This window comes from Aquabacter albus (assembly GCF_040049275.1).
Lineage (GTDB): Bacteria > Pseudomonadota > Alphaproteobacteria > Rhizobiales > Xanthobacteraceae > Aquabacter.
The window spans coordinates 1-52,428 of record NZ_JBDZDT010000015.1; the positions used below are offsets into that span (position 1 = coordinate 1).

Below are 52,428 nucleotides of genomic sequence, written 5' to 3' on the forward strand. Positions count from 1 at the left end.
CGTTCCCCAACGTGGCGGTGACGGCGAACCAGGTCGCCACCGCGGGCGCGGTGGAGGCGCTCGGGCAGGGCAATGCGCTCTACAATGCCGTGGTGTCACAGACGAGCGTCGCGGGCGCCCAGCAGGCGTTCAACGCCCTGTCCGGCGAGGTCTATCCCTCGGCCCTGTCGATCTTCCAGAACGAGAGCCTGATCCTGCGCCGGGCGGTGCTGGACCGGGCGCGGGTGCCGGTGGCAACCCCGACCAGCGCGCCGCTCGCTTATGCCGCCAAGGCTGCTGCCGGCCCGTTCAGCGCCGGCAGCGACGTGGTGACGGTGCCCGGCACTCCCAACGCCTTCTGGGCCCAGGGCTTCGGCGCCTGGGGGCAGATCGACGGCAACGGCAATGCCGCCACCATCTCCGGCAACACGTCCGGCGTGTTCGTGGGCTATGACCGCACCTTCTCCCCCGGCCTGGGCGACTGGCGGCTGGGCTTTGCGGCGGGATACTCCGCCTCCAGCTATCAGGTGGATGCCCGCTCCTCCTCCTTCTCCAGCGACAATGCCCATGTGGCGCTCTATGGCGGCGGCACGGTCGGGGCATGGGGGCTGCGCTTCGGCGGGGCCTATAGCTGGGCCGACATGAGCGCCAGCCGCACCGTCGTCTTCCCCGGCCTCTTCAACCAGCTCACCGCCGACACCACCGCCCGCACGGGCCAGGTGTTCGGCGAGGTGGGCTATGCCCTCTCCTTCGCCTCCGTGGGACTGGAGCCGTTCGCGGGCCTGGCTTACGTGAACGTGGACCTGGACGACTTCTCGGAGACGGGCGGCCCGTCCGCGCTGACCTCCTCTGGGGCGAGCGAGGGCGTGACCTATTCCACCCTGGGCGCCCGCATCAGCGTCCCTCTGGCGCTCGGCACCATCGCCACGAGCTTCAAGGGCACGCTGGCGTGGCAGCACGCCTTCGGCGACACGGCGCCAGAAGCACTGTTCGCCTTCGGCCCCGGCGCCCAGCCCTTCGCCATCTCCGGCGCCCCCATCGCCGCCGACGCGGCCCTGGTGGAAGCCGGCCTCGACATGGCGTTCACCGCCACCACCACCCTGTCCGTCTTCTATGCCGGCCAACTCGCCGAGACCGACACCAACAACATGGTCAAGGGAAGTTTTGCGATCAGGTTCTGAGGCGGTTCGCACGCACGATCAGCCCCGCCGGCTCACCGCCGCGCGGGGCTTTTTTGTTTTCAGCGCCCCAGCCGCGGCACTATCCAGACCAGCCCGCCGCAGCACGCGAGCGTGAGCGCCGTGACAGCGACACAGCCAAACAGCTCAATCTCGGCCATGGTCCATTATAGCGTGGAACTCGCGGCTCGCGGCCGGGTTGTGCGGTCGGCGGGGCTTCCCCGCTTCCCAATCCCCTTTGCCCCACCGCTCTTTATGAGTGTGCGGCGCTTTTCAACCCTGCGATGTGGCGCACGCGCTGGATGTTCCGGCCACGTAGTTACGGAAGCGATGCTCAAGGAAGACATCCCGATGGCTACCTCCGAGCCGGTCTGGTCCGTTCACCCGAAGGCGATGCCTGTCATCCTTACGACAATGGATGAGGTAGAGATGTGGATGAGCGCCCCGTGGGCCGAGGCGCAAGCGCTCCAGCGCCCGTTGCCACCCGACATGCTTCAGGTCGTGGCCAGGGGAACGAAGCAGGATGGGCTCGAACCAGAGGTGCACGTTCCCTGATGCAATCGTCGAACGTTCAGCAGATCAGCTTCGTCGTCGTCGTCGTCGTCGTCACGGCAGCCTTCTTCTGGCTGCTTCTCCCATTCTTCGGTGCGGTCCTATGGGCCGTGATCCTGGCCATCCTGTTCAACCCGCTCCAGCGCTGGCTCCTGGGCATGTTCAACGGACGGCGAAATCTCGCCGCCGGGTTGAGCGTCCTGGCATGCATCTGCATCGTCGTCATACCGGGATCGATGATCCTCGCATCGCTCGCACAGGAAGCGACCGGGCTTTACCATCGAATTTCGACGCGGGAGTTCGATCCGGGAGACATCTTCAGCCGGATTCAGGAAGCTCTGCCCAGCTTCCTGCGAGATCTCCTTCCGACGTTCAACCTCGATAGCATGGGGGACATCGGCCAGCGCCTCGCATCGTTCCTCGGGCAAGCATCGCAAATCATTGCCTCCCGCGCGCTAAGCATCGGCCAGGGCACCGCGCAGTTCTTCATCAGCCTCGGCGTGATGCTCTACGTGCTCTTCTTTCTCTTCCGAGACGGCCGCTCGCTCGCCGCTCAAATCCGAAAGACGAGCCCGCTCAGCCCCCATCACACCGAAAGTATCCTTGGCAAATTCTCGGAAGTCTTGCAGGCGACGGTGAAGGGCAATGTCATCATCGCCATTATTCAAGGCGCGATCGGTGGTGTCGCTTTCTGGCTGCTCGGCATCAAGGGTGCCCTCCTTTGGGGTGTCTTGATGGCCATGCTGTCGCTCGTACCGGCAGTCGGCGCGTTCCTGGTGTGGGGCCCGGCCGCGGCCTATCTCCTTCTTTCCGGAGAGTACCTCAGGGGCGCGATCCTCCTTGGCGTGGGCATGTTCGTGATCGGCCTGATCGACAACATCCTGCGCCCCCCTCTGGTGGGAAAGGGAACTCGCTTGCCGGACTACGTGGTCCTCGTTTCGACGCTCGGCGGTCTGTCACTCTTCGGCGTCAACGGGTTTGTCATAGGGCCATTAATCGCCGCGTTGTTCGTCGCAGTGTGGTCCTTGTTGGCGGAAGACCGAAATCATCGCGGCGTGTGACGGGCACCGTCCCACAAGTACCGACACACAAAGCTTATCTCGACCAAGGCTTCCACCCCTTCCAAACCGCCAGCGATCGCCCTGCCATGCCCACCGTCTATCTTGCCGGTCCCGATCTCTTCCGTCCCGATGCAGCCGCCCAAGGCGAAAAGCTGAAGGCAATGCGCTGCCCACGGCCTCATCGGCATCTTCCCCCTGGACGGATCCCGGCCTTCCGACGGGCCGCTCACGATACGCGATCGATGCGTCGCCGGAATCGAGACGGCCGACGCCGTGATCGCGAACATCTCTCCTTTGAGAGGGCCGCATATGGATCCCGGGACTGCCTGGGAGCTCGGTTACGCCGAAGCTCGGGGCAAGCCGGTGTTCCTCTGGACGGTCGACCGAAGCGAACTCATCGACCGGATTCCGGGAGCCCCATCAGACAACGGATGGCGCGACGGAGACGGTCACGCTATCGAGGATTTCGGTGCGATCGAGAACCTGATGATCACAATGCCGGACACGTTCGTCTACGACGATCCGGAGAAGGCTATCCGCGCCGCCACCGAGGCCCTGTCGTATATCAAGGTGCGCCGGGGGATGCAGGTGGGCATAGCGCGGGCATTCGTGATGGCTGGCGCTGCTGCGCTCGTCGCAGGCTTGCTGGCGAACTTCTTTATTTGGAAGTGAAGCCCCGATCTGAGGAATGCGGCGAGTCCGAGTCTCGTCGGCCGGGAACGGAAGCCAGAGTTCCTTTTCCTGGCGGTCCTCGCCTTGGATCGTTATCCTTGCTCCGGACTTGAAATACGTCCGTACGTGATCATTAGTTATGCCCTACAGCCACGATGCTGCTGCGCCTAAAGCGGACGGGATGCCGAGACCTCCTCCCCACCAGTTTGAACTGTTTGATTCCGATTCTGTTTATCGGAACGCCACTTCTGCGACGCGGGTGGCACGGCGCGCGCGTACGGCGGCCACGGCTACCGAATCCGACAACGAAATAGTCGCGCGTAACTTGGAGAGCACGGGCCGCTTCCGAATTTTGCGAAAACTCGTGCCGAGGCCCATCATCTTGCGGAGCGAGAGTCCGTTTCCGCGTCTCGCGGTTCTGGTCGATACCGAGACGACCGGGCTCCAGCATCTCCACCACGAGGTAATCGAGATTGGTGCAGTCGCCTTCACCTACGATGACCAAGGCACCATCGGCGACGTCGTCGGCGTGTTCGGCGGCCTTCGGGAGCCAATCTCACCCATACCCGCCGAGATCACCCGGTTGACCGGCATCACCAATGAAATGGTTGCAGGGCAGACGATTGATCTCGCCTCCCTGGCAGAGGTGATCGAACCAGCGGACCTGATCATCGCCCACAATGCTGGCTTCGATCGTCCTTTCTGCGAAAAGCTCTGCCCTGCATTCATTCCAAAGGCATGGGCCTGTTCCGTCACCGAGATCCGGTGGGCGGACCACGGTTTCGAAGGGAGCAAGCTGGGCTACCTGGTCGGCCAAGCGGGGTTGTTTCATGACGGGCATCGCGCCACGGATGACTGCCATGCCTTGCTCGAGGTCCTCGCAAAGCCTCACGGTCCCGAAGCGATGACACCGTTCGCTGAGCTTCTCGCATCAAGCGGCCGTTCACGCGTTCGCATCTTTGCCGAGAACAGTCCTTTCGACATGAAAGAGCAATTGAAAGCCAGGGGCTATCGGTGGTCGGACGGTAGCGACGGCCGACCTCGGGCGTGGTGGGCGGAGATTGACGAAGCCGCCTATGAGGACGAACTCAGATATCTGCGGACCGACATCTATCGATGGGCGGATGCAGAACCCCTTGCCGTCAGATTGACTGCGGAGAGTCGGTTTCGGGCGACATGACTCTTCGAGATCGAAGACCGCATCATCGAGCCGATTAAGCACGGGGATTCGGGACGCCGCGCCGTCGACCGCATCGTTCCCGCCACCAGCGACTTTGTGGAGCGCCCCCATCGCGACCCCGCCCCCCCAGAACGCCTGCGCCTTCACTGCCTAAGTCCATCGGGGTCCCCAGAACGTAGGCTTGTTGCCGTCAGGCAGGACTGCTCCCATTCGAGCCACGCGGCTTCCCGCGCTTCGCCATGGATATACCAGGGGATGCGGTCAGCAATGACCCAGACCCAGCGCTCAAGACATTCCGCGCGCTCGGGAACAGCTCTCGGTCGCGCGTATGGTGTCGCTCGGCATGGCACTCTCCGTCGCTGAAACAGGCGATATGGATTCAATGGAAACAAAACGGGAACAAACGGAAATTGCGCCCGGCGCCGAGGGGCGGTGAAGATCGTTAATTCTCAAAGGTTCACTGCGGAGGCCATGCGCCCCGGCGCTGAGAACCATATGCCGCGGATCTCGAAATAGTGCATGACCACGGGATATGTCGACGCCCAGTCGCCGCCATCACACCTGCACAGCGCGCCGGGGCGAGCGGCCCACGACGCGCTTGAAGGCCGTGCTGAATGTGGCCTCCGAGCCGTAGCCCACAGTGCTCGCCACTTCCGCCACCGAACTGCCTCGTCGGCGCAAGGCGCGGTCGGCCTGGCGCATGCGTCACTCGGCGAGGTAGGTGAGCGGCGGCACGCCCGCCACCGCCTTGAAACGGGTGGCGAACGCCGTGCGGGACATAGCGGCCGCCCGCGCAGATCGGCGGGCTGCCAGCGCCGCGCAGGGTCGGCGTGAATAAGGTGGAGGGCGGGAACGAGCCTGGGATAGCAGGCCGCGCGCAGCCAGCCGGTCTCAACCTCGCTGCCCGCCGGACAGATGCCGCCGCAGGATTTGGATCATTAAGAGATGGGCGAGGCTGGAGCACGCCATCTGCGCGCCCGGTGCATTGTCGGCGGCTTCCGCGACCAGCTCGCGGATCAGCGCGCCCAGCCAGTCCGCGTCGCTCTCCGTACCCGAGAGATGAACGAAATCCGGCAGGCTTTCCACCATCAGGCGCCCGCCGACATGGTCAGTGTTAAGATGGCCGCCGAGGAATAGGAAGTCGTCGCCCTCCCCCACCGGGATGATCGAGGCGCCGGCTCCCTCTAACACCTCGGACGAGAGGCGGGCGGGCATCGAGGGGTCGGTCGCCACCGTGAAGCCGGCATCGCGCGTCAGCAGGAATGTCGCCGGCGACGTGGATCTTCGTGCGAAGTCCGGGAAGCCGCTCGCACGCTATTTCCCCGAAGTCGTCGCCCACCTGGAATCCCTTCCCATGCGCCGGTTCGTGCTGGACGGTGAACTCCTCATCGAGATCGACGGACATCTTGCCTTCGATGCCCTTCAGATGCGGCTTCATCCGGCCGAAAGTCGCGTCCGGAAGCTCACAGCGGCGACGCCCGCCAGGCTCATGCTGTTCGACATCCTGGCCGGCTCGGATGGGCGTTCTCTTCTGAAGCAACCGTTGGATCGTCGAAGGGAAAAACTGGAGACCTTCTTCGCCCATGTCCACGCACCGGAAGCCTTGGCTCTCTCACCCCTGACCTACGAGCACCAGGAGGCCGAGCGATGGCTTGATGAAGGGGTGCTCGGAACCGATGGGGTGATCGCCAAGCGGCGTGATGGTTTATATGAGACGGGCGAGCGTGCCATGGTGAAGGTCAAGCACCTACGCACGGCAGACTGCGTCGTCGGCGGATTTCGCTATGCCCAGGATCGACGAGGGGTCGGCTCTCTTCTCCTCGGCCTCTATGACGATGATGGCTTGCTTGACCATGTCGGGTTCACGTCCACCATTTCGAATGCGGAGCGGGCAGAACTGACCGATCGGCTTGAATCGATGGAGCACTCTCCGGGCTTTACGGGGAAGGCTCCTGGCGGTCCAAGTCGCTGGAGCACGGACCGGACAGGAGATTGGGTAGCGGTACGACCCGAACTGGTCGTGGAGGTGCGGTTCGACCATGTTACGGGCAATCGGTTTCGCCACGGCACGAAGCTGATCCGCTGGCGCCCGGACAAGGCGCCGCGGCAATGCACGCTCGATCAGATTGCCCCTCTGTCCGGGGCGCCACGTGAATAAACGCCAAACGATTGCCAGTGATATCCCGCTCGACCGCACGGATTGCTGACGGTCCTCACCAAGTGCCTGTCACGAACTTAGGTCGTTGGAATTCGAAGAATGAAGCGCGTTTCGGACGGCGAGGATGTGGCTGTCAACGTTCCGCCATGAGCCTTGGCGATCTCGGAGCAGATATAGAGTCCAAGGCCAAGGCCCTGCTTGCTCGCGCTTCGCCTCTCCCGAACGAAGGGCTTGAAGAGATCAGCCATGACTGCGGGCGAGATCTTTTCGCCAGCGTTCGTGACAGAGAGCTCGAACGTGCCTCCATTCGTGGCCGCCCATACGTCAATGGGTGACGCCGCAGAACCATGGACCAACGCGTTCGCGATCAGATTCGACAGGACCTGCTGCATGCGGGAGGGATCGCACCGGACGGTATCGTGGATCGCAAACTTACTGACGATGCGGCGGTCGGGGTGAGCTGCCCGAGACTCCTCGATGACTGGCTCCAGCAGCTCGCCGAGCTCGATATCCGGCTGCTCGAACACGGCGATGCCGCCTCCCAAGCGCCCGCGGGCGAAGTCCATGACGTCGGAGATGAGGAGAGCCATTCGCCTCACGCTCCCCTGGACGGCATTCGTGATGGACCTGCTTTCCTCGTCGACGAGCTTCCTCGATAGCAGGCGGACTCCCGCATCAATGGAGGCGAGGGGGTTGCGCAGGTCATGCCCCAACACGGCGATGAATTGCTCCCGCAACTCGGAGCTCGTGCGCTCGTCTACAAGTGCTGCCTCCGTCCGATGGAAGCGCTCCTCGGCGTTGAGGTGATATCCGATCAGCTCTGCGAAGAGCTTGAACATGTTGACGATGGTCGGGTTGTTGAGCTTGCGCGGATGGGGATCGATCGCGCAGAGCGTGCCCCAGAATGTCCCGTCCGCCAGAATGATCGGCATCGAGATGTAGCTTTGAAAGCCGTATCTCAGCGGAGTGTGGTGCTGGCAAAATTCCCGATGCTCGGCGACATGATCGATAACCACGGCCTCGCGGCTCGCGCGAATCTCGTGGCAGATCGTCGATCTGACCTCCAGCTCCCCTCCGGCCGTCAGCCCAAATGAGATCCGGTCCCTGACATTGCAGGCGATCCACCTCTGCTCGGTCACCCTCGCGACCGCCGAGAAACCCATGCCCGTGGTCTCGCAGACTACGTCGAGAATTTGTGCAACCGCCGGGATGCGCGATATTGCATCGATGTCGGCCTGATAATCGTGGGGCACGGCCGCCGCCCTTTCCATCGTTGATCTCAGATTGATATCCTCCTCGCAGCGAGGCAGCAATCTGCCAGCGGCCATTGCGAACAAAACGGGAATCTGAGAACCTCCCGCCACCAATGCTTGGACGGGGATTGAATCGTTGGCCGCGACCGCTGCGTACCTTGACGCTCTCAATCCGGAGCAGCGGCGTGCAACGGAGCATGGGGTCTCGGGCGATCGGGCCTCAGCGACGACCCCACTCCTTATCATTGCTGGCGCGGGCTCAGGGAAGACCAACACCCTGGCCCACCGCGTGGCCCATCTTATCGTCAACGGTGCCGACCCGCGCAGGATCCTTTTGATGACCTTTTCGCGGCGCGCGGCCTCCGAGATGGCCCGCCGCGTCGAACGCATTTGCAACCGCGTCTTGAACGACAAGGGGTGGGCTATCGGCCGACGCCCTCATGTGGGCTGGAACCTTCCATGGGATCGGCGCCCGCATCCTGCGGGACTATGCCGAGCAGATGGGACTCGACCCGGCTTTCACCATCCATGACCGCGAAGATTCTGCCGACCTGATGAACCTCGCCCGCCACGATCTCGGTTTCTCGAAGACCGAGAGCCGGTTTCCGGCGAAGGGCACGTGCCTGTCCATCTACTCCCGCGCCGTGAACGCTGAGATGCCGCTGGAGAATGTCCTCCGGCGCTCCTTCCCCTGGTGCGCGGGATGGCATGATGAGCTCCGCCAGCTCTTCGCGGGCTATGTGGAAGCCAAGCAGGCACAGAACGTCCTCGATTACGACGACCTGCTTCTCTACTGGTCCCAGCTCGTCACCGATCCCATTCTCGCCGAGGATATTGGCAGTCGGTTCGACCACGTCATGGTCGACGAATACCAGGACACGAACCGCCTTCAGTCGACGATTCTCCTTGCCCTGAAGCCCGACGGGAAGGGGCTGACCGTGGTCGGCGACGATGCCCAATCGATCTACGCGTTTCGCGCGGCCACGGTGCGCAACATCCTCGACTTTCCCGGCCAGTTCAGTCCTCCCGCCGAGGTCGTGACCCTGGAGCAGAACTATCGCTCGACACAGTCCATCCTCTCCGCAGCGAATGCAGTGATCGAGCTCGCCCCCGAGAGGTTCACGAAGAACCTCTGGACCGACCGCACGTCCGCCGAGCGGCCGCAACTCGTGACCGTCCGGGATGAGATGGATCAAGCGAGGTTCATCGCCGACCGGGTGCTCGAGAACCGGGAAGAAGGCGTCGCCCTGAAGCAGCAGGCAATTCTTTTCCGGACGTCCAGTCACAGTGGTCCCCTGGAGGTCGAGCTCACCCGCCGCAACATCCCTTTCGTGAAATTCGGCGGGCTCAAGTTCCTGGATGCGGCGCATGTGAAGGACCTGCTGGCGGCCCTGCGGTTCGTCCAGAATCCGCGGGACCGCGTTGCGGGCTTCCGGGTCATGCAGTTGATCCCCGGCGTCGGCCCTGCGTCCGCCCAGCGGGCGCTCGATGCCGCTGGCGCACACCCCAGCCCCATGGAAGCGCTGGCCGAAGCTCCACCGCCCGTGCGGGCGGGCGACCAGTGGACCGCCTTCATCGCCATGCTTCGCGAGGTGAGTGCCGACGACGTCGGATGGCCCGCCGAGATCGAAGCAGTGAGGCGGTGGTACGAGCCCCACCTCGAGCGAATTCGCGAGGATGCCAGCACCCGGCTCGCCGATCTGATCCAACTCGAGCAGATTGCGTCAGGTTACCCGTCGCGCGAACGCTTCCTCACCGAACTGACGCTCGATCCTCCAGACGCAACGAGCGACCAGGCGGGCGTTCCGACACTCGACGAGGACTACCTGATCCTGTCCACGCTCCATTCGGCCAAGGGGCAGGAGTGGAAGACGATCTTCATCCTGAATGTCGTCGACGGTTGCATCCCGAGCGATCTCGGCGTCGGGCATGTGGACGAGATCGAAGAAGAGCGGCGGCTGCTCTATGTGGGAATGACCCGGGCGAAGGACCGCCTTCACCTCATGGTCCCGCAACGCTTCTTCACTCATGGGCAGGCGGCGCAGGGGGACAGGCACGTCTATGCCTCCCGCACCCGATTCATTCCGAAGACCCTGCTCGGGCATTTCGAGCAGGTGACGTGGCCCCTCGCCAGCCGGGAAACACAGGCCCAGGCGGCCGCCCGGAACGTCCGGATCGATGTGGGTGCCCGCATGCGAAGCATGTGGCGGTGATCGGAATATTCAGCCCATCGCATTGGTCGATCTAATGGCGTTCCCTCACGCGTCTGGAGATTCAAGATCAAAGGAGCTCGTCCGAACGCCCGAGAAGCTTTTCAGGGACGTCGGGCCTCAGGAGGCGAAGGCGCGTTTCCGTAGGGACGTTCGGCTGCTTGGTTGTGCGGAGCATCAGGCAATGTCTGAAACGACAGCCTTCAGGTCCTCCAAGCTATAGGGCTTCATGAGAAGTCTGACCAATGGATCCGGCATGCTCCCGGCGATGTAATCCTTTCCGGTCGCGAAGATGACTCTCAATCCCGGCGTTCGAGACCGCAACGCGTCGGCAAGTTGTATGCCGGAGACGTCTGGCAGCCCAACATCGGTCAGCAAGACGTCGATGGTGTGCTGCTCGGCGATTGCGACAGCAGTCTTCCCGTCGCCAGCTTCGAAAACGACGTGGCCAAGTGTCTGAAGCATCTCCGCGGTGTTGCTTCGGATCAAGGGGTCGTCCTCGCACACCAGGATGGTCAACGTGAGCGCAGGAGATGCCGGCACACCGGGCTTTACGGATGGAGTTGGACTGAGGCCAACCCTTCGCTGCTGGGCGTTCGCCAGCACATGCCGGAGTTTCCTCGCCAGAGCCTCGCGTGTGTACGGCTTGCTGATCAGCTCGACATTCTCATCCAGACGGCCACCATGGACGATCGCATTCTCGGTATATCCGGATGTGAACAGAACTTGCAGATGGGGCAGCCGCTCCCGTGCCTTTCGCGCGAGCTCAGGACTCCTAAGTTTTCCGGGCATCACGACGTCAGTGAACAGAAGGTCGACCGGCACGCCGCTTTCCACGATCGCGAGCGCGCTGTCGGCGTCCTTTGCTCGCAAAACGCGATATCCAAGGTCGCTCAGCATCGCTGCGACCATCTCGCGGACTTCTTCGTCGTCCTCCGCCACGAGCACCGTCTCGCTGCCGCCAATGATTGAACGGTCTTCAACAATAATGGCGGCCTCTTCGTCACCGGTCGAGCGTGGGAGATAAAGTTTGATCGTCGTGCCGTCACCGGACTCGCTGTAGATCTTGATGTGCCCGCCGGATTGTTTGACGAACCCATAAACCATGGACAGACCGAGGCCCGTGCCTTTGCCCTCCGGCTTGGTGGTGAAAAACGGATCAAAAACTTTATCGATAATGTCGGAGGGAATTCCGCAGCCGGTGTCCGTCACCGCAAGCATCACGTACTGGCCGGGGGTAACCTCGGAGTGCGCGCGAGAATAATCGTCATCCAGAAACGCATTTCCCACTTCGATCGTCAGCTTGCCCCGTCCCTCCATCGCGTCACGAGCATTGATTGCGAGGTTCAGCAGGGCATTCTCGATGTTGCTCGGATCGATGAGGGTGTTCCAGAGACCTCCCGAGACCATGGTCTCGATCTGGATCGCCTCGCCCAGGCTGCGCCGCAGGATTTCGTCCATGTCGCGGATGAGACGGCCGATGTTCACGACTTTCGGCATGAGGGGCTGACGTCGTCCGAACGCGAGCAATTGCGACGCAAGCTTGGCCCCGCGAGCAACGCCGGACATCGCAGCTTGGACACGCTGCTCCGCGCGGTCGTTTCCGAAGATATCCCTCGACAGGAGTTGGAGATTGCCTCCGATAACGTGCAGCAGGTTGTTGAAGTCATGCGCGATGCCACCCGTGAGTTGGCCCATCGCTTCCATCTTCTGGGATTGGAAAAGGGCGTTGCGAGCCTGCTCCAACGCTTGCTGCGCCTCCCGCTGCTCAGTTACATCGCGAGTGATCTTGGCAAAGCCAACCAGGGTGCCATCATCCTCGCGAATTGCATCGATCACGACGTTGGCAAGGAAGCGGCTGCCATCCTTACGGACACGCCACCCTTCTTTCTCGAAACGTCCTAGAGTGGTCGCAATTTCAAGCGCTGTGGTGGGTAGACCCGCTTGCCGGTCCTCTTCGGTGTAAAAGCGCGAAAAGTGCTCGCCAATGATTTCGTGTGGCTGATAGCCCTTTATTCGTTGAGCGCCGATGTTCCAGCTTGAAACGCGACCAGTCGGATCGAGCATGAAGATTGCGTAGTCCGTGACGCTCTGGACGAGAAGCCGGAACTGTCGCTCGCTTTGCCGTAGGTTGTTCTCAGCTACATGTCGATCAGATATGTCCCGCGTGATCTTCGCGAAACCAATGATGTTACCCGCGGGACTACGAATGGCGTCGATAACAACATGTGCCCAAATGCGCGTTCCATCCTTGCGCACGCGCCAGCCCTCGTGCTCGAATTTTCCTTCGGCAGCGGCGGTGTTCAAGGCGGCCTCCGGCAAGCCTGCCGCTTTGTCCTCGTCGGTATAAAATCGAGAAAAATGTTGGCCGATAATTTCCGACGGTTCATAGCCCTTGAAGCGTTTGGCGCCGGCGTTCCAGCTCGTCACGATCCCAGTTGGGTCGAGCATGTAGATCGCATAATCGACGACCGCCTCGACCAGCAGGCGATATCGCCCTTCCTCGGTCAAGGGCTCCTCAAACCACCGTCCATTTTCCAATACCGGCTCCTTCATCTGCCGCCGGACCTTATGGGTGAATGAAAAGCCGGGATAGTCCCACGGGGTCACATCGCGCCCCCTACCGCGGCTAGATTGACCTTCCACCCTACACTCCGGAACGGTTCTTGGGTCATCGCTCCTCCAAGTTCTGAACCTCAGGAACCTTGCCTGTTGCCAGGCGTTTGGCACCTCGAACCGCCATCGAGGAAGCCAGCCTGACCGCGGATGTACGGGCGGGCGTGCGCCCCCCTCGGCCGGTTTCTTTTCAAGGAATTCAGCCCCACCGTATTAACGGGTCTCGATGGGTATCTCCGAAAACGACCTAGCGACTTTGAGTGTGGTCGGTGCTGCCACCATGGCCCTGTGCGCAGGCGTGCTTTGGCTAGCACTGAGAAATCGGCGTTGAAGTCAAATTTCAACCGGCTGTCATTTGCGCTGGATTGTGTTGGAGCTACAGTTCTCATTCCTCTCGCTGAGGAGGGTGAGATGGAACTCGCAGTCTTCAGCCTCACGGTAATCATAACGCTGGCGTGCTGCTGCGCATTGCTCCTCATCGCAAGACGTTTGCTGCGATGAACAACAATGGGTGGCGAGCCTTACTCTTTTGGCCCGATCACCGCGCCGCCAGCGGCGAGGCCAGTAAGAGTGACCCCTTGGTGGCCACTTCGACATTGGCAGGGGAACCGGCTTTCCGGCCGCGCGTTTTCCGCCTCGAACCGACTTGAGGTAACGAAAACCTGACTGCGGATGTACCGGCAGGGATGCTCTTCGGCCGGTTCGCGGAGGGCGCAAGGGAGAGCCCCATGACCAAACGCGAGCTTATCGATACCGGCAGCGACAAACGCTATGTCCGCCGCGACGAGAAGGGCCAATTCAAGGAATCCGACGACGTCGGCAAGTCGCTCGCGCAGGATGTGCGTAAATCGGCCAAGACGAAGGTGAAGGCGGGCGAGGGCGACAAGGGCGATCGGAAGCGTTAGCTCTGCCGTGATGAAGATCGCGACCTTCAACGTCAACGGCGTGAATGGCAGGCTGCCCGTGCTGCTGCGATGGCTGGCCGAGGCGGAGCCCGATGTCGTCTGTCTCCAGGAGCTGAAGTCGCCGGACGCGCGTTTCCCGCACCGAGAGATCGAGAAGGCGGGCTATGGCGCGATCTGGCACGGCCAGAAAAGCTGGAACGGTGTCGCGATCCTCGCGCGTGACGCCGAACCGGTAGAGACCCGGCGCGGGCTCCCGGGGGATCCGGATGACAGCCACAGCCGCTACATCGAGGCGGCCGTCGGCGGCCTGCTCATCGGGTGCCTGTACCTGCCGAATGGCAATCCCGCACCTGGGCCGAAATTCGACTACAAGCTCCGCTGGTTCGAACGCCTCACCAGCTATGCCTTGGAATTGCTTGACCTCGACATTCCGGTGGTGCTCGTCGGCGACTACAACGTCATGCCGACCGACCTCGATGTCTACAAGCCGGAGCGTTGGCGCGACGATGCGCTTTTCCGGCCCGAGGTCCGAAGTGCCTTCCACACGTTGGTCGAGCAGGGCTGGACCGACGCGCTGCGCACACTGCATCCGGACGAGCGCATCTACACTTTCTGGGACTACTTTCGGAATGCATGGGCCCGCAATGCGGGCTTGCGGCTCGACCACCTCCTCCTGAGCCCTGCCATCGCTGATCGTCTTGAGGCTGCCGATGTAGATCGAGCGGTGCGCGGGTGGGAGAAGGCGAGCGATCACGCGCCCGTCTGGATCGAGCTCACCGACGCGGATGCGGGATAGCCAACATGAACGTCTCCGATCCCTATGACTTGGCACGCTTCAGAACGGCGCAACGGTCCATCTTTGAGGCAGCCCTCGCCGAGCTGCGTGCCGGTCGCAAGCAGACACACTGGATGTGGTTCATCTTCCCCCAAATGCGAGGTCTCGGGCACTCGCCGACTGCGCAGTTCTACGGGATATCCTCCATCGACGAGGCCCACGCCTATCTTGAGGACCCGATCCTTGGGGAACGCTTGCGACTCGCCACCGCGGCAGCGCTCGTGGTCGAAGGCCGCTCGGCGCACGCAATCTTCGGCGCGCCCGACGATATGAAATTTCGATCCTCAATGACGCTGTTCAGCCTCGCCGCGGAAGGAACGGCCGCCTCTCCGTTCCAGGCGGCGTTGGATCGATTTTTCGAGGGCGAACCAGACCCTCAGACGCTCGACCTCCTCGAGAGACAAAAGCCCTGATGGCCGGATAGGGCCTGGTCGTGCTGAGCGGGGAGCTCTTGCCCAGTTCAATACGGAACCTGTTCTCACGCCTCGCATTCTTGGCTGAGGGGCGATGCGCTGAAGCCCGAGGTCACCCATGCCAAACGACAAGCTCACGACCTACAAAGCCAAGCGCGATTTTCGGCAGACGCAGGAGCCGAGCGGCCAGGACGCGGTTAAACTGTCGAACCGCCGTCGCTTCGTCATCCAGAAGCACGACGCGACCCGGCTCCATTACGATCTGCGGCTCGAGCTCGACGGTGTCTTCAAATCCTGGGCGGTTACCAAGGGTCCCTCGCTCGACCCCCACGACAAACGCCTCGCGGTGGAGGTCGAAGATCATCCCCTCGACTACGGCGACTTCGAGGGGACGATCCCGAAAGGACAATACGGGGGCGGCACGGTGATGCTGTGGGACCGCGGCTATTGGGAGCCGGAGGGAAACAAGAGCCCCGAGCTGGCCCTGGCGAAGGGCGATTTCAAGTTCACGCTCGACGGCGAACGGTTGCATGGCAGCTTCGTCCTGGTCCGGATGGCCAACGATCGGGAGCGCGGAAAGCGCACAAACTGGCTGCTCATCAAGCATCGCGACGCGTTCGCGGTGGAGGCCAACGGCGCTGCGATCCTCGACGAGAAGGCCACCTCGGTGGCATCCGGCCGAGCGATGAAGGCAATAGCGGATGGAAAGGGCCGCAAACCGAAGCCCTTCATGCTTCAGGGGGGAAAGGTCGAGGCGGATGCCGTGTGGGACAGCCGCACGGGGCTCGCTGCCGAAGAACGCAAGGCAGAGGCCGGCGGGAGGAAGCCTGTCGCGACCGCCGACCTCCCGGATTTCATCGCCCCGCAGCTTTGCGAAACCCTCGAACGCCCGCCATCCGTGAAAGGGTGGATCCACGAGATCAAGTTCGATGGCTACCGCATTCAGATGCGCGTCCAGGATGGCGAGGTGACCTTGAAGACCCGCAAGGGCCTCGATTGGACCGCCAAATATCCGGCGATCGCCCGCGCCGCCGGCAAGCTGCCGGACGCCATCATCGACGGTGAGATATGCGCGCTGGACGAGAACGGTGCACCGGACTTCGCCGCGCTCCAGGCGGCGCTTTCGGAAGGCAAGACCGATGCACTCGTCTATTTCGCCTTCGACCTGCTGTTCGAGGGCGGTGAGGACCTGCGGTCCCTTCCGCTGGCCGATCGCAAGGCACGGTTGAAGCAATTTCTCTCCGAGGCGGGGGAGGACGCCCGTCTTCGCTTCGTCGAGCATTTCGAGAATGGCGGGGAAGCCGTCCTGCGCTCTGCCTGCCGGCTGTCACTTGAAGGCATCGTGTCGAAGCGCGGCGATGCGCCTTATGTCTCCGGCCGCACCGACACCTGGGCGAAGTCGAAGTGCCGCGCGGGCCATGAGGTCGTGATCGGCGCCTACGCAACAACCCAAGGCAGATTCCGGTCGCTTCTCGTCGGCGTCAATCGCGGGGACAACTTCGTCTATGTCGGGCGGGTCGGGACCGGCTACGGGGCGGAGAAGGTCAAGGCGCTGCTGCCGAAGCTGCGCACGATCGAGACGGCGAAGTCCCCCTTCACCGGCATCGGCGCCCCGAAGAAGGAAGCCGGCGTCGAGTGGCTCAAGCCAGAACTCGTGGCCGAGATCGAGTTCGCTGGTTGGACGGCGGACGGTCTCGTCCGCCAGGCGGCGTTCAAAGGCTTGCGTGAAGACAAGCCGGCGGCCGAGGTGGAAGCCGATAAGCCAGCGTCCCCGACGAAGACGGACGTTCCCCAACCGGCCGTTCCGGCGTCATCGAAGCCCGCCCGCCGCGGTGGGAAAGTCGATGTCATGGGCGTGCGGATCTCCAACCCCGACAAGCCGCTCTGGCCCAACGCTAACGACGGCAAGCCGGTCACGAAGGAGGATCTGGCCCGCTATTATGAGGCGGTCGGGCCCTGGCTGATCGAACACATCCGAGGGCGGCCGTGTTCGATCATCCGGGCACCGGACGGGATCGGCGGCGAGGAGTTCTTCCAGCGACACGCCATGCGCGGCTCTTCCAACCTGTTGGAGTTGGTGACGGTCTTCGGTGACAAGAAGCCCTATCTCCAGATCGATCGGGTGCAGGGCCTTGCCGCCGTCGCCCAGGTCGCCGCCCTCGAATTGCATCCCTGGAATTGCGAGCCGAATCAGCCGGACGTCCCAGGACGGCTCGTCTTCGATCTCGATCCCGGCCCGGACGTCCCGTTCTCGGCCGTGATAGAGGCCGCACGGGAGATGCGCGACCGCCTCGACGAACTCGGTCTCGTCAGCTTCTGCAAGACGACGGGCGGGAAGGGCCTGCATGTGGTCACGCCGCTGGCGGTCGCCAAGCGGAACAAGCTCTCCTGGCCGGAGGCAAAGGGCTTCGCGCATGACGTCTGCATGAAGATGGCTCGAGACAACCCGGACCTCTATTTGATCAAGATGACGAAGAGCCTTCGGGGCGGCCGCATCTTCCTGGACTATCTGCGCAATGATCGCATGGCGACGGCGGTGGCCCCGCTCTCTCCCCGTGCCCGGCCCGGCGCCACCGTGTCGATGCCGTTGACCTGGTCACAGGTCAAATCCGGCCTCGACCCCAAGCGTTTCACGATCCGCACTGTGCCCAAATTGCTCGCGAAGACCACCGCCTGGCAGGACTATGGCGATGCTCATCGCCCGCTGGAGCAGGCGATCAAGCGGCTGTCGAAGTCGATGAAGCAGGCGGCCTGATTGGACACCCGGTCCCGGCGGCTCCGCGAAGCCGCCAGCTTGGTGACCGCCACCTAGCGCTTGCGGGGACGATCCTCCGCCTCAACGGACTTTCGCAGCGCATCCATGATGTTGATGACGTTGTTCGGTGTGGCTTTCGGCTCGGATGACTTCGCCTTCGTCGGCCGCTTGGTCTTCTTCCGTTTGGCCTCGATGATCTCCAGGAGCTTGTCCTGAACCGGGTCCGCCACCAGCTTGGGGTCCCAATGGCGGGTCTGTTTCTTGATCAACTGCTGGATGAGCGGCATTACCTGGGAATCGGATGGGGCATCGTCGATGCCGGAGAAATAGGCCTCCTCGTCCCGCACCTCATCGCCGTAGCGTAGCGTCCAGAGGACGATGCCCTTGCCGCGCGGCTCGAGCATGACCGCACGCTCGCGCCGTGAGATCACGAGGCTGGAAATTCCGACCATGTCCTCGGCGGCCATGGCGTCGCGGATGACCGAGAACGCTTCCTGGCCCACTGGATCGTCGGGAGACAGGTAATAGGGGGTGTCGAGCCAAATCCACTCGACGGAATCGCGCGGCGAGAAGACGTCGATGTCGATGGTCTTCGTGCTGTCGAGCGCGACGTTCTCCAGCTCTTCGTCCTCGAGAATGATGTAGTCATCCTCGCCGCGCTGATAGCCCTTGACCTCGTCTTCGTCCTTGACCTCCTTGCCCGTGACGGCGTCCACATAATGGCTTACGACGCGATTGTGCGTGGCGCGATTAAGCGTATGGAAGCGGACCTTTTCGTTCTCCGATGTTGCCGGCATCATCTGAACGGGACAGGTGACGAGCGAGAGCTTGAGATAGCCTTTCCAGTACGGACGCAAAGCCATGACGCCCTCCGATTAAGCTGCTCGTTTGGAGCGGGAGGGTCGCTTTGCCTTCGGTGGGCCATCGCCGGCATCGGCCTTTGCGGAGGCGCGCTTCGGCTTTGCCGGCGACTTCATTCCCGCGCTCTGCCGCAGCGCTTGGAGAAGGTCGCTCTGCTTCGATGGCGGCGGTGCCTTCCTCTTCGGTAAGCTGCGACCTTCGATCTTCGCCTTGACGAGCTCCGCGACGGCGGCGTCATACCGGTCGTCGAAGGCCTTGGCGTCGAACGAACCCTTCTTCGTGGTGATGATGTGCTTTGCTAGATCGAGCATCTCGCCTTCGATCTTCAAATCCGGCAGATCATCAAAGGCCTCCTGCGAAGAGCGCACCTCATAATCGAAGTTCAGCGTCGTCCCAATCAGGCCGTTCCCATGAGGGCGGATCAGGACCGTGCGCAGTCGCCGGAACAGGACGGTCTGCGCCAACGCGGCGACCTTCGCTTGGCGCATGCCATCACGAAGCAGCCTGAAGGCATCCGTACCCATTTTGTCGGGCGCGAGATAATAAGGTTTGTCCAAATAGACGTCGTCGATCTCGTTGCAGGGGATGAAGGCTTCGATCCTTAGGGTCTTGTCGCTGTCCGGGATCGCGGCCGCGATCTCCTCGGGCTCCAGGACGACGTAATCGCCGTTCTCGACCTCATACCCTTTGACCTGCTCGTCGCGCTCGACCCGGTCGCCGGTCTCGCTGTCGACGAACTCGCGGCGGACACGGTTTCCGGTGGCGCGGTTCAGAGTGTTGAATGCGATGCGTTCGGACGATGAGGCTGCCGTGTAAAGTCCCACCGCGAACGCGACTTCGCCGAACTTGATGAAGCCTTTCCAGTTTGCCCGCGCTGTCGCCATCTAGCAGACTCCGACACAACCACTGCGACTCGACAAACTGCTTCTGCAGCTCGTTGTTCCGGCGTCGAAACAAATCTGCATTCAAGGACAGAACCGGACACTCGTCTGGGGGACCACTGGGTGTTCGCGGCAGACGGCCAGGATCAAAAAGGCTTAATGCTTGCGGATTTTTCAGGAGCGTCGAGCGCGCGCCGCTAATGCCCCGCGAATTTATGTGCTGGGTGCCGCCACCTATCCAATATCGAAGATGTCGAGTGCAAAGGCTTCTTCAGCGCATCATTCTCTCGGTGAGAAAGTGTTCAAGCTGCGTCGTAGCCGCTTCGATATCGCGTTTATTACCGCTCTTCGCGGCCTCCAACGTTAAGTGAATCGTATGGGAAAGCGAATTGCTGGAGCTCACACCTTGGAAGTGTGTCAGAAGAAAGATTCCAGCTTCGCGCAAACACGAGATTTCCCCGCATATTGGGGATCTTACAGTTATCACGCGCGCAAGTGGCTTGTTCCAGTGATCGGATAGTGCCCGATGAGGATGCATGGCGGTTCTCATTTGTTGCCTAAACCAGAGGAGCGGCAACGTTACGTCACGCATGAAGTTTCTACGTCTTTTGAGGCATTGGCATTTTAAGACTGCAAGTTGACATGCACACAAAGACGTAGCCTATCCTTCGGCGTCACTAGGTGACCTCCCACGGCAACGATGCGCCCTCTGCTGACCGCGCCTTATGCCCAGTGCGCCACGAGAGGATGGCCGCACGGCCCCGCAAGCGTCCGAGACAGCTGAAGTCTCGCCGTCCCCGTGACAATCGCCGCCATATGTCGGCGGGGCGCCACCAGGGTGCCAGGTGAAAATCCGCGGAACACAAGTTGGCGGCGGTTGTTCATCTCCCACCAACACCTTGGGAGAGTGAGATGCCTGCCATCCTGCTTTGGCTATTAGGGATTCCGATCCCAATCATTATCCTCTTTCTCCTCTTTTTTCATTGAAGGGAGCCAAAATGGCCGTCGCCTCACAGGTCGTTGCATCAGATTCACGCGAATCCGCGGCATCCAGTGTTTCATGGGCCGCAGTAATCGCCGGGGCTCTGGGTGCCTCGACCGCCACGGCCATGCTCGCGCTTCTCGGAGCAGGCATTGGACTCACAACCCTATCTCCATGGACGGGGCCACCATCAGGCACCACTTTAGCAATATCCGCCGTGATTTGGTTGCTGATCATGCAGTGGCTGTCCTCCGCGCTCGGGGGCTACCTCGCCGGGCGGCTGCGGATTAAGTGGAGCGGCATCCACACTGACGAAGTGTTCTTTCGCGACACCGTTCATGGCTTCCTGGCCTGGTGCGTATCCACTCTCATCGTGTTCGCCCTGTTGGCATCTTCGACAAGCGCATTGGTTTCCGGAGGCGCGCGCGCAGTGGGAGGCTTGGCCGCGAGTGCGGTGCAAGGAGCGAGTGAAGGTGCCGCCCAGCAGGGCATAGCGCAGAGTGCGGGCCAAGCGGACCCTATGGGGTACTTTGTCGACACGCTGTTCCGCAGTTCCTCCCAGCCCGAAAGCGACCGCGACGTGCGGAGCGAGGCCTCGCGCATTCTTGCAACCGGGCTCGCTGCGGGTGACATTTCGCAGCCAGATCGCGCCTATCTGGCGCAACTGGTCGCATCACGAGCCGGTATCGCTCAGCCCGAAGCGGAGAAGCGGGTGAGCGAAGTCATTGCCAACGCACAGGCAGCAAAGCAGAAGGTCAAGGAAGCGGCCGATGCTGCCCGGAAGGCGGGCGCTACGTTCGCGCTATTCACCGTCCTGTCGATGGTTCTCGGTGCTTTCATCGCATCGGTAGCAGGTGCGATTGGTGGTAGGTCACGCGAAGACGATATGGCACGCTTAAAATAGTATAAAGCAATCACAGTCCCCGCCGGCCATCGCGGTGCGGGGCTGTTGTTCGCCGAAGAGACCGCTTCATCCTCCGCCGCCCATCATCCCCGCGACACTGACACGGCCGTTTGGTCGGCTTTCCGCGTCGACTGGGTGGCTGTGATTTTCATCGCGGCCGCGGCGGGGATAAAAGTAAACTTCTAATAAAAAACATTGTTAAGAACCAATTGGATGGGCAGGGCATTACCCCTACGACTTAAATGGGAGAGCTCGAATGCGTAATATATCTTTGGCGGTGGCCGCGATTCTCACCTTGTCCACCGTCGCCGCGACTTCCCAAACCAGCGGCACAGCCCCCGGGCAGGACCCTCATAAAGGTCCAGCCCAAGAAGGCGGGCGCACCAGTACCACTCCCGGCGTCCGCGGTTCAGGCACTGTGAATCCGAGTGACCCCGCTGCTCAACCAACTCGCAGCGGGACTACCTCCAGCCCCAATACCCAATCTGGCGCCGCCCAAGAAGGGGGGCGAACCCAGGCAACGCCGGGGGGAAGTAGCACGATGGGCGGCGCTCCCGACACTTCGAATTCCGCGCCTCGCACAACCGGTGGCACGGCCCCCGGTCAAGACACCCACAAGGGCCCGGCAGTGGAAGGCGGCCGTAGCGGGGCCACGCCAGGAACAACTCGGTAAGCGATAGCCGCCAAGACATCTCAGTCACTAGCCCCGCCGCTCTCACGAGCGAGCGGGGCTTTTCATTTCAATTCGCCCATTACGCGACGTACCACGACTGGAACTTCGGAAATGTGGATCGGCGTTGACCGGGATCGGATCTTCCTGATGGGCCATTCGGCCGGCGCCGCCCATACCGCGGCCTATGCCTATGACAGGGCACTCCAGCCCGCCGAGGGTTCGGGGCTTGCGGGCCACATCGTGGTGAGCGGACGGGTGCGCGCCGAGAACCGGCCGGAAAACCCGAACGCCCGGCGCGTCGAGACCTATTACGGGACAAGCGATGCCGAGGCCCTCGACCGGCTCTCACCGGTTTCGCACGTCGGCCCGGATACGCTCCCGACCTTCGTGGCCTGTGGGGAGTTTGAGAACCCGCTGATCGATGTGCATTGTCCAACTACCAGTTCCGCAAGAACACCATGAATTTCGCTGCCATGCGGGCGGCCCAGGGTTCCGCGCCGGTCTATTATTACGTCTTCGACTGGCGCACCCCGGTCTATGGCGGTGTGCTGAAGACGCCGCACGCTGGAGGTGCCCTTTGTCTTCGGCTCCACGGAGAAGTCGGTCATCGGATTGAAGTTCAGGCGCGGGTACAGCGCCGGATTGGTCGCGAGCACGCTGGTTCCCAGCAACAGCGCGCTCGTATTCCATTTCGCGGCCGCCGTCAGTGGCGAATGCGAAGCCGATTTCGACCTCGGCCTGCGCAGTAACATCGACACGACGCGCGCACTGCTTGAGGCCTGCCGGCGCATCGGTGGGCGGCCGGTCTTCGCTTTCGCCAGTTCACTCGCGGTCTTCGGCCGCGTGCCCGGCGGGCTGCCCGAGCCGATCCGCGACGACACCTTGCCGACACCGCAGAGCAGTACGGAATCCAGAAGTTTGTGTGTGAGCAACTCGTCGCTGATTACGCGCGCAAGGGCTTCATCGCTGGTCGCAGCGTGCGACTGATGACCGTGAGCGTGCGCCCCGGACGTCCTAACGGAGCGGCCTCCAGTTTCCTTAGCGGGATGATCCGCGAACCGCTGGCCGGCATGCGCGCGGTCGTGCCGGTGTCGCGCGGGCTCGCGGTTGCACTCGCGTCGCCGGACAGCACGATGTGCGGCCTGCTGCGTGCTGCAGAGACGAGCGACGAGGTATGGGGTCCGCCGCTGGCCGTGAACTTGCCTTCGCTGACCGTCACGGTCGGCGAGATGGCTGCGGCACTCGAGCGTATTGCCGGCCACGAAGCAGCGGCACGGCTTGAGTGGGTGCCTGATGCTACGGTCGAGCGCGTCGTCGGTAGCTGGCCAGCGCACTTTGACTGGGGGCGCGCACGCGAACTCGGCATGAGCGCCGATGCCGACTTCGACGACATCGTCCGCGCTCACCAACGCGAAGCGGAATTCCCACGAACACCGGACAGCTCAGCATAGCCTAGTGGCTGTCTTCGGTTGCTCTTGCGTTGTCTCGTTCTTCCCGCGGTTACGTTTTTGGTGATCTCGCAGTCATCGTCCCCTGGTCAGGCCTGGGGATGACGACGGCTGTCCTGGTTGCGGGCGTGCGCGCTTTCAGCGCTGCATTCCCCATTTTTGGACGGTTCTGGCCTCGATTGACCTGAAGATGATGGATTCGACGAAGAGGCCGATGAGGATGACGGTGAGGAGGCCGGCGAAGACCTTTGGGGTGTCGAGCTCGGAGCGGGCCTCGAAGATGTACCATCCAAGGCCGCCGGAGCGGGATGAGACGCCGAATACGAGCTCTGCGGCAACCAGGGTGCGCCAGGCGAAGGCCCAGCCGATCTTGAGGCCGGCGAGGATGGCGGGGAAGGCGGCGGGGATGAGGATAAGGGCGACGTAGCGTACCCCCTTCAGGCCGTAATTGCGGCCGGACAGGCGCAGGGTCTCGGGGACCGAGCGGAAGCCGGTGAGGGTGGAGAGCGAGACCGCCCAGAGCACCGAGTGGATGATGACGAAGACCAGGGAGGGGATGCCGAGGCCGAACCAGATGAGGGCGAGGGGCAGGACGGCGATGGCGGGGAGCGGGTTGAACATGGCGGTGAGGGTTGTGAGGATGTCGGCGCCGATGCGGGAGGATACGGCGAGCGATGTGAGGATCGCGGCGAGGACGATGCCGCCGAGATAGCCGAGCGCGAGGGGATAGAGCGAGGTGCGGGTGCGGTCGATGAGGGTGCCGTCGAGGAGGTCGCGGAGGAAGGTCTCGAGGGTGAGGCTGAAGGTGGGGAAGAGGAGGGGGTTGTCGGCCCACCGTGCATAGACCTCCCAGACCACGATGAGGAGGAGGAGGACACCGGCGCGGCGGACGGCGTCGTTGTTGGCGAGGCGTTCGGGGAGGGAGAGGCGGCGCTGGACCTCGCCGATGCCGCTGGCGTCGGCGAGGGTGCACTCGAAGTCGGCGCGGGGGCGGGGCAGGGGGGCCTTGGGCTTGGCCGCTGCGGTGGAGGTGTTGCCGGGGAAGGTCTGGGTGATGGCCATGGATGGTCCCTCAGCTTGCGGCGGCGGCGAGATGGCGTGCGGAGCCGGCGGCGGGGGCGTGGTGCGGCTCCTCCTCGAACAGGAGGGCGTGGATGCGCTTGGAGAGGGCGCCGAAGGCCGGGCTGTCGACATCGGCATAGGAGAGGGCGCCGGCCTCGAGCTCGGCGCGGACGCGCCCGGGATGGGGGGAGAGGATGAGGATGCGGGAGCCGACGACGATGGCTTCCTCGATGGAGTGGGTGACGAACAGGACGGTGAAGTGGAGCTGGTCCCAGAGGGCGAGGAGCTCTTCCTGCATCTTGCGCCGGGTGAGGGCGTCGAGGGCGGCGAAGGGCTCGTCCATGAGGAGGACGTCGGGCTCGAGGGCCATGGCGCGTGCGATGGCGACGCGCATCTTCATGCCGCCGGAGAGCATGTGGGGGTAGACGTCCTTGAACTTGGTGAGGTTGACCTTGTCGATGGCGGCGAGCGCGCGGTCGCGGGTCTCGGACTTCCAGTATTTCCCTGCGGCCTGCATGGGGAACATGACGTTCTGGAGGACGGTCTTCCAGGGCATGAGCTGCTCGAACTCCTGGAACACCATCATGCGGTCGGGCCCGGGTTCGCGGACCTCGCGGCCGTTGACGACGATGGATCCGGCGACCGGGCGGATGAAGCCGCCGACGGCTTTGAGGAGTGTGGACTTGCCGCATCCCGACGGTCCGAGGATGACATAGCGGTCACCCTGCTCGACGGTGCAGGAGACCTTGTAGGTGGCGGTCACCAGATGGTCCGGCGTCTTGTACTGCAGCGTCACGTCGCGAACTTGCACAAGGGCGTCAGAAGACAAAGCCGGCATCGCGGAATCCTTTAGGACTGGGAACGGCGACTTGGGGAGGGGCTCGCCCGCGAGAGGACGAGCCGTTCGGTGGTTGCGGCTAGGCCCGGGGGCTTCAGTCGCCCGGTTGGCTGTGGACGTAGACGAAGAACAGGTCCTTCCAGTTCTCCGGCGTCGTCTTCATGGTGCCGATGCGCTTGAGGAACTGCACGAAGGTCATGAACTTCTGTGGGGTGAGGGTGTAGGTCGTCCCCGGGTCGTTCAGCAGTTCGAGGATCTCCGCCTTCGACGTGTTTTTGCTGTTGGACATCTCCAAGTAGATTTCCGCCGCGTGCTCCTTGTTGTTGCGAATGAACGCCTGGGCGTCGTCGAGCGACTTCACCAGCGCCTCCACGGCCTTGGGATTGTCCTCGCCGAACTTCGTAGTGGTGAAGAGCAGGTTGAAGGTCGAGGGCCCGCCCATCACCTCTTCGGACGTGAGGATAGTGCGGACGCCCGGCGTCTTGACCTCCATGTTTTGATAGGGCGGAGAGGTGAAGTGCGCCGTGATCTCGGTCTTGCCGGAGAGCAGCGTGTTCATGCCGTCGGGGTGGGAGAGGGAGACGGTCAGCGGATCGAACTTGGCATATTCCGCATCCCCATAGGCCTTCGCCGCGGCCATCTGGAGAAGGATGGCGGGGGTGGAGGTCTTCACCGCCGTCACCGCGATGCGGTCCTTCTCGGTGAGGTCGCGCACCGACTTGACGTTGGGGTCGCGCGTGTTGAGCCACATGGACTGGCTGAGCAGCGGAGCGATGCCCTTGATCTCGTTCCTGGTGCCCTTGGTGCGCGCCCAGAAGATCAGGAAGCCCGGGGGACCGTTGGTGATCACATCGAGGTTGCCGGAGATCAGAGCCTCGTTGGCCGCCGTGTTGTTGCCGAGCGTCATGTAGACTGGCTTGGTGGCGATGCCGAGCTCCGCCGCTCGCTTCTCGTATAGCTTCTGGTTCTCCATGATCATCAGCGGCAGGTAGGCAAGCCCGTACTGCTTGGCGATGCGGATTTCACCTGTCTCCGCCGTTGCAACGGACGACGCCATTGCAAGGCCGGCCGCAACAGCCAGCCCAATTCCAAGTCGAGATGTCATAAGCATGCGAGTTCCCCTTTGTTTTTTGAGTTGCACGCCTTGAGAGTTTCTTCCCCTGTTCCGAGTTTGTTTTCTGTTTCTTGTTGCCGGAAGTGGCCGAGTGTTCGTATTTTTATTCTGGATATTGAGCGGCTATGGCATCGATCTCGACCAGATAGCCATAGTGCAGCTCTGGCACCGGCACGACCGAGCGCGCCGGGCGGGCGCCGCCGAGAACTTCGGCATAGATGCGGTTGAAGGCCGGCCAGTTCTCGCCGCCGACGATATAGGCCGAGACCTTCAGGATCCGGTCCGGCCCGGAGCCCGCCGCGGCCAGGATGGCGGTGAGGTTGGCGAGCACGCGGCGCAATTGGGTGTCGAACGGCGCCGCCGGGTCGTGGGGGCTGCCGATGACGGTGGGAAGCTGGCCTGAGACATAGACGACGCCGCCATGGACGATGGCCTGCGAATAATGCCCGCCCGGAGCCGGGGCATCCCGGGACAGGATCGGAATCAGGTCGTCTGGGGTGGGGGACATGGCGGTCACCATCCTCTGAAGCGGGGCCAGTAGCCGTGCGTGCGGTCGGAGCCTTCGCGCACCACCACATATCCATCGTGCTGGGCGGCGGTGGCGCAGGCGTGGTTGGGCAGGATGCGCAGCTTGGCGCCGATGGGCAGGTCGGGGATCGGCGCTTCGCTGCCGGGACGGCGCGAAATGATGCCGTGCTCCTGGTTGGCGGCGATCATGATGAGGTCGGGGAAGGGCCGCCCGTCCGGGCCGCAGACCAGGCCGTAGCCCTGGTTCACGGCCTGGGACGCCGTGCCGAGGTCGCGCGACATGGCCATCCAGCCGGCGTCCACGATGATCCAGTCCCGATCCTTGCGGTGGCCGATGACGGTGGTGAGTACCGACAGGGCGATGTCTTCGGGCGTGCAGACGCCGACGCCGGCCTGCACAAGATCGAAGAACATGAAGACGCCCGCCCGCACCTCCGTGACGCCGGTGAAGTCCCGGCCATACAAGGCGGTGGGGGTGGCGCCTACGCTCACTACAGGGCAGAGGAGGCCCGCCGCCCGCAGCGTCTCGGCCGCCTGCTCCGCTGCCGCCCGCTCCCGTTCGGCGCTGGCCTCGTATTCGGCCACAGTGCGGTCGCCATAGCTGCCACCGGCATGGGTGAGCACGCCGCGCAGCGCGCCGGCCGCATGGAGGAGCCGGCCGATGGCGACAATCTCCTCGCCTTCATCCGGCGTGAGGCCGGAGCGGTGGCCGTCGCAATCGATCTCGATCAGAGTGGGGAGCGGCGTTCCTTCCGCCGAGGCGGCTGCGATGGCGGCGGCCTGCGCGCGCGAATCCGCCACAATGGCGATATCGATGCCGGCGCGCCGCAAGGCGGCCACGCGCGGGAGCTTCGCCGGGGCGATGCCCACGGCGTAGATCATGTCCGTCACGCCGGCGCGCGCGAACACCTCCGCCTCCTTGAGGGTGGAGACGGTGGCGGGGCCGGAAGGGAGCGTGAGGACGCGCCGCGTCACCTCAAGGGATTTCGCGGTCTTCAGGTGCGGCCGGAAGGCGACGCCAAGCGTGGCGAGGCGCCGGCTCATGCGCGCGATGTTCGCGTCGAGCCGGCCTTCATCCAGTAGAAGGCAGGGCGTGTCGAGAGCGTCGACGCGGTCCGGCGGGTCAATGGAATGATCGGCGAGGTCCTGGAGCATTCGGCTTTCTCGCATATGCCTGGGGTCGGGGAGCCCATTTGGCTCCAATGGCGCATGAGGGTCCATCTCCGGCGCCTAGATCGCGCCGCGAGCCGACACCGGCCAGATGTCCACCAGCCGGTCGCCACGCACCACGTGGTACACGTCGTAGAGGTTGACGGTGGGGTCGCAGTGGGGCGGCACCACCTCGATGGCGGCACCGACCGGCAGGCAGTCCTCTGGGCGCTTGAAGCCGAGGCGGCCGTGCTCGTCGCCCATAAAGCCGTAGCTGGCCGTGAGCGCGGCGCCCTGGGCCACCCGCGGCATGGCACCGCCCATGGAGAAGCGCTTCGTGCCCGCGTCCGTGGTGACGAAACCCGTGTGGTTGGCGCTCACTACTGTGGTGCGCACGAACAGCGCGGGATCGAACGGCCGTGCTGTGTCCCGTCGCAGGGCGACCGCGTCATACTCCACATCGGTGAAGACGTAGCTGCCGGCCTGCATCTCAGTGAAGGTGCCGGAGCGGGCGTCGATCTCGTGGGTTCCGGTTCCCGCACCGCTCACCACAGGCGGCGGAAGGCCCGCATCCCGGAGCAGGGAAAGGAGCAGGGCAATGGTCTCGTGGACCCTGGCGGCGCCCTGGAGCCGCGCCTCATAGTCCTCCACATGCTGCAGCCCGCCTGCATAGGCGTGGACCCCGGCGAAGACCAGCGGCCCGGACCGGACGATCTGCTGGGCCAGGCCCAGGGCATCCGCCGGCGTCGCCGTACCGATGCGATGGAGGCCCACATCGAGCGCGACCACAACATTCAGCGCCACGCCTTCCGCCGCCGCGGCGTTCGCCAGCGCGGCCACGTTCTCCGGGGCGTCGGCGACGATCATCAAATCCGGCGCGAGGTGGGCGAGGGCCATGAAGCGGCGGATCTTCGTCGGCCCCACGGCGGGCGAAGTGACGAGGAGGCCGGTGATGCCGCCTTCGACCATAGCCTCCGCCTCGCCGATCGTGGCGGTGCAGATGCCCACCGCGCCGGCGGCGAGTTGGAGACGGGCGATGTCCACGGACTTATGGGTCTTGGCGTGGGGGCGCAGCGCGATGCCGTTGGCGCGGCACCAACCGGCCATGTGCCCCACATTGCGCTCCAGGGCGTCGAGGTCGACCAGCAGGGTCGGCGTCTGCAACTGCTCCCGCGAGTGGGGCTGCCCGATCAGGCCGGCATTCGGCCCGAGGCGCCACGAGGGACGCCCCGGGCCGCTCACCGGAGGCGTGTCAGGGCTTCGCCCCCGATCGAGGCCTGCGAGTTGGGCTTTACTCATGCCGCACCCTGGTCCTTGTAGTCGTCGACCATGAGGCCGCTGATGCGCAGGGTCTGCCAATAGGATTTGTCGGCGTAGTGGACGATGGTGCATTCCGGGCTGCGGGCTAGCACCTCGCCCTCATAGGAATGGCCGAGTGCGATCTGCGCCACCTCGTCCGGCAGGCCGACGGTGAGGCAGACATGCATGCCGTAGGGCGGGTGGCGGAAGATCGGCCAACCGGCCTTGCTCGGCTGCGCCTTGCGGCGGGCCTGCTTCACCGGGTCGTATTCGTAGGGCTTGCCCACGTCATGGCACAGCGCGCCGGCCACCAGGATGTCGCGGTCCACCGGCAACTCGGGAAATTGCTGCTTCAGCGCATGGGCGATCTGGATGGCGATGGCGGCGACGCCCCGCAGGTGGTCCGCCTGGGTGCCGCGGATCAGCCGGTCGGTGTTCCACATGCCCGAGGCACGCAGGTCGCTGATGCAGGTGAAGGAGGTATGGGCGATGGCCACCGCCCAGGCTTCCACCACCTGGTCTCGCAGGGTGTCGCTGCGGATTTCATCGAGCTCCGGCTGGAGCTCCTTGCGGATAGTCGCGCGAAGTTTGTCGGAGACTTCGTTCTGGGCGAGGTCGCTCACGGCATTGGATTTCATCGGCTCTCTTCTTCACTGCCTGAAATGTTGATGATGAAACAAGCTCGGGCGGAACTGGAAGCACCGGCTCCCGAGAGGCACCGATGCACCCCGGAGATATTGCAGACGTGCGGGTGTATCGGTTCCGGGTCGGGCGGTTTTGTCGCCGAGGATGGAATCGAATACATTTTGTTCATGCAGATTCTCTTGGGAGAATATGCGTCTATTGCCGGAAACGAGGGCTCCGGCGCTGTTCAAGTCTCTGGATTATCGTTTTCAATGGCTCTTTTTGGCCACTGACTATTGAAGTGTAGACACAAAAAATATCAAATCTAATTTGAATAATTGAGGTGATGAGATAGGAAAATACAATCGATGCGATTCACCCTCGCGCAGCTTGAAGCGTTCTACTGGGTCGCCAAGCAGGGCACCGTGCGGGATGCCGCCCTGCATCTGAACCTCTCCCAGCCATCGGTCTCGCTCAGAATCCGCGAGCTGGAAACCGCACTCGCCACCACGCTGTTCGAGCGCTCGCGAAGCGGGATGCGGCTTACCGACGACGGCACGGAGTTGATGGAGCGCGCCTTCCTCATGCTGGGCGAGGCGGAGCGCATCCGCAACCTCGCGAAATCCGAAGAGCCAGTGCGCGGGACGCTGAGGATCGGCATGCCCGAGGTATTCGCCGTGCGCTGCCTGCCCGCCTTGCTGGCCAGCCTCGGGGTGGCGCACCCCTATCTGCGGGTGGAACTGCACATCTCCACCAGCGCCGAACTGGTGGAGGACGTGAAGGAGCGGCGCATCGACCTCGGCTTCGTCATCGATCCGGTAAAGGCGTTGCACCTCCACATGGTGCCGCTGGGCTACCTGGAACGCCGCTGGGTGGGCGGGCTGAAAGCCGGCGTGAAGCAGCCCCTGATGGCGGAAGAGATCCGCGACATGCCCATCCTCACGATCCCGCCACGCGGCTCGCCGGAGACCACGGTGACCCGGTGGTTCCAGAGCGGGGGCGCGGAGCCCACCCGGCTTATCCCCTGCAACAGCGTCTATGTGATCGCCCAGCTCATCAAGCGCGGCATCGGCATCGGCATCCTGCCGCTGCCGCTGATCGAGGCGGAGAATGCCGACGGCAAGCTGTGCGTTCTGGAGGCGCACCCGCCGGTCGCCAGCTCGATGATGTATGCGGCCTATCGGCTGGAGGCGACCAGCACAAACATCACCGCCCTCATCCGCCTAACCAAGCGCGCCCTGAGCGAGACCCGCTTCCTTGTGCCCCTGTGACGGGGTCGAGGCTGAAAGCGTGATGATTTGCCGTCGCAGCGATTGACATCCTGGATCCTGGATACTTAAAATCAGAGTATCGTTTTTCGGCTTGTTGGCCATCATGTTAGCTGCCACCAAAATTTGCACGGGCGCGGACCTGGACGTGCGCTACGTCTCGGCCTCTGGCGCAACGTTCCCCGTCGCGGAGCCGCTCTGGCGCGCGCCCGATGGTGGACCGCTCGGCCTGTCGCCGGGTACTGGCCTGTCCCGCTCCGACATCGCGCCGCAGGAGAATTCCCTCTGGCGCTATGCCTCCGCGATCCGCGTGGATGCCGCGCACCGTGTCACGCTGGGCGAAGGCTTCACGCCCCTGGTCGCCGCCCGCTTCGGCGGCCGCGACGTGCACATGAAGCTCGAATTCATGGCGCCCACCGGGTCGTTCAAGGATCGGGGCATGACGGTGCTCATGACCTACCTGCGCAGCGCCGGCGTCACCCGCATCCTCGAGGATTCCTCGGGCAATGCGGGGGCCTCGATGGCGGCCTATGCGGCGGCCTGCGGCATGGATTGCCGTATCCTCGTCCCGGCCTCGGCCCCGTCCGGCAAACTGGTGCAGATGCGCGCCATGGGTGCCGAAGTGGTGCCGGTTTCCGGCACCCGCCAGGACGTCGCAGACCGGGCGCTCCGCGAGGCCGAGGAAATTTTCTACTCCAGCCACAACTGGCAGCCCTTCTTCATCGAAGGCACCAAGACACTGGCCTTCGAGCTGTGGGAGCAATGCGGCTTCGCGGTTCCCGATACGGTGGTCGTCCCGCTGGGCTATGGCAGCAATGTGCTCGGCCTGCGCATCGGCTTCGAGGAGCTGATGCGGCGGGGCGAGATCGACCGCATTCCGCGCATCTTCGGCGTGCAGGCGTCCAACTGCTCCGCCTTCGGCGCGGCGGAGGATGCGGGCGTCGACCATGCCGTGCATTTCCAGCCCCGGCCGACGGTGGCGGGTGGGATCGCCTCGCAGAAGCCGGTCCGCGTGTCGGAGGTCCTGTCCGCCATGCGCGACAGCGGCGGCGGGCTGGTACGGGTGTCGGAAGAGGAGATCGCTGCCGGGCTGCATGGCCTCCTGGCGGGGGGACTGTTCGTGGAGCCGACCTCGGCTGCCGGTGCTGCCGGGCTCCAAAAGCTCCAGATGCAAGGCCGCATAGGTCCCGAAGAGACCGTGGTGCTGGTGCTCACCGGCAGCGGCCTCAAGGCGACACAGGATATCGAGGACCTAATGGCGGCACCGCCGCGCTAACTTCCGGAGAGCAGTCATGGCGACGAAGCTGGCCCTTGCAACCGCACCGCTCGATGACAGCGAAGGGCTCAGCGCCCGCCTCTGCGCGGAAGTCGCCAGCTGGCGCTACGAAGACCTGCCCGAGGATGTGGTCCGCACCGTCAAGCTGTTCCTGGTGGACACGTTCGGCGTGATCGCCGGAGCCGCGCAAGCGCCGGGCATCGCCGAGGTGCGCGGGCGCTTCACACGTTGGGAGAAGGACGGCAGCGCGACCGTACTCATCGGCAAGAACCGCATGTCCCCGCCGCACGCCGCCCTCGTGAACGGTGCTGCCGCCCATGCGCTCGACTTCGATGACATCCACGACCCGGCGCGCGTCCACACCTTCTGCGTGATGCTTCCCGCCATGCTCGCGGCGGCGGAGGACATTGGTAATATTGACGGCAAGCGCTTCATCCTTGCTCTGGCCATCGGCGGCGAACTACATGCGCGTCTCGGGCTGGCTGCCTACAATTGCCTCGGCAAGGGCTGGCACCCCACCATGACCCTAGGGGCGCTCGCGGGGTCGCTCGGGGTCGGCAGCCTGCTCGGCCTGGACGAGCATGGTATGCTGAACGCCCTCGGCCTCGCCTTGCACCAGGCCAGTGGCACGGCGCAGCCCATGCTCGACGGCGTGCTTGCGAAACGCCTCGGGGCCGGCATCGCCGCGCGCGGCGCAGTCACCGCCGGCTTTCTGGCCAACGACGGCGTCACCGGCTCGTTCCGCCCCCTGGAAGGGGATGCGGGGCTATTCCCGTTCCTGGAGCGCGGCGAAGTCCGCCTCGGCGAGCTGATGGGCGGGCTGCGCGAGGAATGGCGGCTGCGGGATTATTCCTTCAAGCCGTTCCCCTGCTGCCGCTGCACCCACACGGCCATCGGCCTCGGCTTCGAGCTGCGCCGGCTTGGCGTGACACCGCAGGAGGTGGCTTCGGTGGAGATCGCTCTCGGCAAGGTTAATTACCAGACTGTCGGCCAGCCCTATGAGGCGAAGCGCGATTCCGTGGTCCATGCCCAGTTCAGCGTCGCCTATACGTTCGCGCGGGCGCTCACCGATGGCAAGGTGGACCTCTCCACCTTCACCCGCTCCAACATCACCGAACCGGGCATCGCCGCGCTCGCAGAGAAGGTCACGGCCATCATCGACCAGGGGGAGGCGGCCACCGACATGGCGCCGGCCCGCGTCACCGTCACCCGCACCGATGGCAGCGTGCTCACCGTAGCGAGCCGGCTCATTCCAGGCAGCCCTGACGCGCCCATGAGCGAGGCGGACATCGTCGCCAAGTTCGAGGGCTGCGCCGCGTCCGGCCTCGGGCTGGATGTGCAGCGGGCCCGTCCCTTCGCCGAGCGACTGCTGGCGCTGGAGGATATGCCGGACGTTTCGGCGCTGGCGCGCGATTTCCCGAACTGAACTTCACGTCTCACGGATTGGAGGACGACATGTACGGCTGGCGCGGACGGATCGGGCTTCTGGTGCCCTCCATCAACAACACCATGGAACCGGAATTCTGGCGCATCGCGCCGGAAGGCGTCTCGGTGAGCACGGCGCGTATCGCCGGCGGGCGCCACGGGACGCCGGAGGAACTGCGGGGGATGGAGAAGGAATCCCGGGCCGCCGCCGCGCGCGTCGCCAAGACCGAGCCCAACGTGGTTGTCTATGGCTGCACCTCCGGCAGCTTCTTCGAGGGCCCGGAGTGGAACCGCATGATCTGCGACGAGCTCACCAAGATCACCGGCGCCCCCACCGTCACTACGGCGGGCGCGATGGCGGAGTGCCTGACGCGCCACGGCCACACCAAGGTGGACGTGGTGACGCCCTACGTCGAGCTGACAAACGAGCGGCTGAAGCAGTTCCTGCGCTCCTTCGGCGTCGAGGTCACGAGCCTCGCCACCTTCGACATGCTGGACATGTTCGACCACGCGAAGATCCGTCCGGACGAGATCTATCGCAGGGTGAAGGAGACGGTAACCGAGGATTCCACCGCGGTGTTCGTGGCCTGCACGCAGCTGCGCGCTCTGGAAGTGGTGGACATGCTGGAGCGCGACCTCGGCAAGCCGGTCTATTCCGCCAACCAGGCGAGTGCGTGGATGGCCTATGAGGCGCTTGGAATTGATCCGGGCATCACCAATTGCGGCAGCCTGCTGCGTTCGCTCTCCGACAACCGCCGTGCGGCACCACGCCCATTGCGGCAGATTGCGTGACGAGCAGGAGTGACGCATACCGTGTCGAAGATTGCGGCAGTCCAGATTCGCTCTGGTAAAGATCGGCGGTGCGATCAGGGGTGTTCTCCCGGACATCCTGTTGCCCGCACCTCGGGCCCGTTGGAGGACGGCGCGCCGGGGCGTCTGGAGCGGCGGAAAAGGCTTTGATGGCAAGGTGGCATGCCGGCTGCCCCTTGTGTCTGTCAGGGGAATGAGCGCCACATGCCCAGCCTGGTCCGAACCGAGCCTCTGTACGATCAGATCTACGAGATCCTGTGGGAGAAGATTCTCGCCCTGGAAATCCTTGCAGGCGCGCGCCTGCGGGACGTCGAATGGGCTGAAAAGCTGGAGGTCAGCCGGACCCCAGTGCGCGAGGCGCTACGCAAGCTCCAGAAGGACGGCATTCTTGAGCCAATCGGTCACGGCCGCTATGTGCTGAAGCGCATCAGCCCCACCGAGCTGCGGGCGCTCTACCGCTGCCGCGCGGTGCTGGAGGCCCTGGCAGTGCAGGATCTGAAGGGCCACCTGAAGTCCCGTGATCTCGCCGCCCTCACGACCCTGGTGGACAAGACCCAGGTGGCCATCGATGAGAGCGACTTCCGCAGCGCGTTCCAGCTCAACACCGAGTTCCACCAGCGCCTGACGACGCTGAGCGGCAACACCTATCTGCTGCTGCTGCTGGAGAACATCCGGCGGCTGATCCTGTTCGCCCGCTCCACGCTGCGTACACTGATCGAGCAGAGCGACAGCCTGAGCGGCATGTATGCCGAGCATCTTGGCCGCAGCCAGTCTTATCACGTGGCGATCCTCGACGGGCTGAAAGCCGGGGATTACGAGGGCGCGGCCCGGTCCATGGAACAGCATCTGTTCCAGACCGCGGAGGACATGAGCATCCTCTTCGAGCGCGCGACGCAGGCGGTGCCGGCCGTCGCGGCTGGTGCCTGAGGGACGGGCTCAGGTCCGCGAACCGCTGTCTCGGTTCGCCCTTGCGTTGTTTCGCTCTTCCCGCGGTTACGTTTTTGGTGATCTCGCAGTCATCGTCCCCTGGTCAGGCCTGGGGATGACGACGGCTGTCCTGGTTGCGGGCGTGCGCGCTTTCAGCGCTGCATTCCCCATTTTTGGACGGTTCTGGCCTCGATTGACCTGAAGATGATGGATTCGACGAAGAGGCCGATGAGGATGACGGTGAGGAGGCCGGCGAAGACCTTTGGGGTGTCGAGCTCGGAGCGGGCCTCGAAGATGTACCATCCAAGGCCGCCGGAGCGGGATGAGACGCCGAATACGAGCTCTGCGGCAACCAGGGTGCGCCAGGCGAAGGCCCAGCCGATCTTGAGGCCGGCGAGGATGGCGGGGAAGGCGGCGGGGATGAGGATAAGGGCGACGTAGCGTACCCCCTTCAGGCCGTAATTGCGGCCGGACAGGCGCAGGGTCTCGGGGACCGAGCGGAAGCCGGTGAGGGTGGAGAGCGAGACCGCCCAGAGCACCGAGTGGATGATGACGAAGACCAGGGAGGGGATGCCGAGGCCGAACCAGATGAGGGCGAGGGGCAGGACGGCGATGGCGGGGAGCGGGTTGAACATGGCGGTGAGGGTTGTGAGGATGTCGGCGCCGATGCGGGAGGATACGGCGAGCGATGTGAGGATCGCGGCGAGGACGATGCCGCCGAGATAGCCGAGCGCGAGGGGATAGAGCGAGGTGCGGGTGCGGTCGATGAGGGTGCCGTCGAGGAGGTCGCGGAGGAAGGTCTCGAGGGTGAGGCTGAAGGTGGGGAAGAGGAGGGGGTTGTCGGCCCACCGTGCATAGACCTCCCAGACCACGATGAGGAGGAGGAGGACACCGGCGCGGCGGACGGCGTCGTTGTTGGCGAGGCGTTCGGGGAGGGAGAGGCGGCGCTGGACCTCGCCGATGCCGCTGGCGTCGGCGAGGGTGCACTCGAAGTCGGCGCGGGGGCGGGGCAGGGGGGCCTTGGGCTTGGCCGCTGCGGTGGAGGTGTTGCCGGGGAAGGTCTGGGTGATGGCCATGGATGGTCCCTCAGCTTGCGGCGGCGGCGAGATGGCGTGCGGAGCCGGCGGCGGGGGCGTGGTGCGGCTCCTCCTCGAACAGGAGGGCGTGGATGCGCTTGGAGAGGGCGCCGAAGGCCGGGCTGTCGACATCGGCATAGGAGAGGGCGCCGGCCTCGAGCTCGGCGCGGACGCGCCCGGGATGGGGGGAGAGGATGAGGATGCGGGAGCCGACGACGATGGCTTCCTCGATGGAGTGGGTGACGAACAGGACGGTGAAGTGGAGCTGGTCCCAGAGGGCGAGGAGCTCTTCCTGCATCTTGCGCCGGGTGAGGGCGTCGAGGGCGGCGAAGGGCTCGTCCATGAGGAGGACGTCGGGCTCGAGGGCCATGGCGCGTGCGATGGCGACGCGCATCTTCATGCCGCCGGAGAGCATGTGGGGGTAGACGTCCTTGAACTTGGTGAGGTTGACCTTGTCGATGGCGGCGAGCGCGCGGTCGCGGGTCTCGGACTTCCAGTATTTCCCTGCGGCCTGCATGGGGAACATGACGTTCTGGAGGACGGTCTTCCAGGGCATGAGCTGCTCGAACTCCTGGAACACCATCATGCGGTCGGGCCCGGGTTCGCGGACCTCGCGGCCGTTGACGACGATGGATCCGGCGACCGGGCGGATGAAGCCGCCGACGGCTTTGAGGAGTGTGGACTTGCCGCATCCCGACGGTCCGAGGATGACATAGCGGTCACCCTGCTCGACGGTGCAGGAGACCTTGTAGGTGGCGGTCACCAGATGGTCCGGCGTCTTGTACTGCAGCGTCACGTCGCGAACTTGCACAAGGGCGTCAGAAGACAAAGCCGGCATCGCGGAATCCTTCCATGAGCGTCGGGACGGGCGAGGCCAAAGCCTCGCCCGATGCGGGTTCAGTCACCTGGAAGGTTCTGAACATACTCAAAGAACGGCTCGTTCCAGGTTGCGGGGATCACCTTCAGGGAGCCCACGGTCTTCAGAAACTCCGCATACTTCATCATCTTCTGCGGCGTCATCGTATAGATGGTGCCAGGATCGCTCAGGAGCGCAACGATATCTTCCTTCTTGGCGCCGCCCTCCTTCGAAACGGAGAGGTAGATGTCGGCAGCCTTGCCCTTGTCTTCGTTGATGAGCTTCTGGGCATCGCCGAGGGCCTGGACGAACGCCTGCATGGTCTTCGGATTCTCTTCCTTGAACTTCACCGTGCTGAACAGGATGGACCAGGTGGAGGGCCCGCCCATCACGTCCTCGGAGGTAAGCACGGTGTGGATGCCGGGGCTTTTCGCCTCGACGTTCTGGAATGGCGGCGAAGTGAAGTGCGCCGTGATCTCGGTCTTGCCCGACAGCAGGGCGCTCATGCCATCGGGATGGGGCAGGGAGACGGTGAGGGGATCGAGCTTGTTGTACTGGCTCTGCCCCCATTCCTTCGCCGCAGCCATCTGCAGGATGATGGCGGGAATGGAGATCTTCACCGCCGAAAGCGCAATGCGGTCCTTCTCGGTGAAGTCCTTGATGGTCTTCACGTCGGGATTGCGCGTGTTGAGCCAGCTCGACTGACTGAGAAGGGATGCGATGCCCTTGATCTCGGAGGGCGTGCCCTTGGTCTTGGACCACACGGTGAGGAAGCCGGGCGGCCCGTTGGTGACCACGTTCACGTTGCCGGAGATGAGCGCTTCGTTCACCGCCGTATTGTTGCCGAGCGTCATGTAGACCGGCTTGGTGGTGATGCCGAGCTCGGCCGCGCGCTTCTCGTACAGCTTCTCCTTCTCCATCACCATGAGCGGAAGGAAGGCGAGCCCGTACTGCTTGACGATGCGGATCTCGTCGGTCTCCGCGTATGCCGGATGGGCCACGGAGGCGAGGCATGCAGCAGAAACGAGCAGCGAACAGCCGAGACGTTGTGCGATCCTGAACATCCTGTCTTCCCCTCTTTTTTGTGAGACTGGAGTCGAATGTGCGGTGGTCTCCCTAGGTGCCGGCTCCGACATTCGCCGGGCGGCGGCTCTTGCTGGCCATGAAATCCCGTGCGACCTCGACCACCCGGTCCACGTCGTCTTCGTTGTTGTAGAGATGCAGCGACAGGCGGAGCATGCCGCGGCGAATGGTGTGGCGTACATGCGCCGCGTTGAGCCGCGCATTGAGCGCAAGCAACATCTCGTCGCCGACGGAATCGTGCTCCTCGCTCAGGCTCTCGCCGATGGCGACGATATGAGCACGGTCGGCGCAGGATGGGCCGCCGAACACCGGCACACCCACGGCGCATAGGCCTTCCGCGAGCCGCTGGGCGAGGCTGCAGACCCGCGCCTCGATGGCCCGCGTGCCGAGCGCGGCGATCTCTTCCAGTGACTGGCGCACGGCGACCGCGCCGACGAAGTTGAAATTACCGACGTCGAAGCGACGGGCGCCCAGAGCGTAGCCGAAGGCGTCCGGGTCCCCCGAGGCGGCCTCATGCTCGGCTGCGATGTGCACTCCGGCCCGGGACAGATAGACCGGCGCCAGCGTGTCAGCGAGTGCGCGCCGCACATAGAGAAAGCCTGAGCCGTAGAGCCCTAGAAGACCTTTCTGGGTGGAGGCGGCAAAGCCGTCCACACCCAGCGCCTCGACATCCGTGTGCAGGATTCCCGCCGACTGCGCAGCGTCCACCAGCACCCGCACGCCGAGCGGACGGCAATGGCGCGACAGCTCGGATACCGGGAACCGGAAGCCGGGGGCGAAGGAGACGGTGGAGACGGTGACGAGCCGGGTCCTGGCGTCGATGGCATCGATCACCTGGTCCAGCGGCACGCGCCCGCCCACCGGGCGTACCACCTTCACCTCGACGCCGCGCTGCAAGGCGAGGTTCTGCCACGGGAAGATGTTGGCCGGGTGCTCCAGCGCCTGGCACACCACCACATTCTCGCCGGCCTGCCAGGGCAGGGCGGTGCCGAAGGCGTTGATGCCCTCGGAGATGTTCTTGGTGAGGCTGATCTCATCGACACTCGCGCCGATCAGTTCGGCGAAGCGCAGGCGGCTGTCCTCGGCCAGCGAGAACATCCAGGCCTTGTCGCCCCCCTCGCTCATGCGGTGGTCGAGATAGGCGTCGATGGCGCCGCGCACACCCACCGATATGAGGCCGCGGGCCGCCACGTCCAGATAGGCATAGCGTTCGGTGCCGGGATAGGCAGGACGGCGCGCCGCGAAGATTTCGGCCGTAGCAAGCTTGCTCATGCTGCATCCTCTGTATCCAGCACGGCACCTGCGGCAGGGGACGGGGAGACGCGGTCCTCGCGGATGTCCTTGTCCATCAGGGTGCTCGGGCGGTGTGCCGGCGGCCCGTAGCCGCCGCCGCCCGGCGTGCGGATGGAAAGCACAGAGTGAGGCGGCAGGGCGACGTCGGCTTCCGCCGCGCCGAGAATGCGCTCGCGCGGCGTGCCGGGATCGAGCACGAACACCCCGAGGCCGCCATGGGCTCCGCCGGCAAGGCCGGGCGCGGGTACGCTCTGCCGCTCGGCGGAAAGGCTCACCGTAATGCCTTCAGCGAGGGCGCGGTATTCACGGATCACGCCGGCTCCGCCGCGCCGTTCTCCCGGCCCGCCCGAGCCGTCTCGGATGGCATAACGCTCGATCCGGAGCGGATAGGCGTGCTCCAGCGCCTCGACCGGCAGGTTGGAGGCGCCGGAAGCGTGGACGCGCACCGCATCGATGCCGTCCCGGTTCGGCCGCGCACCCATGCCGCCCGCAATGGTCTCGTAGTTTACGAAGTAGCCGTCATTCCTCGGGTCTGGCCCCGCGAAGACGGCGAGATGATGCGGCCCGCTGCCGGCGATGGCGCGCTCTGGCATGGCCTGCGACAAAGCGAGGGCGATCACGTCGCCCAGGACACCCGCGCTGATGGAGCGGCAGCCGACCGGTGCGGGCGCCACAGGCTGCACCACTGTACCTTGCGGCGCACTGATGGTGATCGTGTCGAAATATCCGGCATTGGCCGGAACGTCGGGGTCGAGAAGGCTCTTGGCCACGGTATAGACCGTGGCGATGAGCGCCTGGTGCGGAATGTTCCGGGCCCAACTCAATTGGGGCGCCGAGCCCGCGAAGTCGAGCGCCATGCGCTCACCCTCGATGGTGAGCTTCAGCGCGATGCGCGCGGTCTCGCCCGGAGCATCGCCGTCGAGGAAGTCCTCCATGAGGTAGACGCCCGGCTTGATGCGGCCGATGGCGGCGGCGAAGCGGCGACGGGTAAAGTCCACATAGGCCTCGATGGCGGGCTCGGTGTCATCGCCGTAGCGAGCGAACAGGCCCTCCATGGCCCGGATGCCCGTGACGTTGGAGGCGAACTGTGCGCGCAGGTCGCCGTTGCGCTCGTCGGCGGTGCGGGAATTGAGGAGGATGATGTCGAAGACGTCGCGGTTGATCTCCCCGCCGCGCATGATGCGCACCGGCGGGATGCGCAGTCCCTCCTGGAAGATGGAGCGGCACACGGCCGCCTCGCTGCCCGGCACCATGCCGCCCACGTCCGCGTGGTGGGCGATGTTCGCCACATAGGCGACGATGTGCCCGCGCCAGAACACCGGCGCGATGATGTTGATGTCCGGCAGGTGCGAGCCCCCGCCGGAATAGGGATCGTTCGCCACGAACATGTCGCCGGGGGTGATCTCTTCCACCGGGAAGCGGGCCGTCACGGCGTGCACGGCCCCGATCATGGAGCCGAGATGAATAGGCACCCGCTGGGCCTGGGCGATCACCCGGCCCTTCGCGTCGAACACCGCGGTGGAGCAGTCGGCGCGCTCCTTGATGTTCGGCGAGAACGAGGTGCGGATCAGGGTTGCTGCCATCTCCTCGGCGATGGAGAGGAGGTGGCGGGAGACGACCTCGGCCGTGATGGAATCCACGCGCTTCATGGTCATTGCATCAGTCCTTCCGAAGCGGTGGGAATCTCGATCATGAGGTTGCCGGCGCTGTCCACATCCACCGTGGCGCCCGGCGGGACGACGGTGGTGGTGTCCATCTGCTCGACGATTGCGGGGCCCTGGAAGCGGGTCTCCGCCGGCACGCGGTCGCGATCATAGACCGGGGTGGGCGCGAAGCCGGCGCCGAAGAACCATACGTCCCGCTCGTCGATCACTGCGTCGCGAAGCGCGCCGCGCGGCACGTGTGCGTTGAGGGGGGGAATTGGCCGCTGGACGGTCACCGCGAGGCGCAGGTTGACGATCTCCACTGGCCGGTCCGGCATGGCATACCCGTAGGCGGCCGCGTGGGCGGCATGGAAGCGTGCCACCACGGAGGCCAGCGTCTCGTCATCGAGGCGGCCGGTGGGAAGGATCGCGGGCAGCTCGAAGTTCTGGCCGAAATAGCGCAGGTCCCCCTGCCATTCGAACAGTGCCGGCGCGCCCGCGGCCTCCTGCTCCAGCCAGGCGGCGCCACGCCGCTCCAGCTCGCCGAGGCCGGCATTGAGCACGCCGATGGAGGACGGGTGGGCCAGGACGAGGCGCGTGAGGCTGAAATCGCCCCGCGCGTCCGCATGCAGCAGCCCCATGGCCGAGAGCAGGCCCGGCCGCTGCGGCACGAACACCCGCGGCATGCCCATCATCACTGCCACATCCGCCGCATGCAGCGGGCCGGCGCCGCCGAACGGCATCAGTGCAAAGTCACGTGGATCCTCCCCGCGCTCCACAGAGATGACCCGCACCGCGCCCATCATATTGACGTTGACGATCTCGATGATGCCCGAGGCTGCCCGTACGAGGTCCATGCCGAGCCGCTCGCACAGATGGGTCTCGATGGCCTTGCGCCCGAGCTCGGGGAACACCTCCATGCGGCCCTGGAGAAGTGCCTTCTGGTTCAGGCGGCCGAGCACCATGTTGGCGTCCGTGACGGTGGGGCGCTCGCCGCCCTTGCCGTAGGCGGCAGGGCCGGGCATGGCGCCGGCACTCTGCGGCCCGACCTTCAGGAGCCCGCCGGGATCGACCCAGGCGATCGAGCCGCCCCCGGCGCCGATGGTGTGGATGTCGAGGGTGCGGGTGCGCACCGGGAAGCCGCCCATCTCGCGGACGTTGTGCTTGGCGGGGACGCCGTTGCGGATCAGCGCCACGTCGGTCGAGGTGCCGCCCATGTCGAAGGTGATGATGTCCTTCACGTCCACGGCGGCGCCGAGGCCCACCGCGCCGATCACCCCGCCGGCCGGGCCGGAGAAGAAGGTGTTGATGGGCGCGCGTCGCACCGCAGCCGGGGAAACTGCCCCGCCATTGGACTGCATGATGGTGGGCGGTGCGCTGATGCCGAGCGCCGCCACGCCGCGCTCGAACCGCTCGAGGTAGCGGTCGATTACCGGCAGCAGGCTGGCATTCACCGTAGAGGTGGCGAAGCGCTCATACTCGCGGAATTCCGCCAGGATGTCGGAGGAGGTGCAGACGAACGCGTCCGGCCATATCTCGCGCACGATCTCGGCTGCACGGCGCTCATGGGTCTGGTTGGCATAGGCGTGCAGGAAGCAGATGGAGATGGCCTGGGCGCCGCGCGCCTTCAGCTGGGTGACGGCGGTGCGCACCGTCGCCTCGTCCAGAGGGGTCACGACGGCACCATCGGGCGCGATCCGTTCGGCCACCTCAATGCGCAGGTCGCGGCTGGACGGTGGCGCAGGTTTCTCCAGATCAAGGTTGAAGAAACTGGGGCGCCGCTGGCGCGCGAGCTCGATCACATCCCGGAAGCCGTCCGTCGTGATCATACCGGTGCGCACCCATTTGCGCTCCAGCACTGCGTTGGTGGCGAGGGTCGTGCCGTGGCAGACGAGCGCCAACTCCGACGGGTCAAGCTCAGCGAGACGGAGGATTTCCTCCATGCCGCCGAGGATGCCGCGGGAAGCGTCTTCGGGCGTGGTCGGGGTTTTATGCAGCCACTGGGCGCCGCTTTCCACGTCGACCAGCACAAGGTCTGTGAAGGTTCCGCCGGTGTCGATCCCGAGCCACGCTTTGTGCTGCACGTCCGGCCTCCATTATTGGATACTGGACCCTGTATAACGTGGCGACGAACAAATGGTCAATGTGTGATCGTTGTCAGGTGCTGCCTGGAAATTGTGCGTTGCACGACGCAAGATGGCGCCTTGCAACAAAAAAATGGCGCGCAGCAGCGCGCCGCGCGGGCGGGCCAAAATTTCGCCGGCTCTGCAAGAATGGCGGTCGTGGCGCCTATTCGGGCTTTGGTTGCGGTGGATACTTGCGAGTGGCTTCCGACCGGCCTCGGAGCACATCTGCCAGCGCTTCTGCTGCTGGCTCGATGTCCGCTGCAGCGATGTCGAGGTGGGTGACCGCGCGCATCAGTTGGGGGCCTTCCAGGGACATGCGGATGCCGCGCGTGCGAAGCCCGTCCAGTGCATTCGGGGCGGTGCAGCCAGTTGAGCCGATGTCGATGAAGACGATGTTCGTCTCCAATTGCGGGAAAGCGAGGCGCACGCCAGGAATCTGTGAGACCAGACCCCCGAGGCGCCGGGCATTGCTATGGTCTTGTGCCAAGCGGGCAACGTTGTGGTCGAGCGCGTAGAGGCAGGCGGCGGAGAGGATGCCAGATTGGCGCATAGCGCCACCCAGCCTGTGCTTCCAGGTCCAGGCTTCGGCAATAAAGTCGCGGGGGCCCGCGAGCACCGCACCGACCGGGCAGCCGAGGCCCTTCGAGAAATCGAGCCAAACGCTGTCGCAGGGGCGGCCGAAATCCTGCGCAGCCACGTTCGACGCCACCACCGCGTTGAGGAGCCGCGCGCCGTCCATGTGTACGGCGAGGCCGTTCTCATGGGCGCGCTTGGCCACGTCCTCCACCAGGGCGAGGGGCCAGACCGCGCCGCCGCCCCGGTTGGAGGTCTGCTCGATCACCACGACGCGGCTGCGCGGTGCGCGCGGGCGGGCGGGGCGGATGACGCGGACCATCGCATCCCCGTCGAAGATGCCTTCGGGCGCCTCGATGGGACGCACGAAGGCGCCCGCCAGCGCGGCGGCGCCGGCGCCTTCCGAGCCGTAGATATGCGCTTGCTGCGCGGCGATGATCTCGTCGCCTGGCCGACAATGGACCAGTAAGGCGATCTGGTTGCACATGGTGCCGGAGGGCAGGAAGACGGCGCTCTCCTGGCCGAGCAATTCGGCGGTTCGCTCCTCCAAAGTGCGAGTGGTGGGATCCTCGCCCATCTGCTCGTCGCCGAGCGGTGCACGCATCATCGTCTGGAGCATCTCCGGCGAGGGGCGTGTGGAGGTGTCGCTGCCAAGGTCGATCCTGATGGCCGAAATGCCAGCGCCCCGTGTCATCGCATTTCCAATCGAGATGTCATGTGTGAACTTTGTTCTAAGAAAAAGTCCGGCCCGCTGTAACGGCCAGATCAGACGCCGAGCACGCGGGCGACGCAAGGGGGAGGAGAGCTCTTAGGATTGGCCGGCACCCGGCTCTGCGCCCGGTTGCGCGCCAGCCGCCTGAGCTGGAGCCTGGCACTGTCGAAGGCCCAGATCGATAAACAGCTGTGCTTCCTACCCGCGTGCCTCGACAACTGAGTGGACGGGAATAACCCGGTTCGTGTGATAGAGGCTTTTGTCGATGCCTTGGACTGTCTGGTCCCGACTTTGGCGGCGCGATGCCGGCGCGCACGGGGCGGCAGGCCTCGCGCGATGGAGTGCTTTTAAGCTGGCCGCTGGTAGGCGGCGGATGGGAAACTGCCCGTCTACGCATCTCGCACCCGGTTCATCCGAAGTCGCTCCTCGGGCATTTCGACCTAGGCTCAGGACTCCTTAATCAAAGTCAGGAGATCACTGTGGCTGCGATGGCAAGGAGGTTGGCACCGGCAATGACACCTATGCCCAGAGCGCCACGGCCTTAGACTTGGCCTGCGGTGGCGACGATGAGGTCCGCGCCAGCCTCAACCCCCTCTCCATGGCCAGCTGGCTCAACGTGGGTGCCTCACCTTCACCCGCGCCTTCCCCGGCTCCCGCAACGCCGGCGGCAACATCATCGCCGGCGGTACTGGCAACGACATCCTCACGGTGGCACGGGCGCCGACCATGTATAGGCGCGCCTGGCCGGCGCATAGATCGCGCCATCCGAAAGATCATCGCAGTTGATCTCATCGTCGGCATGCCGGACGTGGGTCGAGCATGGCTGCGAAGCGCATTGCCCTCCGGCACAAATTCAGACAAGGAGGGGGCTGGAAGTTACGGTGGGGAAAAAATGGCGAGAGATGCCACAGCGGTCTCATCGGAAGACGCAGAGGTCGCAACCAGAGTCCTTCATTCGGCGATTAACACGAAGGGACTTCCGACGAAGGAGGCAGTCGCGGCGTGGCTCGAAAGCATCGGCCTCTTTTATGATGTGCGCATCCTGAAGAAAGTTGATGATCGCTTCTTCTTTTATGCCGATGCCTCGCATCTCTGTGAAACTGTTCTCACGCGGTATCAGTGTGCGGTTGATAATTACTATGATCGCTCACGTGCCAGAATTGGCCGAGATGGTCTCGACCATGTGACACTGCAGTTCTGCATCAGCGGAAGCAATGGCCGGCGTGAGGGGGGAGCGCACGAACAGGCCGGCGCCGGTGATCTGCTGATCGCAGATCTAGCACAGGCTCAGGCGATGACCGCATCCAACCTGGACAGCTACAACCTCACTGCGCCGCGCCGCCTGCTCGCCCCTCTCCTTAAGGCACCCGACGAGCAAAACCTGCGCGTCATTTCAGGCAAGGCGCCGCTCACCGCCTTGCTCCGGAACCACGTCGAGAACCTGCATCGAGAAGCACCACGCATGAGCCGTGAGGAGGCCGAAGCTGTCATCCGACCGACTCTGGAGCTGGCTGCGGCCGCCATTAATATGGAGGTGACGGAAGAGAGCACTGCTTCAGTTCAATTGGTGTTGACCTGGCAGATCCGCCGCTACATCGACAGCCACATAACAGATCATGGACTGTCGGCTGAGGCAATTGCTGCTGCGTTTGGTATCTCGACGCGCCGGCTTTACCACCTCTTCGAGCCCTATGGCGGGGTGTCCGCTTATGTGACCAGCGGAAGATTGCACCGCGCACGGGAGATGCTGACTGATCCGAGCCAGCAGGGATGGAGCATTGCGGACATCGCGTCGCACTGTGGCTTCGCCTATCGCACCAACTTTGCCCGCGCTTTTCGCAACTTGTTTGGTGTGACACCGCGAGAGGTTCGTGCGCACGCGGCGGAGGGACGCGTCGCAATCGACCGGCACGCGCGCGGACCCAGTATGTGGCATTGGATTCGCCAGCTCCGGTGATCCGCGGCATGTCCGGATGCCGCCACGAGATCCGGTGATGACGGGCTGCCGCTCCTCGGGCGGAGCGGGCAGGTTGCAGCTATAGATACGAATTCAGCACCCTAAGATACATCTGGCACCGCCCCGCTTCATTTCCTTGCAAGCTCACCTGCGGCCCACGCACAAGCTTCTCAAGGGGCTGCCCTGAGGAGTGTCACCACGCGCGCACCGCGAGTGTCGACACGCCTTGGATTTCGCCTCTCGCGTGGCATTGTCGAGGGCGTATTCATGGCGCGGGTAAGCTGGGGTTTCCAGGGGGTGAAGCGTGACGTGGCCCGCAGGGCGCTGGTCAAAGGCGCTGCCGGGCCGGACCTCCGGCGGTTCTGCGGCAGGCCGCGCCTTGGCGCCTTGCTCCTCGCCACAAGTGCCTTGGTCGCGATTGCGCCGGCCGCGCAGGGGCAGACCGCCTGGACCGGCCAGAATTCGGACAACTGGTTCGATAACGGCAATTGGACCGCTGGCATGCCATCCATGGGCGTGGATGCGGCGATAAACAACACGCCCACGGATACGCCGGTCATTGCCGGGCTGGGCGCCATCGCGAACGATCTCACGCTCGGGACGACATCCAACGGCACTCTGTATGTCCAGGGCGGCGGCTCCCTGCTCACGGACGTCGGTTATATCGGTGCCAATGCGGGCGTGAACGGCGGGCTCGCCGTTGTCGGCCCGAACTCCCTGTGGACCACCAGAAACTTGTTCGTCGGCGATCAGGGCAATGGCCAGCTGGTCATCGCCTTTGGCGGTGCGGTGGAGGGCGATAACGAGGCCTATGTGGGATATGCCGGAACAGGCACCGGGCTCGTCACCGTTACGGGCCCGAACTCCACCTGGACGGTCACAGACCTTGTGACCCTCGGCCACCAGGGCATAGGCACCCTGGAAATCAGCGATGGCGGTGCCGTCATGTTCCAGAGCCTGATGCTCGGCACGGAGGTGGGCGCGGAGGGGATCCTCAACATTACCGGGGCGAGCTCGACCCTGGATGTCTCCGGGATCCTTCTTGAGATCGGTCGTCAAGGCAGCGGCACGGTGACAGTGTCCGACGGCGCGACCGTCACGGCCGTGACCACCGTTCTCGCGCGGGAAGTCGGGAGCACGGGCAGCCTCGCCCTCTCCGGTGGATCCTCATGGACCACCACGGCCTCCGTCTTCATCGCCGATGCTGGCGCCGGCGAGCTTCTGATTCAGTCGGGCGCCTTGCTGGACGTGAACAGCCTGGTATTTGCCGTGGGCACCTCGGGCACAGCAACCGGAACCGTGACGGGAGTGGGATCGCGGATTCAGTCAAACGGAGGCATTTTTGTCGGCGATGCGGGCTCGGCGACGCTGACCGTGGCCGATGGCGCCTCAGTGACGAGCGGTGAAGCAACCGTCGCCAGCAAGCAGCCCTCGACGTCTGTCGTGACTGTCACAGGCGCCGGCACAAGCTGGACGACGGACGACGTCTTCACCGTCGGATCTCGCGGCACCGGCACGCTGAACATCAAGGCTGGCGGTACAGTCAGCGCGGCGACAACCTCACTCGGCGATGCCGCTACGGGCGTCGGCCTCGTCAACGTCGCCGGGACAGGGTCGCGGCTGACTACTATGGGTGAGATGACCATCGGCACGTTTGGCACCGGAGCTCTTTCGGTCTCGGCCGGCGGCACGGTGGCCGCCCAGAGCGTTCATGTGGCCCGCGAGGCCGGCTCCACGGGGAGCATTACGGTCAGTGGCGCCGGCTCGACCCTCGTCAATGGCTCGGATCTCTTCATCGGCTTCAACGGCACCGGCGTGATGTTCGTCCAGGCAGGCGGCGCGGTGAGCGCAAGCAACGGTGTCCTCGGTGCGCACGCAGGCAGCATCGGCGAAGCGACCGTGACGGGTTCCGGCTCCATCTGGGCCGTCGCTTCCGATCTCTATGTGGGCAGCGAGGGAACCGGCGTGCTGACCGCTTCCAACGGCAGCACGGTCACGGTTGGCGGCACGACCCACCTCGCCGCTGCGGCGGGATCCTCCGGAACGCTGAACATCGGCGCGGCCAACGGCCTCGCAGCCGCGGCCCCGGGAGCGTTCACGGTGGGTTCGGTGGCATTTGGAGCGGGAACCGGCACGCTCGTCTTCAACCACACGTCGGACGGCTACCAGTTCGCTTCCGGCATCTCGGGCGCGGGAACCATCCAGGCTCTGTCCGGGACGACGATGCTGAGCGGCAATTCGGCCAACTTCACCGGTACGACCGCCGTCAGCGGCGGCACACTCGTCGTGAGCGGCAGTCTCGGCAACGCGACGACGGGCAACATGACCATTGGTGGTGTCGGTGGTGGCAATCTGTTCGTCGTCGCCGGCGGGACTGTGAACAGCCAGAACGGTTATGTCGGGCAGGCCGCCGGGGAGACCGGCAATGTCGGCGTCAATGGAACCGGCTCTGCTTGGAGCATTGCCGGCAACCTCGCGGTCGGCGGCCAGGGGAGCGGCAGCCTGACCATTGCGAGTGGCGGAAAGGTTGCCGTTAACGGCACAACCACCATCGCATCCACCGCAGGCTCGTCCGGCACGCTGAATATCGGCGCGGCCGCGGGACAGGCAGCAGCTGCGCCTGGCGCCCTCGCCACAGGGTCGCTGGCCTTCGGCCCGGGTGCCGGAACACTTGTCTTCAATCACACATCGGACAGCTACCTGTTTGCGCCGAGCATTAGCGGCTCTGGAGTGGTCGACGTGGTCTCGGGCACGACAGCGCTGGCGGGAAACTCCAGCGGGTTCACTGGACATACATCGGTCAGCTCCGGGACTCTCTTGGTGAGTGGCTCGCTGGGTGGCACCACCGGCGTGCTTTCGGGCGGGACGCTGAAGGGCAACGGGACCGTGGGTCCGACTACCTTGGCGGCCGGCGGCACGATCGCGCCGGGCAAGTCCATCGGCACGCTGACGGTGAATGGTGCTCTGAGCTTTGCATCGGGCTCGACCTATGCGGTGGAGATCAATCCGGCGGGACAGTCGGACTTAATCGTGGTCAATGGCAGCGCGACCCTGAACGGGGCCAATGTCGCGGTGGCCAAGGCACCGGGCAGCTACCTGCCGGGCACGCAGTATGCCATTCTCACGGCGCAAGGCGGGGTCTTCGGCAGCTTCGCGGCACCGACCCAGAACCTGCCCTTCGTCGAACTGGCGCTCTCCTACGATCCGAACGACGTTTATCTGAACGTGGTGCGCAACCAGACTTCGTTCCCCAATGTAGCGGTGACCCCCAACCAGATTTCCACCGCCACGGCGGTGGAAGCCCTTGGCCAGGGCAACGCGGTCTATAATGCCGTGGTCTCGCAAACCACGGCGGCGGGCGCCCAGCAGGCCTTCAATTCGCTCTCGGGGGAAATCTATCCCTCTGCCATGTCGGTGCTGCAGGATGAAAGCCTGTTCCTGCGCCGGGCCGTGCTCGACCGGGCCCGGGTGCCGGTGCAGGCTCCCGCCAGCACCCCGCTGGCTTACGCCACCAAGGCCGGCACCGACGTGCTGGAGGTGCCGGGTACGCCCAACGCCTTCTGGGCCCAGGGGTTTGGCGCCTGGAGCCAGATCGACGGCAACGGCAATGCCGCCACTATCTCCGGCGACACCGCCGGCATCTTCGTAGGCTATGACCGCGCCTTCTCCACGGGGACGAGCGACTGGCGCGTCGGTTTTACGGCCGGCTATTCCTTCTCCAGCTATCAGGTGGATGCTCGCTCCTCCTCCTTCTCCAGCGACAATGCCCATGTGGCCGTTTATGGCGCGACGAATTTCGGCGCGCTCGGCATCAGGCTCGGTGGCGCCTATAGCTGGGCGGACATCAGTGCGAGCCGCAGCGTGGTCTTCCCCGGCTTCTACAACGCGCTCACTGCCGACACCTCGGCCCGCACGGGACAAGTATTCGGCGAGGTGGGGTACGGCCTCTCCTTTGCCGCAGTGAACGTCGAGCCGTTTGTTGGCCTCGCATATGTGAACGTGAACCTCAGCGACTTCACCGAGAACGGCGGCCCTGCGGCGCTCACGGGCTATGGTGGCAGCGAGGGGGTGACCTATTCCACCCTGGGCGCCCGCATGTCCGTGCCATTCGCCTTTGGCACTTTTCCCACGGCCTTCAAGGGGACACTGGCGTGGCAGCATGCGTTCGGCGACACCACGCCCGAGGCGCTGTTCGCGTTCGGGCCGGGGGCCCAGCCGTTCGCGGTCTCGGGTGTTCCCATCGCCGCGGACGCCGCTCTGGTGGAGGCGGGGCTCGACATGGCGTTCACCGCCAACATCTCGCTGGCACTGTTCTATGCCGGGCAGCTCTCCGAGACCGACACCAGCAACATGGTCAAGGGTAGCTTTACGGTCAGTTTCTGAGCAGATTTCGCGGCCTTCGCCCTTATCGGCCTGATGCTTCATCTACTCGCACCAGGCTCAACCCGGCGCTCGCTGATGCAGTGTCGCGCGCCATGGTGATCGATGCGCGGCAGTCGCAGGCGCAGTTTAACGTTCCGGCGGCGCTTGCAAACGGCAACGAGCTCGCGGGTCGGCTGATGGCGCGTTTCGATGCCGGCTTCCGGACCCGCCCCATCGTGGCGAACTGGCGGCGGATTTCGGTATGCCGAACCGCACGCTCTCCTCGCCGCGATGGACTTCCACATCGTTGCTTCTTCCGGCGCTGTCGGTTCTCTTCGTGTCGCCGTCGGCCAGCTCGCCCTTCCGGACAAGGTGGCACTGGAACCCAACACGATCACGCCGGTGAACTTTGGCTTTTGCCCCGTTGTTACCGAGATGCGAAGAAGGGCCGATCCGCGACCGGCCCTGGCACGCTTGCGAAGATCAGTACTCTTCGTCTCCGCCGAAAACGCCTCCACCTTCGTCGGCGGCCGGCTCCGCACTTGGTTCTGCGGCATTTGCTTCCCCACCGCCATCGAACATGCCGGCGATGACGTTGCCCAGCAGCAGGCCGCCGGCAACACCCATGGCGGTCTGGGCGGCGCCCGCGAGGAAGCCGCCGCCGCGGCCTTGCTGCATCATCCCGCCCTGGCCCGGCTGCATGCCGCCCATGGGCGGCACGGGTCCACGCTGGGACTGGTACGGGGAGCCCGTCGAGGACCGGTTGTCGCTCTGCCCGCCGCCGAACAGGCCGGAGAGGAAGCCGCCACCGCCGGCCGGGCGGCGCTCCAGCTCCTCGATGCGGCGCTGGGCCTCCTGGAGCGCGTATTCCTGCACGACTATGGTCTGCGCCATGAAGTAGGGCGCCGCCG

Annotated in this window: 41 protein-coding genes and 1 pseudogene; 21 read left to right on the top strand and 21 right to left on the bottom strand. The window is 64.4% G+C overall.

The features are described 5' to 3' along the window. From ABLE91_RS27015 to ABLE91_RS27035, 4 genes are all read left to right on the top strand, one after another. A partial coding sequence (locus ABLE91_RS27015; RefSeq protein WP_348935653.1) for an autotransporter outer membrane beta-barrel domain-containing protein occupies window positions 1-1,160 on the top strand: 1,160 nt, incomplete at its 5' end. A gap of 551 nt (window positions 1,161-1,711) precedes the next feature. Next, window positions 1,712-2,770, top strand: coding sequence for an AI-2E family transporter (locus ABLE91_RS27025; RefSeq protein WP_348935655.1), 1,059 nt, complete (start codon window positions 1,712-1,714; stop codon window positions 2,768-2,770). A gap of 195 nt (window positions 2,771-2,965) precedes the next feature. Further along, on the top strand, window positions 2,966-3,442 hold the full coding sequence (locus ABLE91_RS27030) for a nucleoside 2-deoxyribosyltransferase (protein WP_348935691.1): 477 nt from the start codon (window positions 2,966-2,968) through the stop codon (window positions 3,440-3,442). A 181-nt stretch (window positions 3,443-3,623) separates the two neighbouring features. Then, window positions 3,624-4,622: a 3'-5' exonuclease gene (locus ABLE91_RS27035; RefSeq protein ID WP_510182010.1), complete on the top strand. Its 999-nt coding sequence runs from the start codon at window positions 3,624-3,626 to the stop codon at window positions 4,620-4,622. A gap of 555 nt (window positions 4,623-5,177) precedes the next feature. Here the strand turns inward: ABLE91_RS27035 and ABLE91_RS27040 are convergent. Together ABLE91_RS27040 and ABLE91_RS27045 are read right to left on the bottom strand one after the other, a co-directional pair. Beyond that, entirely contained in the window at window positions 5,178-5,324 is a 147-nt protein-coding gene (locus tag ABLE91_RS27040) for a helix-turn-helix domain-containing protein (RefSeq protein ID WP_348935657.1), read from the bottom strand. Window positions 5,325-5,513: 189 nt separating this feature from the next. Next, a complete protein-coding gene (locus ABLE91_RS27045; RefSeq protein ID WP_348935658.1) occupies window positions 5,514-5,837 on the bottom strand; it encodes a cupin domain-containing protein in 324 nt (107 codons plus the stop codon). Between ABLE91_RS27045 and ABLE91_RS27050 the strand changes: the two genes are divergently transcribed. Beyond that, complete coding sequence (locus tag ABLE91_RS27050; protein WP_348935659.1) at window positions 5,785-6,780, top strand: ATP-dependent DNA ligase; 996 nt, start codon at window positions 5,785-5,787, stop codon at window positions 6,778-6,780. The two genes, ABLE91_RS27045 and ABLE91_RS27050, sit on opposite strands and share 53 nt — an antisense overlap. A gap of 77 nt (window positions 6,781-6,857) precedes the next feature. On the opposite strand, the gene ABLE91_RS27055 is transcribed toward ABLE91_RS27050, so the two are convergent. Continuing rightward, window positions 6,858-8,051 (bottom strand): GAF domain-containing sensor histidine kinase, encoded by a 1,194-nt coding sequence (locus ABLE91_RS27055; RefSeq protein WP_348935660.1) that lies wholly within the window; start codon window positions 8,049-8,051, stop codon window positions 6,858-6,860. 118 nt (window positions 8,052-8,169) lie between these two features. On the opposite strand from ABLE91_RS27055, the pseudogene ABLE91_RS27060 reads away from it, so the two are divergent. Continuing rightward, window positions 8,170-10,246 (top strand): annotated as a pseudogene (locus tag ABLE91_RS27060) (ATP-dependent helicase). 174 nt (window positions 10,247-10,420) lie between these two features. Here ABLE91_RS27060 and ABLE91_RS27065 read toward each other — a convergent pair. Continuing rightward, window positions 10,421-12,799 (bottom strand): hybrid sensor histidine kinase/response regulator, encoded by a 2,379-nt coding sequence (locus ABLE91_RS27065; RefSeq protein ID WP_348935692.1) that lies wholly within the window; start codon window positions 12,797-12,799, stop codon window positions 10,421-10,423. Window positions 12,800-13,587: 788 nt separating this feature from the next. Between ABLE91_RS27065 and ABLE91_RS27070 the strand changes: the two genes are divergently transcribed. The 4 genes from ABLE91_RS27070 to ligD all read left to right on the top strand — a co-directional run bounded on the left by ABLE91_RS27070 (window position 13,588) and on the right by ligD (window position 17,767). Continuing rightward, window positions 13,588-13,764: a hypothetical protein gene (locus ABLE91_RS27070; protein ID WP_348935661.1), complete on the top strand. Its 177-nt coding sequence runs from the start codon at window positions 13,588-13,590 to the stop codon at window positions 13,762-13,764. Between the two features lie 10 nt (window positions 13,765-13,774). Next, window positions 13,775-14,560: an exodeoxyribonuclease III gene (gene xth, locus ABLE91_RS27075; protein WP_348935662.1), complete on the top strand. Its 786-nt coding sequence runs from the start codon at window positions 13,775-13,777 to the stop codon at window positions 14,558-14,560. A gap of 5 nt (window positions 14,561-14,565) precedes the next feature. Then, the gene (locus ABLE91_RS27080; protein ID WP_348935663.1) at window positions 14,566-15,012 is read left to right on the top strand and encodes a DUF1810 domain-containing protein; all 447 of its coding nucleotides are present in this window, start codon (window positions 14,566-14,568) and stop codon (window positions 15,010-15,012) included. Window positions 15,013-15,130: 118 nt separating this feature from the next. Then, a complete protein-coding gene (ligD, locus tag ABLE91_RS27085) occupies window positions 15,131-17,767 on the top strand; it encodes a DNA ligase D (protein WP_348935664.1) in 2,637 nt (878 codons plus the stop codon). A gap of 53 nt (window positions 17,768-17,820) precedes the next feature. Here the strand turns inward: ligD and ku (ABLE91_RS27090) are convergent, their stop codons facing one another. Continuing rightward, window positions 17,821-18,630 carry a non-homologous end joining protein Ku gene (ku, locus tag ABLE91_RS27090; RefSeq protein ID WP_348935665.1) on the bottom strand — a complete coding sequence of 270 codons (810 nt, stop codon included), beginning with the start codon at window positions 18,628-18,630 and terminating at the stop codon, window positions 17,821-17,823. A gap of 12 nt (window positions 18,631-18,642) precedes the next feature. Further along, window positions 18,643-19,512 (bottom strand): non-homologous end joining protein Ku, encoded by an 870-nt coding sequence (gene ku / locus ABLE91_RS27095; protein ID WP_348935666.1) that lies wholly within the window; start codon window positions 19,510-19,512, stop codon window positions 18,643-18,645. A 1,196-nt stretch (window positions 19,513-20,708) separates the two neighbouring features. Here ku (ABLE91_RS27095) and ABLE91_RS27100 point away from each other — a divergent pair. The 4 genes from ABLE91_RS27100 (at window position 20,709) to ABLE91_RS27115 (ending at window position 23,519) form a co-directional block, all read left to right on the top strand. Continuing rightward, window positions 20,709-21,395: a hypothetical protein gene (locus tag ABLE91_RS27100; protein WP_348935667.1), complete on the top strand. Its 687-nt coding sequence runs from the start codon at window positions 20,709-20,711 to the stop codon at window positions 21,393-21,395. A gap of 784 nt (window positions 21,396-22,179) precedes the next feature. Next, a complete protein-coding gene (locus ABLE91_RS27105) occupies window positions 22,180-22,530 on the top strand; it encodes an alpha/beta hydrolase family protein (RefSeq protein WP_348935668.1) in 351 nt (116 codons plus the stop codon). A gap of 108 nt (window positions 22,531-22,638) precedes the next feature. Further along, window positions 22,639-23,055: an NAD-dependent epimerase/dehydratase family protein gene (locus ABLE91_RS27110; protein ID WP_348935669.1), complete on the top strand. Its 417-nt coding sequence runs from the start codon at window positions 22,639-22,641 to the stop codon at window positions 23,053-23,055. 59 nt (window positions 23,056-23,114) lie between these two features. Then, a complete protein-coding gene (locus ABLE91_RS27115; protein WP_348935670.1) occupies window positions 23,115-23,519 on the top strand; it encodes a Rossmann-fold NAD(P)-binding domain-containing protein in 405 nt (134 codons plus the stop codon). Window positions 23,520-23,654: 135 nt separating this feature from the next. Here ABLE91_RS27115 and ABLE91_RS27120 read toward each other — a convergent pair whose 3' ends face one another. The 7 genes from ABLE91_RS27120 to ABLE91_RS27150 form a co-directional block, all read right to left on the bottom strand. Further along, entirely contained in the window at window positions 23,655-24,578 is a 924-nt protein-coding gene (locus ABLE91_RS27120) for an ABC transporter permease (RefSeq protein WP_348935671.1), read from the bottom strand. A gap of 10 nt (window positions 24,579-24,588) precedes the next feature. Beyond that, window positions 24,589-25,416 carry an ABC transporter ATP-binding protein gene (locus tag ABLE91_RS27125; RefSeq protein WP_348935672.1) on the bottom strand — a complete coding sequence of 276 codons (828 nt, stop codon included), beginning with the start codon at window positions 25,414-25,416 and terminating at the stop codon, window positions 24,589-24,591. Window positions 25,417-25,510: 94 nt separating this feature from the next. Beyond that, window positions 25,511-26,473 (bottom strand): ABC transporter substrate-binding protein, encoded by a 963-nt coding sequence (locus ABLE91_RS27130; protein WP_348935673.1) that lies wholly within the window; start codon window positions 26,471-26,473, stop codon window positions 25,511-25,513. Between the two features lie 160 nt (window positions 26,474-26,633). Beyond that, window positions 26,634-27,038, bottom strand: a complete 405-nt coding sequence (locus ABLE91_RS27135; RefSeq protein ID WP_348935674.1) for a RidA family protein — start codon at window positions 27,036-27,038, stop codon at window positions 26,634-26,636. Between the two features lie 5 nt (window positions 27,039-27,043). Further along, the gene (locus ABLE91_RS27140; RefSeq protein ID WP_348935675.1) at window positions 27,044-28,213 is read right to left on the bottom strand and encodes an alanine racemase; all 1,170 of its coding nucleotides are present in this window, start codon (window positions 28,211-28,213) and stop codon (window positions 27,044-27,046) included. 75 nt (window positions 28,214-28,288) lie between these two features. Beyond that, the gene (locus ABLE91_RS27145) at window positions 28,289-29,506 is read right to left on the bottom strand and encodes a DSD1 family PLP-dependent enzyme (protein WP_348935676.1); all 1,218 of its coding nucleotides are present in this window, start codon (window positions 29,504-29,506) and stop codon (window positions 28,289-28,291) included. Continuing rightward, window positions 29,503-30,144, bottom strand: coding sequence for an HD domain-containing protein (locus tag ABLE91_RS27150; RefSeq protein ID WP_348935677.1), 642 nt, complete (start codon window positions 30,142-30,144; stop codon window positions 29,503-29,505). The genes ABLE91_RS27145 and ABLE91_RS27150 overlap by 4 nt, the downstream gene beginning before the upstream one ends. Window positions 30,145-30,498: 354 nt before the next feature. Here ABLE91_RS27150 and ABLE91_RS27155 point away from each other — a divergent pair, with 354 nt between their 5' ends. The 5 genes from ABLE91_RS27155 (at window position 30,499) to ABLE91_RS27175 (ending at window position 35,836) form a co-directional block, all read left to right on the top strand. After that, window positions 30,499-31,401, top strand: a complete 903-nt coding sequence (locus ABLE91_RS27155) for a LysR family transcriptional regulator (protein ID WP_348935678.1) — start codon at window positions 30,499-30,501, stop codon at window positions 31,399-31,401. Between the two features lie 103 nt (window positions 31,402-31,504). Beyond that, window positions 31,505-32,674 (top strand): threonine synthase, encoded by a 1,170-nt coding sequence (locus tag ABLE91_RS27160; RefSeq protein WP_348935679.1) that lies wholly within the window; start codon window positions 31,505-31,507, stop codon window positions 32,672-32,674. Between the two features lie 16 nt (window positions 32,675-32,690). Continuing rightward, entirely contained in the window at window positions 32,691-34,100 is a 1,410-nt protein-coding gene (locus ABLE91_RS27165; RefSeq protein WP_348935680.1) for an MmgE/PrpD family protein, read from the top strand. Window positions 34,101-34,129: 29 nt separating this feature from the next. Next, window positions 34,130-34,891: a maleate cis-trans isomerase family protein gene (locus tag ABLE91_RS27170; protein WP_348935681.1), complete on the top strand. Its 762-nt coding sequence runs from the start codon at window positions 34,130-34,132 to the stop codon at window positions 34,889-34,891. Between the two features lie 222 nt (window positions 34,892-35,113). Continuing rightward, entirely contained in the window at window positions 35,114-35,836 is a 723-nt protein-coding gene (locus ABLE91_RS27175; RefSeq protein WP_348935682.1) for a GntR family transcriptional regulator, read from the top strand. Window positions 35,837-35,988: 152 nt separating this feature from the next. Here ABLE91_RS27175 and ABLE91_RS27180 read toward each other — a convergent pair whose 3' ends face one another. From ABLE91_RS27180 to ABLE91_RS27210, 7 genes are all read right to left on the bottom strand, one after another. Beyond that, window positions 35,989-36,912, bottom strand: a complete 924-nt coding sequence (locus ABLE91_RS27180) for an ABC transporter permease (protein WP_348935671.1) — start codon at window positions 36,910-36,912, stop codon at window positions 35,989-35,991. 10 nt (window positions 36,913-36,922) lie between these two features. After that, on the bottom strand, window positions 36,923-37,750 hold the full coding sequence (locus ABLE91_RS27185) for an ABC transporter ATP-binding protein (RefSeq protein WP_348935672.1): 828 nt from the start codon (window positions 37,748-37,750) through the stop codon (window positions 36,923-36,925). Window positions 37,751-37,809: 59 nt separating this feature from the next. After that, the gene (locus tag ABLE91_RS27190) at window positions 37,810-38,832 is read right to left on the bottom strand and encodes an ABC transporter substrate-binding protein (protein ID WP_348935683.1); all 1,023 of its coding nucleotides are present in this window, start codon (window positions 38,830-38,832) and stop codon (window positions 37,810-37,812) included. A gap of 52 nt (window positions 38,833-38,884) precedes the next feature. Beyond that, on the bottom strand, window positions 38,885-40,123 hold the full coding sequence (locus ABLE91_RS27195; protein WP_348935684.1) for an aminotransferase class V-fold PLP-dependent enzyme: 1,239 nt from the start codon (window positions 40,121-40,123) through the stop codon (window positions 38,885-38,887). Further along, window positions 40,120-41,799 (bottom strand): hydantoinase B/oxoprolinase family protein, encoded by a 1,680-nt coding sequence (locus ABLE91_RS27200; protein ID WP_348935685.1) that lies wholly within the window; start codon window positions 41,797-41,799, stop codon window positions 40,120-40,122. The genes ABLE91_RS27195 and ABLE91_RS27200 overlap by 4 nt, the downstream gene beginning before the upstream one ends. After that, complete coding sequence (locus ABLE91_RS27205) at window positions 41,796-43,871, bottom strand: hydantoinase/oxoprolinase family protein (protein WP_348935686.1); 2,076 nt, start codon at window positions 43,869-43,871, stop codon at window positions 41,796-41,798. Before ABLE91_RS27205 ends, ABLE91_RS27200 begins: the two co-directional genes overlap by 4 nt. A gap of 205 nt (window positions 43,872-44,076) precedes the next feature. Next, window positions 44,077-45,180, bottom strand: a complete 1,104-nt coding sequence (locus tag ABLE91_RS27210; protein ID WP_348935687.1) for a threonine aldolase family protein — start codon at window positions 45,178-45,180, stop codon at window positions 44,077-44,079. 817 nt (window positions 45,181-45,997) lie between these two features. On the opposite strand from ABLE91_RS27210, the gene ABLE91_RS27215 reads away from it, so the two are divergent. Further along, entirely contained in the window at window positions 45,998-47,155 is a 1,158-nt protein-coding gene (locus ABLE91_RS27215) for a helix-turn-helix domain-containing protein (protein WP_348935688.1), read from the top strand. 267 nt (window positions 47,156-47,422) lie between these two features. Further along, entirely contained in the window at window positions 47,423-51,538 is a 4,116-nt protein-coding gene (locus tag ABLE91_RS27220; protein ID WP_348935689.1) for an autotransporter domain-containing protein, read from the top strand. Window positions 51,539-52,000: 462 nt separating this feature from the next. Here ABLE91_RS27220 and ABLE91_RS27225 read toward each other — a convergent pair. Continuing rightward, window positions 52,001-52,428, bottom strand: a 428-nt coding sequence (locus ABLE91_RS27225; protein ID WP_348935690.1) for a DUF2076 domain-containing protein, incomplete at its 5' end; no start/stop codon positions are given.

Excerpts from the sequence above, each read along its gene's own strand:
- ABLE91_RS27050 (WP_348935659.1), top strand. The coding sequence starts at position 5,785 with ATGATCGAGGCGCCGGCTCCCTCTAACACCTCGGACGAGAGGCGGGCG.
- ABLE91_RS27140 (WP_348935675.1), bottom strand. The coding sequence starts at position 28,213 with ATGCTCCAGGACCTCGCCGATCATTCCATTGACCCGCCGGACCGCGTC.
- ABLE91_RS27210 (WP_348935687.1), bottom strand. The coding sequence starts at position 45,180 with ATGACACGGGGCGCTGGCATTTCGGCCATCAGGATCGACCTTGGCAGC.
- ABLE91_RS27165 (WP_348935680.1), top strand. The coding sequence starts at position 32,691 with ATGGCGACGAAGCTGGCCCTTGCAACCGCACCGCTCGATGACAGCGAA.
- xth (WP_348935662.1), top strand. The coding sequence starts at position 13,775 with ATGAAGATCGCGACCTTCAACGTCAACGGCGTGAATGGCAGGCTGCCC.
- ABLE91_RS27035 (WP_510182010.1), top strand. The coding sequence starts at position 3,624 with ATGCCGAGACCTCCTCCCCACCAGTTTGAACTGTTTGATTCCGATTCT.
- ABLE91_RS27170 (WP_348935681.1), top strand. The coding sequence starts at position 34,130 with ATGTACGGCTGGCGCGGACGGATCGGGCTTCTGGTGCCCTCCATCAAC.
- ABLE91_RS27040 (WP_348935657.1), bottom strand. The coding sequence starts at position 5,324 with ATGCGCCAGGCCGACCGCGCCTTGCGCCGACGAGGCAGTTCGGTGGCG.
- ABLE91_RS27025 (WP_348935655.1), top strand. The coding sequence starts at position 1,712 with ATGCAATCGTCGAACGTTCAGCAGATCAGCTTCGTCGTCGTCGTCGTC.
- ABLE91_RS27195 (WP_348935684.1), bottom strand. The coding sequence starts at position 40,123 with ATGAGCAAGCTTGCTACGGCCGAAATCTTCGCGGCGCGCCGTCCTGCC.
- ABLE91_RS27045 (WP_348935658.1), bottom strand. The coding sequence starts at position 5,837 with ATGCCCGCCCGCCTCTCGTCCGAGGTGTTAGAGGGAGCCGGCGCCTCG.
- ku (WP_348935665.1), bottom strand. The coding sequence starts at position 18,630 with ATGGCTTTGCGTCCGTACTGGAAAGGCTATCTCAAGCTCTCGCTCGTC.
- ku (WP_348935666.1), bottom strand. The coding sequence starts at position 19,512 with ATGGCGACAGCGCGGGCAAACTGGAAAGGCTTCATCAAGTTCGGCGAA.
- ABLE91_RS27190 (WP_348935683.1), bottom strand. The coding sequence starts at position 38,832 with ATGTTCAGGATCGCACAACGTCTCGGCTGTTCGCTGCTCGTTTCTGCT.
- ABLE91_RS27125 (WP_348935672.1), bottom strand. The coding sequence starts at position 25,416 with ATGCCGGCTTTGTCTTCTGACGCCCTTGTGCAAGTTCGCGACGTGACG.
- ABLE91_RS27215 (WP_348935688.1), top strand. The coding sequence starts at position 45,998 with ATGCCGGACGTGGGTCGAGCATGGCTGCGAAGCGCATTGCCCTCCGGC.
- ABLE91_RS27145 (WP_348935676.1), bottom strand. The coding sequence starts at position 29,506 with ATGAGTAAAGCCCAACTCGCAGGCCTCGATCGGGGGCGAAGCCCTGAC.
- ABLE91_RS27135 (WP_348935674.1), bottom strand. The coding sequence starts at position 27,038 with ATGTCCCCCACCCCAGACGACCTGATTCCGATCCTGTCCCGGGATGCC.
- ABLE91_RS27160 (WP_348935679.1), top strand. The coding sequence starts at position 31,505 with ATGTTAGCTGCCACCAAAATTTGCACGGGCGCGGACCTGGACGTGCGC.
- ABLE91_RS27105 (WP_348935668.1), top strand. The coding sequence starts at position 22,180 with ATGTGGATCGGCGTTGACCGGGATCGGATCTTCCTGATGGGCCATTCG.
- ABLE91_RS27220 (WP_348935689.1), top strand. The coding sequence starts at position 47,423 with ATGGCGCGGGTAAGCTGGGGTTTCCAGGGGGTGAAGCGTGACGTGGCC.
- ABLE91_RS27080 (WP_348935663.1), top strand. The coding sequence starts at position 14,566 with ATGAACGTCTCCGATCCCTATGACTTGGCACGCTTCAGAACGGCGCAA.
- ABLE91_RS27055 (WP_348935660.1), bottom strand. The coding sequence starts at position 8,051 with ATGGAAAGGGCGGCGGCCGTGCCCCACGATTATCAGGCCGACATCGAT.
- ABLE91_RS27065 (WP_348935692.1), bottom strand. The coding sequence starts at position 12,799 with ATGAAGGAGCCGGTATTGGAAAATGGACGGTGGTTTGAGGAGCCCTTG.
- ABLE91_RS27185 (WP_348935672.1), bottom strand. The coding sequence starts at position 37,750 with ATGCCGGCTTTGTCTTCTGACGCCCTTGTGCAAGTTCGCGACGTGACG.
- ABLE91_RS27175 (WP_348935682.1), top strand. The coding sequence starts at position 35,114 with ATGCCCAGCCTGGTCCGAACCGAGCCTCTGTACGATCAGATCTACGAG.
- ABLE91_RS27180 (WP_348935671.1), bottom strand. The coding sequence starts at position 36,912 with ATGGCCATCACCCAGACCTTCCCCGGCAACACCTCCACCGCAGCGGCC.
- ABLE91_RS27115 (WP_348935670.1), top strand. The coding sequence starts at position 23,115 with ATGATCCGCGAACCGCTGGCCGGCATGCGCGCGGTCGTGCCGGTGTCG.
- ligD (WP_348935664.1), top strand. The coding sequence starts at position 15,131 with ATGCCAAACGACAAGCTCACGACCTACAAAGCCAAGCGCGATTTTCGG.
- ABLE91_RS27150 (WP_348935677.1), bottom strand. The coding sequence starts at position 30,144 with ATGAAATCCAATGCCGTGAGCGACCTCGCCCAGAACGAAGTCTCCGAC.
- ABLE91_RS27200 (WP_348935685.1), bottom strand. The coding sequence starts at position 41,799 with ATGACCATGAAGCGCGTGGATTCCATCACGGCCGAGGTCGTCTCCCGC.
- ABLE91_RS27130 (WP_348935673.1), bottom strand. The coding sequence starts at position 26,473 with ATGGCGTCGTCCGTTGCAACGGCGGAGACAGGTGAAATCCGCATCGCC.
- ABLE91_RS27155 (WP_348935678.1), top strand. The coding sequence starts at position 30,499 with ATGCGATTCACCCTCGCGCAGCTTGAAGCGTTCTACTGGGTCGCCAAG.
- ABLE91_RS27120 (WP_348935671.1), bottom strand. The coding sequence starts at position 24,578 with ATGGCCATCACCCAGACCTTCCCCGGCAACACCTCCACCGCAGCGGCC.
- ABLE91_RS27070 (WP_348935661.1), top strand. The coding sequence starts at position 13,588 with ATGACCAAACGCGAGCTTATCGATACCGGCAGCGACAAACGCTATGTC.